A 56,591-nucleotide genomic window follows, 5' to 3' on the forward strand; every position below is an offset into this window, starting at 1 on the left:
CGCCGGCCGCCGGCGCGGGCACCGCCGGTGCCGCCGGCCCTGCGGGCACCGCGCCCGCCGCCGGCCTCGCCGGAGAGGGCGGCGTCAGCGCGGAGGACGTGCGCGACGCGCTGCGCAACCTCGGCGTGCCGCACAAGCTCGCCGAGAGCCCGCTCGCGACCGGCGTCACGCAGGAGGAGCGGGCAGCGTCGGTGCGAGCCCTGCTGGAGCAGGCGGCGGCGCGCGCCTTCGGTGAGACGCCGAACGAGCGGCTGCTGGAGCGGGTGCTCGTGCGCGGCTACCTCGACCCCGCCGCCAGCCATGAGCAGGCCGCCGACGAGCTGGCGCTCAGCCGGGCGGCGTACTTCCGGCGGCTGCGGGCTGCCGCCGAGCGGGTCGCCGCACTCGTTGCCGAGCGCGATCGGGTCCCCCCAGCCGGCTGAACGCGAGCGCCAGCGAGATCGCCGCCGCGGCCGCCTGGACGGCCAACACGACGGTCGCGAAGCCGTCGGGCGTGCTCGGCGCGGCGACGATCAGCAGCACCGGCTCGGCCAGCGCGATCAGCGCCAGCGGCACGAGGAAGAGCACCTTGTGGAGCGCCAGCAGGTACTGGATCCCGAGGTAGGTGAGCGCGAGCAGCGTGAAGGCGATGCCGAGCGGCAGCAGCGCGTCGGCGGCGAGCAGGCGGTCGGCGCCGAAGGCCGCTCGCAGCAGCGGCTCGCCGGCGGCGGCGAAGATCAGCAGCGCCGGCGCGGCGCAGACGAGCACGATCGCGAGCGAGCGCGCGAGCACCGGACGCGTGTCCTCGCCGTGGGAATGGCGCCGGGAGGTCTCCGGCACGAGGTAGAAGCCGACGCCCATCGCGACCCACACGAGCGCCTTCGCGGCGACGGCGGTCGCGCCGTAGGAGCTGGCGACGTCCTCGGAGAAGCGGTGCTTGGCGGCGATCACGTCGATGTTCTGGAGCACGGCGATCACGATCAGCCCGGCGATCGGCGCCCACGCGCGCGCGACGTGGTCGCGCAGTCGCAGCGCCGCGTGGAGCGTGCTGCTGCCGGCGTCGACGGGCGCGAGCCGGCGGCGGAGCTCCAGCCCGCACCAGACCGCGGTCGCGGCGAACGAGACGGTGCTGCCGAGGAAGGCGCCGGTGACGTCGAGGCCGATCGCCGCCAGCAGCGCGCCTGCGAGCAGTCGCACGGTCTGCTCGCCGATCATGCTGACGCCGACGGCGCGGTAGTCGCCGAGTCCCTGCAGCGCGCCGCGCAGGATCGACAGCAGCAGCCACAGGACGCCGCTCGGCAGCCCGGCGGCCGCCGCCCACTCCTGGTCGACGCCGACGGCGGCCGCGATCGGCGCCCGCAGCAGCACCGAGACGACCGCCGAGATCGCCGTGGCGAACAGCAGCACGCGCGTCCAGCTGCGCAGCGTCGCGGCCAGCTGGGGGCCGGTGCCGAGCGTCCCGAGCACCGCCTCGCGGGCCGTCGCGACCTGGATCGCCTGTCCCGCGACCGACAGGATCAGCACGTAGGAGACGAGCGCCGCGAGCGAGCCGTAGTCGTCGAGCAGGCGCGCGAAGACGACCGTCGTGCCGAGCGCGACGACGTTCGTGACGATCATCGCCACGGCGAGGCCGCCGGCCTTCGCGAGGTCGGATTGGCGCAGGGCGCTCAGACGGGAACGACGCCCGCCGGGAACCCCGCCGGGTGTCGTCGGCATGTCTGGCACGGATGGTCAGCTTAACCGTGCACCGGGGCCGTCGGGGATTTGTTCGCACGTTGCAGGAAAACGACAGCGCAGTCCGACGGCGGCGTAGTTATGGTTCCGCGCCCTGATGCGCAGCCGCCCCGCCCAGATCGCCGCTCTCGCCCTCGCCGCCACCGTCGCGCTGCCGTCGGCGGCCTCCGCGCAGTCGCCGGCCGAGCTGCTCGCCGCGGCGGCGCCGCTGAGCGAGGCGCCGGTCCCGCGCGACGCGCCGAGGCTGACCGAGACGCCGCTGGCGCAGCGCGACGCCGCGACGCTGCTTGCCGACGCCGGCGACCCCGAGGAGCTGCTGGCGCAGGCGCCGACGGCGACCGCGACGCCGCCGTCGGGGTCGCTGCCGCGGACCGGGCCGGAGCTGCTGCTGACCGTCCTGCTCGGGAGCGGCCTGGTGCTCGTCGGCGGCGGCCTCCGCCTGCGCCTCGACGGCGCCGAGCCGGCGGTCGACGGGCCGCGATGAGCGAGCGGCGCGAGCCGCTCCCGACCGGCGTCCACGCGACTGCCGGCCCGATCGAGACGGAAGCGCTCGCGGCACGTGTCGCGGCGGCGCTCGCGCCCGGCGACGTTGTGCTGCTGAGCGGCGAGCTGGGCGCCGGCAAGACGACGTTCGTGCGCGGCGCGGCACGGGCGCTCGGCGTCACCGGCGCCGTCACCAGCCCGACCTTCACGATCGGCCGCCGCTACGACGGTCGCGTCGGCGTCTCCCACCTCGACCTCTACCGCCTCGGCGGCCTGGAGGACGAGGATCCCGCGCTGCTGTCCGACTACATCGGGCCCGAGCGGATCACGTTCGTCGAGTGGCCGGAGATCGCCGAGGCGGCGCTCGCCGAGGCCGGCGTGGCCGTCGCGGCGCGGGTGCGGCTGGAGCACGCCGGCGGCGACCGGCGGACGATCACGGTCGCGCCGGCCTGAGCGCCCGCGCGACGCCCTCCACGGGCTGCGGCCGGGGCGCGGGCGCGCCGCCGCGCGACGCCGTCGCGCCGCGTGCGCGACGATTGGTGGGCAGATGACGATCCTCGCCTTCGACACCGCGACGCCGTCGACGACCGTCGCGCTCGCGCTGCCCGACGGCCGCACGCTCGGGCGGCGCCACGATCCCGGCCCCGGCGAGCGGCCCGGCCACCAGACGCTGCTGCTGAAGTTCGCCGTCGAGCTGCTGGAGGAGGCGGGGATCGGCTTCGCGCAGCTCGAGCGGCTCGCCGTCGGCGTCGGCCCCGGCACCTTCACGGGGCTGCGGATCGGCGTCGCGACGGCGCGCGCGCTGGCACAGGCGCACGAGCTGCCGCTGGTGGGGGTCTCGACGCTGCACGCGCTGGCGTCGAACGCCGTCCCTGCAGACACCGATGTGGTGGTGGCCGTCCTCGACGCTCGCCGCGGCGAGGCGTTCGCCGCCGCCTGGCCCGCCTCCGCCGCCGCCGACGCGTCAGCCCAGCCGCTGCTGGCGCCGGCCGCGCTGACGCCGGAGGCGCTCGTCGCCGCCGTCGCGCAGCTGCCGCCGCGCTCGCTGGCGGTCGGGGATGGGGCGCTACGATTTCGGGAACAGCTGGAAGCGGCCGGGGTCATGGTTCCGGCGGACGGTTCGCCGGACCATCGCGTCGACGCGGCAGCGCACTGCCGGCTCGCCGCGGCGACGCCGCCGCACGCTCGTGACGAGGTCCTTCCGGCCTACATCCGACTTCCCGACGCCGAGCTGGCGCTGCGCCGCCGGACCGCCGGGCCTTGAGCACATCGTGACCGCCACGTCGACCCCGCTGAAGATCCGCCGGCTGACCTATGCCGACCTTCCGCACGTGATCGCGCTGGAGCGGCGCGCCTTCCCGACGCCGTGGTCGCTGGCGATGTTCGTGCTGGAGCTGTCGAAGGCCTCCGGCGTCTGTCTCGCGGCGCTGCGCGACGGCGAGCTCGTCGGCCACCTGATCTGCTCGCGCTACGACACCGTCTGGCACATCATGAACATCGCCGTCGACCCCGCGGCCCGTCGCCAGGGGGTCGCCTCGGCGCTGCTGAGAGACCTGATCGAGCGCGTCGGCGGCAACGACGGCGCGCAGATAACGCTGGAGGTGCGGCCCTCCAACGACGGCGCGATCGCCCTCTATGAGCAGTTCGGCTTCCTCTCGGCCGGCCGCCGGCGCCGCTACTACCAGGACAACGGCGAGGACGCGCTCGTGATGTGGCGCACCCCGGCGACGCTCGACGGCCGCATGGACGACATCCCGAACGTGGCTCTCTGATGGCCCCCGGCACCATTCTGGCGCTCGAGACGAGCTGCGACGACACCTGCGCGGCGGTCGTCACGCGCGACGGCGAGATCCGCAGCAACGTGATCTCCTCCCAAGGGGTTCACGACCGCTACGGCGGGGTCGTGCCCGAGGTCGCCTCGCGCCACCATCTGGAGCTGGTCGAGACGGTCGTCGAGGACGCGCTCGCGCAGGCCGGCACGACGCTGCCCGAGGTCGACGCCGTCGCCGTCACGCAGGGGCCGGGGCTGGTCGGAGCGCTGCTGGTCGGCGTCGCGACGGCGAAGGCGCTCGCCGCCGCGCACGGACTCCCGCTGATCCCCGTCGACCACCTGCACGGCCACGTCGCCGCCTCGTTCCTGAGACCGGACCCGATCGAGCCGCCGTTCCTGATCCTGATCGCCAGCGGCGGCCACACGCTGCTGGCGCACGTCAAGGACCACGGCGCCAGCTGGGGCAGAAGCGGCTCGATCGAGGTGCTCGGCTCGACGCTCGACGACGCCGCCGGCGAGGCGTTCGACAAGGGCGCCCGGCTGCTCGGGCTCGGCTACCCGGGCGGGCCGGCGCTGCAGCGGCTCGCCGCCGACGGCGACCCGACCGCCTTCGCATTCCCCGTCGCGGCACAGGTGGCGGGGCTCGACTTCTCCTTCTCCGGCCTCAAGACCGCGCTGCTGTACAAGACGCGCGAGCTGGGGGAGGAAGGGGCTCGGGAGCGCCGCGCCGACCTCGCCGCCTCCTATCAGCGCGCGATCGTCGAGACGCTCGCGCGCCGCGTCGAGCGCGCCCGCGCGCAGACCGGGATCGAGCGGCTCGCGCTCGGCGGCGGCGTCGCCGCCAACGGCCCGCTGCGCGAGCGGATGCGCGAGCTGGCGCCCGACCTCCACGTCCCGCCGCGCGAGCTGTGCACCGACAACGCCGCGATGATCGCCTCCGCGGCGCGCTTCCTCGATCCCGTCGCCTTCCCCGACTACCTGACGCTCGACGCCTTCGCGACAGGCGAGCGCGGGCTGTGACGCCGACGGTCGTCTTCTACAGCCGTCCCGGCTGCCATCTGTGCGACGACGCCCGGACGATCCTGGAGCGGATCCGCGCGGAGCTGCCGTTCGCGCTCGACGAGCGCGACATCGAGCAGGACGACGCGCTGCACCGCAAATATCTGGAGCGCATTCCGGTCGTCGCGCTCGACGGCGAGGAGCTGTTCGAGTTCTTCGTCGACGAGGACGAGCTGCGTCGCCGGCTGGCGGGATGAGAGTCGCGCGGCGGGTCCGGGGCGCGCGCCGGTACAGTGGGGTGCGATGAGCTCCATGATCGAGAACGACGCCGAGACCCCGTTCGGGAAGGTGGGGGACAAGCTGACGCTCGGCGTCGCGGCTCGTCTCTCGCGCTACCTGCAGGTGCTGACGCAGGCGAAGAAGATGGGGAAGGAGACGATCTCCTCCCAGGAGCTGTCGGACTACACGCACGTCAACTCGACGCAGATCCGGCGCGATCTGTCGGGCTTCGGCAAGTTCGGCAAGCGCGGCGTCGGCTACAACGTCGACTCGCTCGTCTCGCAGATCCGCAAGATCCTGCGCACCTCGGGCCAGCACAACATCGCGCTCTTCGGCGCCGGCCATCTCGGCCGCGCGATCGCCAGCTCGGACATCTTCGCCGACCACGGCTTCCGCGTCGTCGCGATCTTCGACAACGACCCGTCGAAGGTCGGAGAGACGGTCGGAACCCACCAGGTCCGCCAGGCGCACGACCTCAAGTCGATAGTCGACGAGGAGGACATCGTCGTCGCCGTGCTGGCCGTCCCGACCGCCGCGGCCCAGAGCCTCGCCGACGACCTCGTCACGGCCGGTGTGAAGATCATCTTCAACTACTCCGAGGCGCTGCTGCAGGTCCCGCCGGAGGTGACCGTCCACACCTCCAGCCCGGCGGTCGACCTGCTCTACGCGCTCTACTTCTACCTCACCTGAGGCAGACCGCAGCCCGGCATCCTGCGGCCTTCCAACGCATGAGCATCGACTTCGACAACGCCCTCCGGGCCTTCGAGCACTCGACCGACTTCACCGTCGGTCTGGAGGAGGAGTTCGCCGTCCTCGACCCCGGCACGCTCGCACTGGCGCCGCGCTTCGAGGAGCTGCGCGACGCGGCGCAGGACGACGCGCTGCTGTCGGAGTCGATCGCCGGCGAGCTGATCTCCTCCGAGATCGAGATCCGCTCGATGCGCGGCGGCGACCTCGCCGAGGCGCTCGTCAGACAGCGCGAGCACCGCAAGCGCCTGTTCGCGCTCGCGCAGGCGCAGGGGATCGCGCTCGGCGCGACCGGCACGCACCCCTTCAGCGACTACCGCGACCAGCGCATCATCGACACGGAGCACTATCACCGCGTCGAGGACGGGCTGAAGTACGTCGCGTGGCGCAACAACACCTTCTCGCTGCACGTCCACGTCGGCGTCAGAGGCGCCGACCGGGCCGTCCAGGTCTGCGACCGGCTGCGGCCGGTGCTGCCGCTGCTGCTGGCGATCTCGGCCAACTCGCCGTACGTCGACGGGCGCGACTCCGGCCTCCACACCGCGCGCACGCAGACGTTCACGAAGTCGTTCCCGCGCTGCGGCGTGCCCGACGCCTTCGGCTCCTGGGCCGGCTTCCGCGACTACCTCGACTTCCTCCTCCGCACCAACTCGATCGTCGAGTACACGCAGGTGTGGTGGTCGATCCGCCCGCACCTCTCCTACGGCACCGTCGAGGTGCGGATCTGCGACGCGCAGTCGACGGCCGCCGAGTCCGACGCGCTCGCCTCGCTGATCGTCGCCTGCGTCGCGCAGGCGGCGCGCGACGTGGAGGAGGGCGTGCCGTTCGCCGACCCCGCGCCGCGGCTGATCGAGGAGAACATGTGGCGCGCGATCCGACGCGGCCTCGACGGCCCGCTGATCGACCTCGAGCGCGCCGTCGAGTTCCCCGGCCAGGCCGCGCTGGAGCGGCTGCTGAGCTGGACGGCGCCGATGCGCGGCGAGCTGGGGATCGACGTCGTCCTGCCCGAGCTCAACGGCGCGCAGCGCCAGCGGCGCATGATCGACGCCGGAGCGGGCATCGAAGAGGTCTACGCCGCAACCGTCCGCGCCACCCGCGAGACCTACGCCGAGGAGGCGATCGTGTGAGCACCGAGGATCCGCAGCAGCAGCCGACCGAGGCCGAGATGCAGGCTGCCCTCCAGGAGGAGCTGAAGAAGGTCCGCGTCGAGCAGGTCGTGCTCGAGTCGGCCCTCTCGATCCTCAACGTCGCGATCATGCGCGCCGGCATGATGCCCGGCACCGAGCAAGAGCGCGACCTCGACCAGGTCCGCGTCGGGATCGAGGGCGTGCGCGCGCTGCTGCCGCTCGTCGAGCTGATCGCCGGCCCCGAGCAGGCGAGACCGATCAAGGACGCGCTGTCGCAGCTGCAGATGGTCTACGTGCAGGCTGCCGAGCAGGAGGGCGGAGGCGCCGCCTCGCCCCAGCCGCCGTCGGAGGCCGCGCCGGGCCCCGGTGCCGGCGCCGCGCCGCAGCCGCCGCAGAGACCGGCCGGCCCGGGCTCCGCGCAGAGCAGCGGCCGCCTGTGGGTCCCGGGTCAGTAGACCCGCGCATTACGCAAGAACCTTGACGGCGCGTCCCCGCGCTGCGATAGGCTCGCCAACGCTTCAATTGAGGTCCGTGGAGAGCCTCGTGTAGCCGCGGCCCCAACGCTGGTGTCGGCGCGCCTCCTGGCGCGTCGTCGTCGTTCAACGGAATCTGGAGGATCGAAGTCTTGTCCAGCTTTCTGACCGACCACGGCGTCTTGGTCGCTCTTGCCTGCGCTGCCTGCGCGCTCGTCTACGGAGCCGTCACGGCGAGATCGCTGCTCGCGCTCTCGCCCGGCAACGAGCGGATGCGCGCGATCTCCGCAGCCGTGCAAGAGGGCGCCCGCGCGTACCTCAACCGCCAGTACTCGACGATCGCCGCCGTCGGCATCCTGCTGTTCGTCGCACTCATCTTCATCCAGGACATCTGGGTCGCGATCGGCTTCGCGATCGGCGGCCTGTCGTCGGCCGCGGCCGGCTACATCGGCATGAACGTCTCGGTGCGCGCGAACGCGCGCGTCGCGGAAGCGGCCCGCGAGGGCGTTCCGAAGGCGCTGAGCGTCGCCTTCCGCGGCGGCGCGATCACCGGCATGCTCGTCGTCGGGCTCGCGCTCGTCGGCGTCGCGGCGTACTACGGGATCCTCACCTCGTGGGTCGATCAGAGACCGAAGGAGGCGATCGACGCGCTGATCGGGCTCGGCTTCGGCGGCTCGCTGATCTCCGTCTTCGCCCGTCTCGGCGGCGGCATCTTCACGAAGGGCGCCGACGTCGGCGCCGACCTCGTCGGCAAGATCGAGGCCGGCATCCCGGAGGACGACCCGCGCAACCCGGCCGTGATCGCCGACAACGTCGGCGACAACGTCGGCGACTGCGCCGGCATGGCGGCCGACCTGTTCGAGACCTACGCGGTGACGGCCGTCGCGGTGATGCTGCTCGGCGTCCTCACCTTCCAGGAGTCGAGCGCGGTCGCGATCTACCCGCTCGTGCTCGGCGGCGTCTCGATCATCGCCTCGATCATCGGCACCTTCTTCGTCCGCTCGGCCAGCGGCAACGTCGAGAACGCGCTCTACAAGGGGCTCATAGCGTCGGCCGTGATCGCCGCGATCGCCTTCTTCCCGGTGACGCACTGGATGATGGACGGCGTCACGACACGAGTGGTCGGCGGCTCCGGGGACGCTCCCAGCGTCGGCGACTTCTACATCTGCTCGCTGATCGGCCTCGCAATCACCGGCCTGCTGTTCGTCATCACCGACTACTACACCTCGACGCGCTTCGCGCCCGTCAGATCGACGGCGAGAGCGTCGGAGACCGGGCACGCGACGAACATCATCCAGGGCCTCGCGCAGGGCTTCCAGTCGACGGCGGCGCCCGCGATCGTGCTCGCGCTCGGCATCCTCTGGGCCAACGACCTCGCCGGCATCTACGGCATCGGCGTCTCCGTGATGGCGATGCTGTCGCTGACCGGCCTGATCGTCGCGCTCGACGCCTTCGGGCCGATCACCGACAACGCCGGCGGCATCGCCGAGATGGCCGAGCTGCCGGAGGAGGTCCGCAACGTCACCGACCCGCTCGACGCCGTCGGCAACACGACGAAGGCCGTCACGAAGGGCTTCGCGATCGGCTCGGCGGTGCTCGCCGCGCTCGTGCTCTTCCGCGCCTTCGAGTTCGAGCTCAACGAGGAGCTGATCGCGGGCGGGGGCGATCCCGTCACGTTCCTGATCAGCGATCCGGCAGTCCTGATCGGGCTGCTGATCGGCGGCATGATGGTCTACCTCTTCGCCGCGCTCTCGATGGAGGCGGTCGGCCGCGCCGGCGGCGCCGTCGTCGAGGAGGTCCGCCGCCAGTTCCGCGAGCGGCCGGGGATCATGGACGGCACGCAGGAGCCCGAGTACGGCACCTGCGTCGACATCGTCACGAGATCGGCGCAGCGCGAGATGATCATCCCGTCGCTGATCCCGATCGTCGTGACGCTGGTCGTCGGCCTGCTGTCGGTCGAGGCGCTCGGCGGACTGCTGATCGGCGTGATCGTCGTCGGCCTCTTCATGGCCGTCTCGATGACGTCGGGCGGCGGCGCGTGGGACAACGCGAAGAAGCTGATCGAGGACGGCGCCTTCGGCGGCAAGGGCTCGGAGGCGCATGCCGCGGCGGTCACCGGCGACACCGTCGGCGATCCCTACAAGGACACCGCCGGGCCGGCGATCAACCCGATGATCAAGGTCGCCAACATCGTCGCGATCCTGATCATCCCGCTGATTGTGTAACCTTCGTCACACAGTCGTCGGAGGAGAGAACGACGCGTTGAACGGGCGGCCCCAGGCCGCCCGTTCGTCTTCTATCGTTGCGGCGATGAGCGGCGTGACGGCGGGGGTGGACGACGGATCGCTGCGCGGGCGGATCGAGCGCCACGTGCGCGAGCTGATCGAGACCGGCGCGATCGCGCCCGGTGAGCGGCTGCCGACCGAGCGCGAGCTGGCTGAGCGGCTCGGCGTCAGCCGCGTCCCGATCCGCGAGGCGATCCGCACGCTCTCGACGCAGGGACTGGTCGACGTGCGCGGCCGCCAGGGGATGTACGTCGCGGTGCGCGACGTCGAGGCGACCGTCGACGAGCTGACGTCGGCGCTGCTGCGCCAGCGGATCGCGTTCGACGAGCTGTTCGCCGTGCGGCAGCTGCTGGAGCCGGCCTCGGCGCGCTGGGCCGCCGAGCACGCCGACGCGGAGGCGATCGCGACGCTGCGCGGCCTCGTCGAGCGGATGGAGCGGGCCACGCACGCCGACCCGCCCGACAACGACACCGTGCGCTGGTGCGACACCGAGCTGCACCTGGCGCTCGCGGCCGCGTCGGGCAACGGGCTGCTGCGCCGCGTGCTCGCCTCGATCCAGGGGCTGCACAGCGAGCACGTCGCCGACCCGAGACGGTTCCGCGGGCGCGCTGAAGGGGCGCTGGAGGAGCACCGGCGGATCGTCGAGGCAGTCGCCGCGCGCGACCCGCAGGCGGCCGAGGCGGCGATGGCCGAGCACCTGTCGCATGTCGGCAAGGCCGACGCGTGGCGAATCGCCGACGCGCGGCAAGGGGGCTGACCCCACCATCGCGTGGGGCGGGCCGGGGTAGGCGCGAAGGCGCTGGTGGAGTAGACATCACACCATGAAGCTGCGCCTCTGGCTGGTGACCGCCGCTGCGGGACTCGTGCTCGCCGACGCGTCGATCGTGACGCTCGCGCTGCCTGAGCTGCTGACGCAGCTCGACACGACCGTGGAAGGCGTCGCGGCGGTGATCGCCGTCTACACGCTCGTGCTGGCGGCCGCGCTGCTGCCGGCCGAGCGGCTGATGCGGCGAATCGGGCCGCCGGCGCTCGGCGCCGCCGGCTTCGTCGTGTTCGGCCTCGCCTCGGCCGTCTGCGCCGGCGCAGACGCGCTGACGCCGCTGCTGATCGCGCGCGGGGTGCAGGCGCTCGGCGGCGCTGCCGGCCTGGTCGCCGCCTTCGCGCTGATCGACGGCGGCGCGCCGGCCGGCCGCCGCCACTGGCTCGGCGCCGCGGTGCTGTCGAGCGCGATCGGCCCGGCGCTCGGCGGCGCGCTGACGGAGGCGTTCGACTGGCGCGCGATCTTCATCGTGCAGGTGCCGCTGGCGGCGGTCGCGGCGCTGGCGGCGCTGAGTGGGCCGCGGACGGTGAAATCGGCTGGCGCCGATTCCACCGGCCCGACCGGTACGGCCGTCCACGAAGTCGTCGATGACGCTCACGTCACCGCGCCGATCCGCATCCTGCCGGCGCTCGCGCTGGCGCTGCTGTCGGCGGCGCTGACGGCGGTGCTGTTCCTGCTCGTGCTGCTGCTGATCGCCGGCTGGGCGATCTCGCCGCTGGCGGCGGCCGCGACCGTCACGATCCTGCCGCTCGCGGCGCTGCTCGGCAGCCGCTTCGGTGGGCCGCCGCGCCAGCGCGCCGCGGCCGGCTCGGTGCTCGTCGGCGGCGGCGTGCTCGCGCTCGCGTGGCTGCCCGACGCCAACGTCGCCTGGACCTTCGTGCCGCAGGCGCTCGCCGGGATCGGCATGGGGATGGCGCTGCCGGCCTTCGCCGGCGAGCTGCTGCCCGAGCGCACGCCGCACGACGCCGCCTGGCTGCTGACGATCCGGCACGTCGGCATCGCCGTCGTGCTGATCGCCGTCGCGCCGCTGATCGCCAGCCAGCTCGACAGCACGACCGAGCGCGCGAAGGAGCGCGGCGTCGCGCTCGTGCTCGACGCGAAGCTGCCGCCGCAGGACAAGCTGGAGCTGGCGCCGAAGCTGCTCTCCGGTGTCGATGCCGAGCAGCCGCGCGCCGGCCTCGACGCGGCGCTCGCCGCCAACGCGGAGATGTTCGACGGCGACGATCGCGAGGTCTACGACCAGCTCTCCGAGCGCGCCGACGAGGTGATCGTGACGGCGGTCGGCGAGGCCTTCCGGCCGGCCTTCCTGATCGCCGGCGCGCTCGCGCTGCTGGCGGCGCTGGCGCTGCTGGCCGATCGCAGCCCTCATGGGAAGGGCGGGCGGGCGGCCAGCCCGCTCCTGCTGCTCACGCTGCTCGCGCTCGCCGCGCCACCGGCCTATGCCGCCGCGCACGCGTCGATCGCGCCGGAACCGGTCGCGATCGGCGATCCCTGCGGCGACCGCGACCTGCCCGACTCCGGCGGCCTCACCGGCTTCCTCCAGGATCGCGCGCTGGAAGTCGTCGATGCCGGCGCCTGCCGCCTGAGAGTCAGCCGCGAGGAGCTGGTGCTGGCACTCGCCGACGAGCAGTCGGCGAAGCGCTTCGAGGAGCGCCACGGCGTCGATCCGCGCTCGGTCACGAGCCTGCTCGGCGGGCTGCTGAACCCCTGATCCCGCTACATTGGCGAGCCGCTCGTGAGCTTCTCCGTCCAACTCGGCCTGCTGCTCTCGCTCGCGACCGCGCTCGCGAGCGTCCTCGGCTTCCTCTACAAGCACCGCGGCGCGCAGCTGGCGCCCGAGGTCGACTGGAAGCGGCCGCTGCACAGCACGATCGTGCTGTTCAGATCGGGTTGGTACACGATCGGCATCCTCGTCGCGCTCGGCGGCTGGTTCTTCCACGTCGGCGCGCTGGCGCTGGCGCCGATCACGCTCGTGCAGTCGGTGATCGCCGGCGGCCTCGTCTTCCTGACCGTGCTCGCCGACAAGCTGTTCGGCCAGCGCGTCTCGCGCCGCGAGTGGCTCGGCGTCGCGCTGATGGCGGCTGGGCTCGCCTTCCTCGCCGCCACGATGGAGGGAGGCGGCGACGAAGCCCACTCCGACTACGCGACCGGGACGCTGCTGCTGTACGTCGGGGTGCTGTCGCTCGCCGGGATCGCGGCCGCCGTGGTGGCCGCGCGCGGGAAGGGGAGAGGCAACCGCCTCGCGGCCGGCTTCGCGCTCTCCGCCGGCCTGCTGTGGGCGGCCTCGGACACCTCGATCAAGGCCCTGAGCGGCCATCTCGACCACGACGGCTTCCTGCTGACGGTCTTCCACCCGCTCAGCCTGGTGATCCTGATCGCATCGCTGGCGGGCCTGCTCGTCTCGGCGAAGTCGCTCCAGCTCGGCGACGCGGTGCCGGTGATCGCGGTCACCAGCGCCGCCGCGAATCTGACGACGATCGCCTCAGGCCCGATCGTCTTCGGCGAGCCGATGCCCGGCGACCCGCTCGGCGTCGCGGTGCGGCTGTTGGCGTTCGCGCTCGTGATCGTCGCGGCGGCGCTGACGCCGCCACCAGCCCCGGTCCTCGAGGAGGACGAGGCGACCGTCACGGAGAGGCCCGCACGGGTCTAGCATCCGTTCAGCAGGGAACGCACCACCTCTCACCAGATGGCCCAACGTCGCCTCCACGGCCTCGAGCGCGTGCTCGGGGTCAACGCTCTCTTCTCGACCGCCTACGGCAACGTCGGCTCGTCGATCTACTACGCGCTGGGCCTCGTCGCGTCGTTCGCGCTCGGCCTGACGCCGATCGTCTTCGTGATCGCGGGCGTGATCTTCTTCCTGACCGCCTCGACCTACGCCGAGGCGACCGCGATGTACCCCGAGGCGGGCGGCTCCTCCAGCTTCGCGCGCCGCGCCTTCAACGAGTTCTGGTCGTTCTTCGCCGCGTGGGGCCAGATGCTCAACTACACGATCACGATCTCGATCTCGGCCTTCTTCGTGCCGCACTACATCGGGTCGTTGTTCTGGGAGCCGCTGCGCCACGCCCCCGGCGACGTGATCGGCGGCTGCATCGTCGTCGCCCTGCTGGCGGCGCTGAACGTCTTCGGCGCGAAGGAGACGGCCGGGCTCAACATCACGCTCGCGGTCGTCGACTTCGCCACGCAGCTGCTGCTGGTCGCGCTCGGGCTCGTGCTCGTCTTCAGCCCGGACACGCTGATCGACAACGTGCAGTGGGGGATCGCTCCGACGTGGGACAAGTTCATCGTCGCGATCCCGGTCGCGATGATCGCCTACACCGGCATCGAGACGATCTCGAACATGGCCGAGGAGGCGAAGGACGAGAGAAGATCGATCCCGAAGGCGATCAACCGCGTCGTGATCGCCGTCTTCGCGATCTACGCGCTGCTGCCGGCGATCGCGCTCTCGGCGCTGCCGGTCAGCTGCGACGCCGACGGCAAGTGCACGACGCTGCTCGGCCTGCCGGAGGACGAGGGCGGCTTCGCCGGCGACCCCGTGCTGGGGATCGTCGAGCACATGAACCTCGGCCCGCTGCAGCACGGCGCCGAGATCTACGTCGGCCTGCTGGCGGCGACGATCCTCTTCCTCGCCACCAACGCCGGCATCATCGGCGTCTCGCGCCTGACCTACTCGATGGGCGTCCACCGCCAGCTGCCGGACAAGCTGCGCGAGCTGCACCCGAAGTTCCGCACCCCGTGGATCGGGATCATCCTCTTCTCGGTCGTCGCCTGCATCGCGATGATCCCCGGCCAGGCCGGCTTCCTCGGCAACCTCTACGCCTTCGGCGCGATGCTGTCGTTCACGATCGCGCACGCCGCCGTGGTGCGATTGCGGATCAAGTATCCGGACGCCGAACGGCCCTACCGCGGGCCGTTCAACCTCAGATGGCGGGGCAAGGACATCCCGCTGTTCGCCGTCTTCGGCGGCATGTTCACCGCGCTCTCCTGGTGCGTCGTGACGGCGCTCTACCTCGACGTCGCGATCGTCGGCTTGACGTGGCTGGTGATCGGCATCGGCGTCTTCGTCCTCTTCCGCCGCCACCAGGGGCTCGACCTCACGACGACGACGCGCGTCGCGGTCCCCAAGCCGGTGATCGACCACGAGGCCGAGTACGAGTCGGTGCTGGTCGCCTTCGACGAGCGCGAGTACGTCTCCGACGTGCTCGCGACCGCGATCAAGCTGGCCGCGCGCAGACATCGCGGCATCCATGTGATCGTCACGATCACCGTCCCCGCGACCAGCCCGATCAACGCCGCGATGCCCGATCAGGAGCTGGCGGCGCAGTCGATCATCGAGCAGGCGAAGGTGCAGGGCGGCCGCCGCGTGACCGGGCACTGGGAGAAGGTCCGGCCGGGCCAGGCCGGCCGCCGGATCGTCGACGAGGCGCGCGCGATCCAGGCGCGCGCGATCGTGATGCCGCTGCCGGTGCGCGCCGGCGGCGGGTCGATCTTCGGCCGCACGCTGGAGACCGTCCTGGCCGAGCGGCCCTGCCGCGTGATCATCGAGTCCGGTCGCGGCAGACGCCGCACCGCGACGCGCGAAGCGGCGCAGGCGGTCTGAGTTCGATGCCGGCGCCGCGGAACATCCACCGCACGACGACGCAGGTGATGTCGGCGATCATGGTCGTGATCGGGATCGTGCTGCTCGTGCGCACGCTCACCGAAGGCGGCGGCATCGCCTCGCTGGGCGTGATCCTCGGCGTGCTGTTCCTCGCCGCCGGCGCCGGCCGCTTCGCGCTCGCGCGGAAGGGGCGGTGATGGAGAAGCACGTCGCCGACCCGACCCCGGACGGGTCGCGCTCGCTCAGCTCGCGGGCGCTGTTCGCGCTCGTCTACACGACCTCGGTCAGCTCGGTCTACTTCGCGCTCGGCGTCGTCGCGCACCGGGCGCTGGGGCTCACGCCCGTCGTCTTCCTCGTCGCCGGGCTGTTCTTCGCGCTCAGCTCGATGACCTACGTCGAGGGCGCGGCGCTGCACCGCGAGCGCGGCGGCTCGTCGGTCTTCGCGCGCTACGCCTTCAACGAGCTGGTCAGCTTCATCGCCGGCTGGTCGATCCTGCTCGACTACTCGATCCTGATCGCCGTCACGGCCTTCACGACGACCAACTACATGGCCGAGTTCTGGGATCCGCTCGGGCATGGCGCGCTGGAGGTCGTCGTCGCGATCGCGATCATCGCCGCGGTCGCCGTCTGGAACGTCAGCGGCGTGACGATCCGGCAGCTGCAGCGGCAGGTGCTCGTCGCCGTCGCCGACCTCGGCGTGCAGCTGCTGGTGATCGTGCTCGGCCTGATCCTCGTCGTCGACCCCAGCGCCGCGCTCGACACGATCGACTTCGGCAGCTCGCCGGCGTGGGACGACGTCATCTTCGCGCTCACGATCGCGACGATCGCCTTCACCGGCCTGGAGGCGGCCGCCAGCCTCGCCGGCGAGGCGAGCGGTGTCCGGCGCAAGGGGCTCAAGCAGCTCGTCGGGCCCGGCTCGGCGTCGATCGTGCTCGTCTACGTCGGGATCGCGGTCGTCGCCGTCAGCGCGCTGCCGGTCGCCGACGGCGCCGACGCCTTCACCACGCGCGACATCGAGGCGCCGCTGCTGGGGATCGCCGACGGCTTCGACCCGACGTGGCTGTCGAACGTGCTGCAGCCGCTGGTCGCGCTCGCCGCCGTGACCGCCCTGATCGCCGCCTGCAACGGCGCGATGCTCGGGACCTCGCGGCTCTCCTACGCGCTCGCGACCAACCGCCAGATCCCCAGCCGGCTCGGGCGGCTGCACTCCAGGTTCGGCACGCCGTATGTGCTGATCGCGCTCGCGGCGCTGATCGCCGCCGCGCTCGTGATCCCGGCCGACCTCGACTTCCTCGTCGGGATCTACGCCGTCGGCGCGCTGATCGCCTTCACGATCGCCCACCTCGCGATCGTCAAGCTGCGCTTCAAGGAGCCCGATCGCAGGCGGCCCTACAGCGTCCCGTTCAACATCCGCTGGAAAGGGACGCCGGTGCCGCTGCCGGCGCTGCTCGGCGCCTTCCTCTCTGCCGCCGGCTGGCTCAGCGTGCTGGTGCTGCACACCGGCGCGCGCTATGTCGGCCTCGCCTGGCTGCTCGGCGGGATCGTGCTGTACGTCGTCTACCGCCGTGCCGACGGCAACTCGCTCTTCAAGCGCGTGACGATCCCCGAGAAGGCGCTGATGCACGAGAAGCGCGACCGCGAGGAGTTCGGCTCGATCCTCGTGCCGATCTTCGGCAAGCCGCTCGACGACGACATCGTGCAGACGGCCGGCCGGCTCGCCGGCACGGTCAGCGACGACCTCGACGAGGAGGGCGCGGTGATCGAGGCGATCTGGGTCTTCGAGGTGCCGATGGCGCTGCCGATCGACGCGCGCCTGCCGCCGGCCCAGATCAGACGGGCGCAGGAGGCGCTGCGGCGCGCCAAGGCGGTCGGCGAGGAGTACGAGGGCGTCCACGTGCAGACGGCGATGATCCGCGCCCGCCGCGCCGGCCAGGGGATCGTCAACGAGGCGAGACGGCGCGGGGTGGAGGCGATCGTGCTGGCCGCCGAGGAGCCCTCGCGCGTGCGGGGCGGCGCGCTGCTGGGCGGCTCCGGCGGCCCGCTCGACAACTTCGTCGGCGAGGCGACGAAGTACGTGCTGCGCAAGGCCGAGTGCCGCGTGATCCTGACCGCGCCGGCGGCCGACGCGCCGCCGGCGCCCGCCGAGCCGGCGGCCGACCGGCCCAGCGACCCGCAGCGCTAATGTTCCCCTCATGCTGATCCTGATCGTCGGAGCGGGGCGCGTCGGCTCCGCCGTCGCAAAACAGGCACTGGAGGCCGGTCACGACGTTTCCGTGCTGGACCAGGACCCGCTGTCGCACGAGCAGCTCGACAAGGACCTCGTCGACACGTGGGAGGACGCCGGCGGTCGCTTCACCGTCGGCACCGCGCTCGAGGTCGACGCGCTCGTCGAGGCCGGGATCGAGGGCGCCGACGTCTTCATCGCCTCGACCCGCGGCGACAACACGAACCTCGTCGTCGCGCAGATCGCGCAGAAGCGCTTCAACGTGCCGCGCGTCGTCGTGCGCGTCGCCGACCCCGCCCGCGCCGCCTGGTACGCCGAGCAGGGGCTGCACACGATCTGTCCGACCCAGCACGCGATCGATCTGGTCGCACAGGCCGCGATGTCGCCGGCGTAAGGGGGAGCTGACGTGTACGTGATCATCGCCGGAGCCGGGAAGGTCGGCTGGAACCTCGCTCGCGAGCTGCTCGCCAAGGAGCACGAGGTGACGCTGATCGAGGACGACCGCCGTCGCTACCTCGTCGTCGAGCAGGAGCTGGAGCACGCCGTCCAGTACGGCGACGCGACCGAGCTGTGGGTGCTGGAGCGCGGTGGGATCCAGCGCGCTGACCTCGTGATCGCCGTCACCGGCGACGACGAGGACAACATGCTCATCTGCCAGATGGCGAAGGAGAAGTACCTGACGCAAAGGATCGTCGCGCGCGTCAACAACCCTCGCAACCTGCAGCACTTCAAGCTGCTCGGGATCCAGCCGGCGGTCTCCGCGACCGACCTGATCCTGCGCCTGATCGAGCACGAGGTGCCGCAGTACGGCCTCGTCCAGCTGCTGGCGCTCGAGGGCGAGCGGCTGGAGATCATCGAGCTGGAGGTCGTCCAGGGCGCCCCGGCCGCCGGCCTCACGGTCGAGCAGGTGCCGCTGCCCGACGGCGCGCTGATCATCTCCGTGCTGCGCGACGGCGGCGGCTTCGTGCCGAAGTCCGACACCGTGATCGAGGCCGGCGACGAGGTGCTGCTGATCCTCGATCCGGGCCTCGAGTCGGCGATCACGCCGCAGTTCACGCAGAGCGCGGCGGCCGCCTGATGGCCGACCGTCACGTCGCGCACCTGCTGATCGGCGGCGGGCTGGCTTCGGCGTCGTGCGCCCGCTGGCTGCGCGAGGGCGGGGCGGAGGGCGAGATCCTGCTCGTCGGCCGCGAGCCCGACCCGCCGTACGACCGCCCGCCGCTGTCGAAGGAGTACCTGCGCGGCGACGCCGCGCGGGAGGATGCCTTCTACAGACCCGAGAGCTGGTACGAGGAGCAGCGGATCGAGCTGCTGCAGCGCACCAGCGTGATGAAGCTCGACACCGAGGCGCGCGAGGCGAAGCTGTCGACGAAGGAGGTCGTCTCGTTCGACAGCGCGCTCGTCGCGACCGGCGCGAACGTGCGGCGGCTGAACGTCGACGGCGCGCAGCTGGAGGGGATCTCGTACCTGCGCGCGTTCGGCAACTCGGAGCAGATCCGCGCGGAGGCGGCCGGCAGACAGATCGTGCTGATCGGCGGCTCCTACATCGGCTGCGAGGTGGCCGCGACGCTGACGCAGCTCGGCGCGCAGTGCACGATCGTGATGCAGGAGGAGGTCGCGCTGTCGCGCACCTTCGGTCTCGAAGCGGGGCGGTTCTTCCAGTCGCGGTTGGAGGACCACGGGATCCGCTTCGTCGGCGGCGATGCGCTGGAGCGGTTCGAGGGCGCTGAGCGGGTCGAGCGGGTCGTGACGAGCGGCGGGCTCTCGCTCGACGCCGAGGCGGTCGTGATCGGCGCCGGCGTCACGCCCGACGTGATGCTCGCGCGCTCCGCCGGTTTGACGCTGGACGAGGAGCTGGGCGGGATCGCCTGCGACGAGCGGCTGCGGACGTCCGCGCGCGGGATCTGGGCGGCTGGCGACGTCGCCGCCTACGACAGCGTGATCCACGGCCGGCGGATCCGCGTCGAGCACTGGGACGTGGCGCTGCAGCAGGGCAAGACGGTCGCCCGCTCGATGCTCGGCGAGGACGTCGTCCACGACGTCGTTCCGTACTTCTTCTCCGATCTGGCCGACTGGGCGTCGCTGGAGTACGTCGGACCCGCGGCGAGATGGGATCGCGAGATCGTGCGCGGCTCCTACGAGTCGGGCGAGTTCAGCATCTGGTACCTGGATGGCGGCCGCGTCGCGGGCGCGCTCTCGGTCGGCCGCTCGGCCGACCTCGACGACGCGCGCCGGCTGATCACGGCCGGTGTGACGCTCGACGACGACGAGCTGGCGCGACTCGGCGATGCGGCGACGGACCTCGCACAGGTCGGCCCGGCACAGGGCTGACCGCCGCCGCTCCGGCCACGGGCGGGGCGGGGTCCGAGCGGACGGCCTCCCGCTGGGCGAGGTGCACGCGCGCGCAGGCGGCGACGCCACCGAGGTCGCGCGCGAGCGGATCGCGACGCTGGCGGTGACGCTGCGCGCCTTCGCCCAGGCGGCCGGCGCCGAGGCGGCGATACTGCTGCTCGACAGGGGCGACGGCGGTCAGCCGTTCGTCGTCGAGTGCCCCGCCGACGGCCCGGTCGTGCTCGCCGAGGGCGAGCACGTGGTCGAGCTGGATCCGTCGCGGCTGGCCGCCGAGCCGCTGCCGCTGCCGCCGGTGCGCGCGTACGGGCCGTTTCCGGTCGAGGGGCTGCGCAGCGAGCTGGCCGCCTCGTCCCGCACCGATGCGATCCACAGCGAGCTGGCCTCGCCCGACGGCGGCCTGACGCAGCTCGCCCGCGCCGTCGGCCAGCTCGCTGCTGCCTTCCCCGGCCGCAGCGTCCTGACCGCGACCTTCCCGACGACCGATCCGGCCGTCCCGCTCCACCTCGCCGCCCGCGCCGGCGACCCGCTCGTGCTCGCGCTCGGCGAGCAGCAGTTCGAGCTGCCGCCCGGCTGGCCGGGTTGACAACACAGCGGCTGTAGACGCGCCGCCGCCTGCGTGAAAGCGTTTCCCGCGTCGCTGCGGGGACCTCGAAGCACACCTCCAGAACTGCTGGGAGCACCAACTCCCAGCCGGGACCGCGTGTCCTGAGAAAGGAGGTGATAGGCATCGAAATACTCGCTGCGATGGCGCTGTTGTTTCTGATTGAGCGACTCACTCGGAGATAGCAGCGCAGGCCCGGCGTCGTAACAGGGCGCCGGGCCGCTTCCGTGCAAAGAAAGAGCCCGGGGGTAACAGCCCCGGGCTCTTGAAAGGAGGTGATCCTCGCTGCGAATCACTTGCTACGCCAGCGAGAATACCGACGCCGTCGCGGTTCTCAACACCAACTATGTTGTTCCGGCCGGCGAGGAGGCATTCTGGCGGCGAAGCGTCTATCCTCATGCCACGCACGCGTTGCGGGATCGTCTAATGGCAAGACACTCGGCTCTGGACCGGGTAATCGGGGTTCGAATCCCTGTCCCGCAGTCTCTGAAAGCCCCGTGAAGACGGGGCTTTCGTCGTTCTAGGCGTACCCATGGGGACACATGTGGGGACATGGCGCGAAAGCGGTGTTCTTGCGGTCGTGGGGACAGGGGCGTCCCCACGACCCCAGCGACCCCCCAACGCCTGTCGGCTGAGTGGCAAGCGATGGCATGGGTCGCTGGGCTTCCGGGACCTACGGCGTCACGACGAAGTAGTCGATCCGATGGCCGCCCATGAACGGGCGAGCGTTCACGCCGAGAACCCGTCCGAGCGGCCTGCGGTTGAGGTAGAGCGTGCTTCCGATGAGCGCGGTTCCGTCGCGGACGATGCCGTCCGACGGCATCGCGTGCAGCGTCACGTACGTGTCCGTGTAGTGGACTTCGTCCTTGGTCATATCGCCTCCATGGCTAGGTTGCTTGACTCCAACATTGTGCCTCGGATACGCCCGGAAACTGGCCTAAAGCAGGCGAAACCCGGCGAGAGATGACGCCCTCAGAGGAGCGTTCGTCGTTGCTGCTGCTGGGGCTGCGGTCGTGCTTGCCGCCCTTCGTCTCCCGGACGCTAATGCTCCGGTCCTCCACGCCCTCTCGGCGTCTGCGGCAGTCCGCGCTGCGGTCGCTTCGCTCCCCGCGCTCGTTGCACTTGCGGTCCTGCTGGTTCGGCGGCAGCCGTCAGCCCTCCGGATCATCGCTTCCGGCCTTGCTGGTCGGCTGTTGTTTTAGCCGCCTGGCCTCGGGATCGTCGCTGGCCCCTTTGTCGCTCCGAGCGCGGTGTGCGTCCCTCGCCGTCATCGGCTACGGCGTCGTCCTCGTTGCTGGGGTGATGCTGTATCGCAGTCAGGGCACTGGCGCCCGTGAGCGGCAGCGTTCCTAGACTCGCCCGCATGCACAAGACCCTGATTTCCAGCGCGGTGGTTGTCGCACTTCTGGTGGCCGGCTGCGGCTCGTCCTCCGAATCGGAGCAGCCAGCCACGCAGACGGTGGTGACCGTAGTCAAGGAAACCGTGGTGGAGAAGTCAGCCGCACCGGCTGCGGAGTCCAAGCCGGCTGCGTCGAAGCCCAAGCCGGCTGCGTCGAAGCCCAAGCCGGCTGCGTCGAAGCCCGTCGCGAAGCCTGAGCCGCAGCCGGAAGCAAACCTGATTAAGGTCCCCAACGTCGTTGGGGAGAACCACCAGTACGCGCAGGACACGATGCAGGCGGCTGGCCTCTACATGCTCGATGAGCGCGACGCTACGGGTCAGGATCGAATGCTCGTCTGGGATCGCAATTGGGTGGTGGTCGAGCAGGATCCAGCGGCCGGCACGATGGTCGATGAGAACGCGACGATCACGCTCAGCTCCAAGAAGGAAGGCGAGTAGCGATGCGTCGCGCCGGGGTGTTCGCCGCCGTGCTCAGCGTGCTCTGCGCGAGTGCTCCGGCGGCGCTGGCCTCACCCGTTCGCGAGTGCGGAGCCATGCCCAACGACGTCGCGGGCAACATCACGACGCGGGTTGTCGGGTGCGTGGAGGCTCGACGTGTCGTGAAGGCGTGGAACGCGACTGTGGCGCAGGATGGCGGCAGTGGCAGCGTGCGTGGCTTGTACTGCCGGTACCGGGATATCGCCTACGAAGCTGGCGATATCCGCTGTACGGGAGCACGTGGACGGGTTGTCCGCTGGCAGACATCGTCCTGAGCACGGACTGCCCACGCTCCGCGCGCGGGGAAGCGTCGCTAGGGTCGCATCGTGCTTCGATGGGAAGCAGCTCGACATCTTCACTCGCGCCGTCGTCGTCGTTGTGTGGGTCGCGACTGTGGCCGTGTGCGGGCGCGGTATCTACGCGCTAGTCCACACGGACAAGCTCAGCGACTGGATCACGGTCGCCCTCCTGCTCGGCATCCCCGCTGGCTGGGCATACGTCGCCACCGTCGTCAACGAGAAGCGCCTCTAGCCCATGTGGCAGGCTGCCGGGGGGCTGGGCTCACCCGTCCGGGTGAGCCCAGGTCCGCTCAGTATCTCGCGTACACGCCAGCCGAGAAGGGGACCGACTGGTCCCGCGCTGCTTCAAGCAGGCGCCCAATCGTCGCTAAGCGGCTTTGGAGGTCTGCGATGGTCGCTCCTTGCGAGGCGACTGTCGTTTCCAACGTGACCCTCTCGACGAGGGTCGTTCGCTCAGCGTCGCCGGTGTTCGCAGCATGGGGCACGAACTGCTCCTTGGTAGAACCGCATCGTTTGGGCGACAATGCAATTATCGTAAGGCGCCGGCCGGTCGGACTGGCCAACACCACAGTCCGATATCTGGCGCGGACGGCCACAGGCGTCGTTGGGTCGGGTCCGTGCTTGCCGGCGTGCCTCTGACGTTCTCCGCGTATGAGACCGCCCACGCGGAGACCGCACCGTTCGAGTTGCGGGGCTTGCTGTTGGCTGACCGGGCGACCAACGTGCTTGGAAGCCTGCTGGCAGCGGTCGTACCTTTGATCAATAGTGAGACGCCACAGTTAGACGCGGCCGTAAAGCTCGGGATGCTCGCGGTTCGCTCGCTTCGGGCAGAGATGGCGCTCCTTAGCGTCGGATACGACGCCGAGGCGCACGTCTTCCAGCGCCGTCTTGCCGAAGTGCGCGGGTATCTGGAGAGGGTCATCCACCCGACGAACGGGGTGCAGGAGGCACGGCGTTGGCTGTTCGGGCAGATGACGAAGGATCAGGCGTACTCAGGGCTGAGCCAGGACGTTTGGAGGGCGCTGTCAGCTCCGGTGCACGCTGATCCGTTGGCGGTGACTGACCATCTGCTCAGTGTGCGCGACGATGGCGTCATTGAAAGAAGCGTGCTGCCTTTTCGGAACGCCGAGAAGGCGAACGCTTACTTGATTCGCGATGCGAGGTCTGTTCGAGACGCTGCCCTGCTCATCGCCGGAGTCGCGGGGTATCAACTTCCTAGCATCGCAATACTCGATTCTGAACTCATTCCGGAGTACGAGCGGCTGTTTGGTACCAGTGATGGGGCCGGTTCGTAGGCAAGCTACGAACGCAGCTACGAGCCGCCCTTGATGCACTCGCCGAGCAGTCGCCCGACCTCGCTCTCGCCGCCCGGCATCAAGTCGCCGTAGCGGTCGAACGTGATCGTGATGGACTCATGGCCAATCACGACGGACAGCGCCTTGGCGTTGGCCCCGGCAGCGATCATCAGCGAGGCCGCCGTGCGACGGGCTTCGTGAAGCGTGATGGTTCTCGTACGTCTCGCGTCTCTCCAGTCTCTAAGCGCGCGTCTGCGCATCGTCTCGCGCTTGAAGGGAGGCTCTTGGAGCGGCCGAAAGACGAGGCGGGAACCCCTGCGGCCGGTGCGCTTCTGCTGTGCTCTCAGCAACCCCAGCAACGGGGCGATGATCGGGACTCTTCGCTTGGCTGCTCTCGCCACCGGCTCTTGCTCACCTCTGTAGTCGTCCCATCCCCGTCTGACGTGGATGACGGCCGCTCTGAGGTCGATGCCGCTCTATCGGAGCGCCTGCAACTCGCCGGAGCGAAGCCCGGTGTAGAAGGGTGCCCCGGCTTCCAACCAGAGGTCGGCTTCCTGCATGTCCCCCAGCTCGTCGGGGTCGATGCTGTTCCAGTCAAGGCTCTCGGGTCCCAGCCCATAGGTGACTCCCTCGTTGGTCTCTAGCGGCTGCGTAGCGGAGCTGTGGGGACACCGTGGGGACACAGACAGCGGTTCATACGTCCCGCAGTCACCGAAGCCCCGCTGGTAGCGGGGCTTCTGTCGTTCTGGGGGCGTGCGCGGCCGGCGACGTGTGTCGCGCACTTGACACTTGCAGCGTCGGCGAGTGAGCGGAGCTGGGGGCCGCTGGAGAGGAGTCTGGATCCATCGAAACGGCGGGCACCGGGTCCGCCGCAGAATCCAGGAGGAACTCCCTCATGCGCTCCACCGTCTTCACCCGCCCCGCCGCCGCTCTCGCCATCGCCTCCGTCGCGCTCGCCGGTGTCGCCGGCGCCAGCCAGGCGGCCCCGACCGTCAGCGGTGCATCGGTCAAGAAGAGCAGCCTGCCGGGCAACCGGATCAAGCCGAACTCGCTCACCGGCGTGCAGATCAACGAGTCGCGCCTCGGCGTCGTCCCCGTCGCGAAGCTCGCCAGCTTCGCCGAGCTGGCGAAGTCGGCCGACTCGGCCAAGACGGCCCAGTTCGCCGAGAACGCCAGAAGCGCGGAGACGGCCAGAAGCGCCGAGAACGCCAGAACGGCCGACGTCGCCAAGGACGCGCAGAAGCTCAATGGCCGCGATCACACCGCCTTCCTCTCCAACGCGACGCGCACCGTCTTCGTCGCCAGCCCGCAGATCCCCGGCGCCGGCGGCAGCACGACGATCGTCGCCTCCTGCAACGCGGACGAGAAGGCGATCGGCGGTGGCGGCGGCTGGTTCCAGATCGCGTCGCCGCAGCCGACCGAGCTCGACGTGCAGGTCATCGCGTCCGTGCCCGTCCCGTTCGACGGCGGCAACGAGCTGACCGGCTGGAGCGTCTCCGGCCGCAACAACAGCGCCTCCAACCGGATCCTGCGCGCCTACGTCACTTGCGTCCCGAAGGTCGTCGGCTGACCCGCTTCACCTGCAGCGCACGGCGGGTGCGGCCTCAGCGTCCGCGCCCGCGTCGCGCCCGGCCACGGCTCGCGGCCTAGCGCCCGACCCAGACCGTGACCGGCTCGCGCCGCCCTTTCAGCCTCACCTCGCCGTGTCTCTCCAAGCGCTCGGCGGCCTTCGGGTCGCCGAGCGCTTCGATCGTGGCGGCCGCGACGAACAGCCGCCCCGGCAGCTCCCGCCCGAGCGCCTGCAGCCGCGCCGCGACGTTCGTCACGTCGCCGACCGCGGCGTACTCGACGCGCCGCTCGGAGCCGATCACGCCGGCCATCAGCGGCCCGGAGTTGAGTCCCACCCCGGCGCTCAGCGCCGCCTCCGGCGCCAGCAGGCCGCGCTCCGCACTCCAGCGGTTGAAGGCCGGCAGCGCCTCGTCGAGGATCGCCTCCGCCGCGGCGAGCGCCCGCGCGGCGTGATCGGGCTGCGGCAGTGGCGCGCCGAAGACGGCCATCACCCCGTCGCCCTGGTAGGAGACGACCGTCCCGCCGCGATCGAGCACCGCGGTGCTGACCAGCTCCAGGTAGCGGTTCAGGAGAGCGATCACCTGCTCGGCCTCCAGCTGCTCCGACAGCGTCGTGAAGCCGCGCAGGTCGCAGAACAGCACGGTCGCCTCGACGCGGCGGCTGTCGAGCGGCTGGTCCCGCGTCAGCAGCTCGCTCGCGACGGCGGGCGCGACGAACCGCTCCAGCTCGGTCCGCAGCCGCCGCTGCGCGCGCACCTCGACCGCGTAGGTGAGCGCGACCGCGCCGGTCGTCCCGAACAGCAGCGCCAGCAATGGCGCCGCGATCGGCACGATCGTGCCGGCCGCGAACGCGAGCTGCGCGCCGCCGAGCAGCGCCGCCACACCCAGCACGCCGACGCCGAGCGCGCGCAGCAGCGCCCGCATCGGCGAGCCCGGCAAGGTCGTCGCCAGCGGCGCGAGCAGGCCGCCGGCGAGCAGCAGCAGCACCAGCAGCGCGCCGGGCGCGTCGCGCAGCGGATAGTCGTCGAGGATCGTCTGGATCGCGTTGGCGTTGATCTCGGCGCCGCTCGTCTGGCCGCCGAACGGCGTCGGGTGGAAGTCCTGCAGCGCCTGCGCGGTCGCGCCGACGACGACGATCCGCCCGCGCACCAGCGCCGGATCGACCTCGCCGCGCAGCAGGTCGAGGAAGGCGACGTGCTCGACAGTGTCCTGCGGCCCGGCATAGTCGATCGGCCGCTCGGGCGTGGCGGGCGAGCCGCCGGCGGCGAGCGTCGCGAAATGGGGGAGACCGTGGAAGCTGCCGCTCATCCGCCGCCAGACACCGTCCTCGTCGACCGGGAAGAGGACCTGGCCGACGCGTCCGTCGGCGGCGCGCGCCAGCTCGGGCATCACGAGCGGTCTGCCGTCGCGCGCGAGGTCGGCGACGCCGAAGACGACACGCGGGTCGCGCGCCGCGCGCAGCAGCGCGCGGTCGTCGGCCGCCCGCGACGACGGCTCGCTGAACTGCACGTCGTACGCGATCCGTCTGGCGCCGGCGGCCAGCAGCGCCTCGATCGCGCGCGCGTGCAGCCGTCGCGGGAAGGGGAAGCCGAGACGGTTGTAGGCGGCGTCGTCGATCTCCACGATCAGCACGTCAGGCGGCGGCCCGTCGCTGCCGCGCACGGCGAAGCGCTCGTCGACGGTGAACGCCTCGAAGCGATCGAGCGCGCCCGTCCACGCGATCCCGCCCGCGAGCGCAGCCGCGAGCAGGCCGACGATCAGCGCACGCACCGGCCGGCTGAGCATCGCGTGAGTGTCGCGCATTCGACACAGGACGTGCGCGGTCTGCGACAGTGCGCCCACGCGCCGTACGCCAGGATCTGGACCCATGAACCGCTCTCACCGCGCATCCGCCCTCGCGCTCGCCCTGCTGGCGGTGCTGCTCGGCGCCGCCGTCCCGGCGCTCGCGGCCGACCGCATCGACACCGTCGCCGGCAGCGGCACGGGCGGCTTCGGCGGCGACGGCGGCTTCGCGGTCAGAGCGCTGCTGACCTCGCCCTCGGCGCTCGCGCCGCTCGGCGAGGGCTACTTGATCGCCGACACCTCCAACAGCCGCATCCGCCGCGTCGACCCCGCCGGCGTGATCACCACGATCGCCGGCGCCGGCCCCTGCTGCGGCACGACCGAGCCATTCGCGGGAGAGGCGGTCGCGGCGACCAACCCGATCGTGCGCCTCAACCAGCCGCGCGGCGTCGCGGTCGCCGCCGACGGCGGTGTGCTGATCGCCGACACCGGCAACCATCGCATCCGCCGCGTCAGCCCGGCCGGCACGATCACGACCGTCGCCGGCACCGGGACCCCCGGGTTCGGGACGGGCGACGGCGCCACGACCGTCAGCCTGAGATTCCCCGGCGACGTCGCTGCGCTGCCCGACGGCGGCTTCCTGATCGCCGACACCGGCAACAACCGGATCGCGCGCGTGCTCCCGGGCGGGCTGCTGATCACCGTCGCGGGGCTGCCCTCCAACGTCGCGCTCGGCGACGGCGGCCCGGCGACCGCGGCCGGGCTCAACGCGCCCGCCCGCGTCGTCCCGCTCAGTGGCGGCGGCTATCTGATCGCCGACACCGGCAACAACCGCATCCGGCGCGTCGACACCGCCGACACGATCACGACCGTCGCCGGCTCGGCGGCGACCGGCTTCGCGGGCGACGGCGGCCCCGCGACGGCGGCGGCGCTCAACCAGCCGGAAGGGGTCGCGGTCCGCGACGACGGCTCGATCGTGATCGCCGACTCGACCAACGAGCGGATCCGCGAGGTCGCCGCGAACGGGATCATCCGCACGATCGCGGGCACCGGCACGCTCGGCTTCAGCGGCGACGGCGGCCTGCCGACCGCCGCGCAGCTGTCGCATCCGCGCGCGGTCCTGCTCGACGGCACGCGCATCCGCATCGCCGACGCCTTCAACCACCGCGTGCGCGCGATCACGCCCGAGCCGGCGAGAACAGCCGACCCGGTGACGCCGCCCGACACGACGCCGCCGAGAGCGGTGCCGCCGGGCGTCGCGCCACCGGTCCGCGGCCGCAGCACGGTCGTCGCGCCGGTCTCCGGGACGGTGCTGATCCGGCTGCCGGGAACGCGCCGCTTCATCACGCTCGACGCGCTCTCCAACGTCCCGCTCGGCGCGGAGCTGGACGCGCGCGGCGGACGCGTCTCGCTGCAGTTCACGACGACCCGCGCCGGCCGCACGGCGAGCGCGGTCGCCGGCGGCGGTCGCTTCCTCGTGCGCCAGAGCGGCGCGCTCGACCGCGGCCAGCTGCCCGGCACGCTGCTGCTGTCGGGGCCGCTGGAGGGCTGCACGCCGGTCGTGCGGCGGGCTGGCGGGCGCGCGGCGGAGACAGCCGCGGCGCCCCGCGCGAGCAGCGCCGCGAAGCGCAAGCGCGGCAAGCGGGGCAAGGGCCGCCGGATCGACGTCGATGCCGAGGGGCGGATCCGCACGCAGGGCAGATACGGCGCCGCGATCGTGCGCGGGACGCGCTGGACGATCGTCGACCGCTGCGCGAGCGACCCGCGCCCGGGCACGTTCGTGCGGGTGCGCCGCGGCAAGGTCGCGGTGACGGCGTTCAGACTGCGCAGAACGGTGCTCGTGCGCGCCGGCAGAAGCTTCCTCGCGCCGGCGAGAGCGCGGCGGACGAGATAGCCGGACGCCGCGCGCGCCAGGCGGCGCCGGGCACGCGCCTCAACCGAACCCGCGCGCGCGCCGCTCCAGCGCGGCGGCGTCGAGCACCGTCGTGCGGCCGCGTCTCAGCTCCAGCGTGCCGTGCTCCTGCTCCTCGCGCAGGACCTTGTTGACGGTCGCGCGCGAGGTGCCGGCGAGCGACGCCAGCTCCTCCTGCGTCAGCGGCACGCTCGCCCCGTCGGCGGTCGCCCCGTCCGCGCCCGGCCCGCCATCTCCGCCGTACGCCGCCGCGACGTCGAGCAGCCGTCGGCGCACGCGCGTCTCGGCCGGCAGGTAGAGCGCGTCGACGAGCTGCTCGGAGAGGCGCCGCACGCGTCCCGCCAGCAGCTGCGAGAGCAGCGCGTCGGTCTGCGGGCGCGCTCTGCGCAGACGGCGGAAGTCGATCTCGTGGACCGACAGCGTCTCCGCTCTCTCGAGCGCCGCGACGGTCGCGCTGCGCGGCGCGTCCGGCGTCAGCAGCGCCAGCTCGCCGAAGCTGTCGCCGGGGCCGACGACGTTGAGCGTCGCGACGTCGCCGAACTCGGTCGTGATGCGGACGGCGAAGCGCCCGCCGCGGACGAAGTGGACGCAATCGGCGGGGTCGCCGGCGTGGAAGACGACCTCGCCGGCGCTGAAGTGGCGCCGCCGCCCGTGCGACAGCAGCTCCTGCACCTCTTCGGGCGCGGCTCCGGCAAGCAGCGCGAACTGGTCGTGTGCCACGCGCGGAACGGTACACCGGCGGGAGTACGCTTGGTGCGATGGACCGTTTGGAGGAGCTCCAGGCGGAGTTGCGCCGCCTGCTGCATTCGTTCGAATACGCCTACGCGATGGGCGCGCGGCGGACGATGGGCGAGCGCGATCCGCGGCTCGACTGGGTCGTGGAGCGCGTCGAGGCGCTGGAGCGGGAGATCGTCGCGCTGCGAGCAGCAGCCGCGGACGACGACCTCCCGCCGCAGGCCGATCGCTAGGCCGCCGCTCCGACGAGACCGTGCGGGTCGATCACGTACTTGCGTGCCGCCCCTCTGTCGAAGTCTCGGTAGCCCTGGGGCGCGTCGTCGAGCGTGATGACCGTCGCGTTGACCGCTCTGGCGATCTGGCAGCGGTCCTGGAGGATCGCCTCCATCAGCTCGCGGTTGTACTTCATCACCGGGCACTGGCCGGTCGTGAAGACGTGCGACTTCGCCCAGCCGAGCCCGATCCGGATCGACAGCGAGCCCTCCTTCGCGGCGTCGTCCTTGGCGCCCGGGTCGCCGGTCACGTAGAGGCCGGGGATGCCGAGCGCGCCGCCGGCGCGCGTGATCGTCATCAGCGAGTTGAGCACCGTCGCCGGCGCCTCCTCACCGGCGTCCTTGCCGTGCCCGTGCGCCTCGAAGCCGACGGCGTCGACGCCGCAGTCGACCTCCGGCGTGCCGAGGATCTCGGCGATCTGGTCGCCCGGATCGCCTCTGGAGACGTCGATCGTCTCGCAGCCGAAGCTGCGCGCCTGCGCGAGCCGCTCCGGGATCAGGTCGCCGACGATCACGACCGAGGCGCCCAGCAGCTGCGCGGCGTGCGCGGCCGCGAGCCCGACCGGGCCGGCGCCGGCGACGTAGACCGTCGAGCCGGTCGTCGTGCCGGCCGTGACGGCGCCGTGGTAGCCGGTCGGGAAGATGTCCGACAGCATCGTGAGGTCGAGGATCTTCGCCATCGCCTGCTCCTTGTCACGGAACTTGAGCAGGTTGAAGTCGGCGTAGGGGACCATCACGTAGCGCGCCTGACCGCCGGGCCAGCCGCCCATGTCTACGTAGCCGTACGCGGCGCCGGGCCGCGCCGGGTTGGTGTTGAGGCAGATGCCGGTCTTGCGCTCCTTGCAGTTGCGACAGCGGCCGCAGGCGATGTTGAACGGCGTCGAGACGAGGTCGCCTCTTCTGATGTACTCGACGTCGCGGCCGACCTCGATCACCTCGCCGGTGATCTCGTGGCCGAGGATCAGCCCTCTCGGCGCGGTCGTGCGGCCGCGCACCATGTGCTGGTCGGAGCCGCAGATGTTGGTCGAGACGATCTTCAGGATCACCCCGTGGTGACATTCCCGCCCGACGCTGTCCGGGTGAACGCCGGGACCGTCTCTCAGCTCGAAGGTTGGGTAGGGCGTCTCCTGCACCTCGACGGTGCCGGGACCCATGTAGACGACGCCTCTGTTGGTGTCCGCCATCTCTCCGTCTCCTCAGATCGGGGGATCTGACAAGAGGCCTGCCCGATGGCACCGTTTCTTAGGCTGCCGATTGCGCCCAGTCGCGGTAGAGCGTCCAGTAGCGCCCCTCCGCGGCGATCAGCTCGTCATGCGTCCCCTGCTCGACGACGTGACCGTGCTCGAGCACGACGATCAGGCCGGCGTGCTGGATCGTCGAGAGCCGGTGCGCGATCACGATCGCGGTGCGGCCGGCGAGCAGACGGCGCATGCCCTGCTCGATCCGCGCCTCGGTGTGGATGTCGACGTTGGAGGTCGCCTCGTCGAGCACGAGGATCCGCGGGTCGGCGATCAGCGCGCGCGCGAACGCGATCAGCTGGCGCTGGCCGGCGGAGATCTGCGCGCCCCGCTCGCCGACCTCGGTGTCGTAGCCGTGCTCCAGCTCCTCGATGAAGACGTCGGCGCCGACCGCGTGGGCGGCCGCCTCGACCTGCTCGTCGGTCGCGTCCGGGCGGCCGAAGGCGATGTTCTCGGCGACCGTGCCGCTGAAGAGGAAGCCCTCCTGCGGGACGATCCCCATCTGCGCGCGCAGCGAGTGCGCGGTCACCTCGCGCAGGTCGTGGCCGTCGACGGTGATGCTGCCCTCCGTCGGGTCGTAGAAGCGCGCGACGAGCTTCGCGAAGGTCGACTTGCCGGCGCCGGTCTCGCCGACGAGCGCGACTGTCTGGCCCGGCGGCACGCGCAGGTCGATCCGCTCCAGCGCCCAGGCGCCCTCCGCGTCGTCCCTGCCGCCGTATCTGAAGGAGACGTCGTCGAAGACCAGCTCGCCTCTGATCGTCGGAAGAGGTCTGGCGCCGGGCGCGTCGCGCAGCTCCGGCTCCTCGTCGAGCAGCTCGAAGATCTTGTCGAGCGCGGCCATGCCGGACTGATAGGTCGTGTAGAGCTGCGACAGCTGCTGGATCGGGTCGAAGAAGTTGTTCAGCGCGGCGATGAAGCCGAAGACGACGCCGGTCGAGGTGTTGCCCTCGATCACCTGGATGCCGCCTATCACGAGGATCGCGGTCGTCACCAGCGCCGACAGCAGCTCGACGGCGGGGAAGTACGACGCGTTCAGGTAGACGGTCGTCATGTTCGCCCGGCGGTTGGCCTCGTTCAGCTCGGAGAAGCGGTCGAGGTGGCGGCGCTCCTGACCGAACGAGCGCACGACGCGGATCCCCGACAGCGTCTCCTGCAGATAGCCGGTGATCGCCGCGATCCGCTCGCGCGTGCGGCGGAAGGCGTCGGCGGATGCGATCCGGAAGGCGAGCGCGGCGAGCGCCAGCAGCGGGATCGCGAGGAAGGTCCACAGCGCCAGCTCGGCGTCGAAGATCAGCAGCGTGACGATCACGCCGAGCAGCATCAGCGTCGACTGGAACAGCGTCGTGACGCCGTCGGTGACGAGCTGGTCGAGCGCCTGCACGTCGTTGGTCAGGCGCGAGATCACGACGCCGGCGCGGTTGCGCGAGTAGAAGCCGAGCGAGAGCGACTGGATGTGCTGGAAGACCTGGATGCGCAGGTCCTGCAGCGCCCGCTGGCCGACCCAGCCGGTCATGTACGTCTGCAGGTAGGTCGCGCCCCAGTAGAGCAGCGCGGAGGCGACGAAGCCGACGACGATCCAGTCGAGCGCGGCGACGTCTCTGTGCTTGATCCCCTCGTCGATCGCGAGCTTCGCCAGCGGCGCCGGCGCCAGCGCCGCGCCGGTCGCGGCGAACAGCGCGACGAACATCACGATCACGCGCGTACGGTAGGGGCGCAGCAGCACCAGCAGCCCGCGCAGCTTGCGGCCGCGGCCGGAGGTCTGACGCAGCCGGCGGCGCAGGTCGGCGAGCCGGTCGGCCTCGCTGCCTGCCGTCGTCTCGGGGCCGATCGCGCCGCTGGCGAGCGCGCTGGCGCCCTCGGCGTAACGCTGCTGGTCCGCGCGGTCGCTGGGGGCGGCGGGCTCCGCCTGAGAAGCTCTTCTGTCGAGCGGCGGGCTCACAGGCCTGCGACCTCCTCGCGCGGAACGTCCGGCGCTATCCGGTCCGGCAGGCCCTTCGCCGCGACCTCGGCGTAGAAGTCGTCGCTGTCGAGCAGCTCGTCATGCGTGCCGCGCGCGACGACGCGGCCGTGGTCGAGCACGACGATCTCGTCGGCGAGCGAGATCGTCGAGAGGCGGTGCGCGATCACGAAGGTCGTGCGGCCGGCCATCACCTCGCGCAGCGCCTGCTTGATCTCCTGCTCGGTCGAGGCGTCGACCGCGGAGGTCGCGTCGTCGAGCACGAGGATGCGCGGGTTCGCGAGCAGCGCGCGGGCGATCGCGATCCGCTGGCGCTGGCCGCCGGAGAGCGTCAGGCCGCGCTCGCCGATCAGCGTGTCGTAGCCGTTCGGCAGCTCGCCGACGAAGCCGGCGGCGCGGGCGCGCCGCGCGGCTGTCTCGACCTCTTCGCGCGTGGCGTCGGGGCGGGCGTAGGCGATGTTGTCGTGGACGGTCGCGGAGAACAGGAACGGGTCGTCGTTGACGATCGCGATCTCGTGGCGCAGCGAGCGCGGATCGACCCGTTGCACGTTCGCGCCGTCGATCAGCACCTCGCCGGCGGTCGCGTCGTAGAGCCGCGGCAGCAGCGAGACGAGCGCGGTCTTGCCCGAGCCGGTCGGGCCGACGAGCGCGACCGTCGAGCCGGCCTCGACGACGAGGTCGACGTCGGCCAGCGCGCGCTGCCTGCTGCCCTCGAAGGCGAGCGAGACGCCGCGCAGCTCGACGCGGCCGCGCCCGTCCGGCAGCGGCGGCGCGTCGGCCGGCACGTCCATCGCGGGGGCGCGGTCGAGCAGCTGGAAGATGCGGGCGCCGGAGGCGGTCGCGCGCTGGGCGCTGCCGAGCAGGAAGCCGAGCATCCGCATCGGCCCGATCAGCAGCAGCAGGTAGGCGTAGAAGGCGGTGAACTCGCCGAGCGTCAACGTTCCGTCGATCACCTGGCGGCCGCCGACGAAGAGGATCGCGGCGAGGCCGAGGTTGGGCAGGAAGCCGATGAAGGGGGCGTAGAAGGCCTGCAGGCGGGTGGCGATCATCGCCTGGTCGAAGACCCGCCCGACGCGGTGGTCGAACCGCTCCAGCTGACGCTCCTCGCGCGCGAACGCCTTCACGACGCGGACGCCGGAGACGTTCTCCTCGGCCTCGGCGGTCAGCTCGGCGACGCGCTGCTGGACCTCCTGGTTGGCCGGCCGCGAGCGGCGCCCGAAGCGGAACGCGATCACGACGACGAAGGGGACGGGCGCGAGCGCGATCGCGGCGAGGCCCGGCTCCAACAGGAACATCGCGATGCCGGCGAGCACGATCGTGAAGAGCGCCTGGCCGATGAAGATGAGGCCGTAGCCGAGGAAGAAGCGGACCGCCTGCAGGTCGACGGTCACGCGCGACATCAGCTGGCCGGTCTGCTGATGGTCGAAGAAGCCGAGCTCGAGCGCCTGCAGATGGCTGTAGAGGCGGCCGCGCAGGTCGTACTCGACGCCGAGCGAGACGCGCCCGGCGACGAGGCGGCGGCCGACGCTGAAGGCAAGGCGCAGCAGGCCGGCGATGCCGACGCCGATGGCCAGCCAGATCAGCGCCGAGCGGTCGCCGTCACGCGTCGTGTCGATCGCGCGGCCGGTCAGGTACGGGATCGCGACGGTCGCGACCATCGCCGCCGCCGCGAGCGCGAAGGAGACGGAGACGCCGATCTTGTAAGGGCTGAGGAAGCCGAGGAGTCGCTTGAACGTGGACAAACTTCAAAAAGTATAGTGGGGGTCATGAGCGCGTCCCCGGAGGTCGGGCTGTGCGTCGTGTGCCGCCATCAGAGAGTGGTACGGAACACGCGCGGCTCCGTCTTCTCGCTCTGCATGCGATCGAAGTTCGACCCCGCCTATCCACGGTATCCGCGCCTCCCGGTGCTGAGATGCGGCGGCTTCGAGGAGCGTGCGGAAGGTCATGACGAGAGACCCTAGGCCTTCAAGTGCGCTTGAAGTCAAGGAGCGCAGAGAACGCCGCCGCGCCATGTCCGATTTCCACCACCGCAAGTTTGCTGCCGCTATAGGGCAGCACACTGACGGTCCTCAGAGCGCGGGCGCGGCTGCGGGCGCGCGCGTCAGCGCTGCGCGCTGTAGCGCACGACGCCGCTGTCGCAGCGCGCGCCGCCGCGCTCGCGCCAGCTGACGCGCAGCGTGCCGCGCAGGCGGCCGTCGGTGCTGAAGGCGCCGGTGACGCGCACGCGGCGGCCGCTGCTGTCGAGCCGCTGCGTCGTGAAGGCCCCGCCGCTGGCGCGCGCGGCAATCGGCAGGCGCGTGCTGGTGGCAGAGCGGAAGGCGCCGTTGCGCCAGCCGCTGCGAGTGCTGGCGCGGCGGACGGTGGAACCGCCGCCGGAGCGGCCCCGGCCACGGGCGGGCAGCTCGCAGCGGGCCCGATAGGCGAACTGCACGCCGGCGACGGTGCGCCCGCCGCTGGCGACGCGGACGGCGATCGCGCGCCGCTGGCGGGTGCTGCCGCGGTAGAGCGCGGCGGCGATCGTGGTGGCGCTCTGCGCGCCGCTGTCGCGTGTGCCGGCAAGGGAGCCGTCGTCGGCGGGGGCGGTCGTCGACGGGGTGGCCGCGACCGCGGCGAGCTGCTCCGCGATCCAGCCGCTGATCGCGCTTACGCGCGTGAACGCCTGCGGCACGCGCGTGTCGCAGCCGAGGCTGCCCCAGCTCGTGATCCCGGCCTGCACGAGCGCGCCGTCGCCGCGCTGGAGCAGCAGCGGGCCGCCGCTGTCGCCGCGGCAGGTTGAGCCGGCGAAGCGGGGCGAGTCGACGGCGCAGAGCGTGACGCCGGCGTCGAAGTCGGCGCCGAGCAGGCGGCGGCAGAGGTCGTCGGCGAGCACGGTCGTCGTCGTCTGCAGGAGGCGGGAGGATGCCTCGGAGGAGTTGCCGCTCGTCGCGCCCCAGCCGGCGAAGAGGGCCGGCGCACCGGGGGCGGCGAGGGCGGCGTCACCGGCGCCGGCAACCGCGACTGGAGCGGCGGAGAGTGGTGCGGAGAGCACGAGCAGCGCGGCGTCGGACCGTATCGCGCGGGGGTCGTAGGCGGGGTGGACGAGCACGCGCGCGGCGCCGACGTCCTGGCCGGCCTCGGTGCGGTCGAGACGGCCGCTGGAGATCGCGATGCCGGCCGCCGGGCGGACGGTCGTGGTCGTCTCGTCGACGACGCAGTGCGCGGCGGTCAGCACGACGGTCGGGGCGAGCACGGTGCCGCTGCACGCCATCGCCGAGGTCGCGCTGGTCTGCGACGTGATGAAGACGACCGATGAGAGGATGCCGGCCGCTGCCGGGGTGCCGCCGACGACGCTCGCTCTCGCTCTGGCGCTCGGAGCGGCGATTGGGGTGCGGGCCTGCGCCGCGCTGCCGATGACCAGGGTCAGCAGCAGGGCGAGGAGTGGGAAGCGAGCGCGCGGGGTCATGGGCAGCGATCGGCCGTCATGACCACCGTAATCGGCAGGAGTGCGAAAAACCGCTAAACCTTCTCCATTCTTGGCGCGTTGATGCGCTCAAATGTTGAACATGGTTCGAGTGATCGAACTATTTTGCGGTTCAGGAACCGATCGGCCGGCCCGCGCGTGGAAGCGCGCGGGCCGGCGGCATCGGCGCGCCTCAGTCGAGGTTGATCGCGACGTACTTCGTGTCGACGTACTCCTCGATCCCCTCGCGGCCGCCCTCGCGGCCAAAGCCGGAGTGCTTGACGCCGCCGAACGGCGCTGCGGCGTTGGAGACGATCCCCTGGTTGAGGCCGACCATGCCGGTCTCCAGCCCCTCGACGACGCGCAGCGCGCGCTTGACGTCCTTCGTGAAGACGTAGGCGACGAGGCCGTACTCGGTTCTGTTGGCGGCGGCGACGGCCGCCTCCTCGGAGTCGAACGAGATCACCGGCGCGACCGGGCCGAAGATCTCCTCGCGCAGCAGCTCGGCGTCGTCGCTGACGCCGGAGAGGACGGTCGGCTTGTAGAAGTAGCCGGCGCCGTCGTGGTCACTGCCGCCGACGACGGCCGTCGCGCCCTTGGCGAGCGCGTCGTCGACGAGGCCGCGGACGGTGTCGCGCTGCTTGCCGTCGACCAGCGGGCCGACCTGCACGCCCTCCTCGGTGCCGCGCCCGACTCTCATCGCGCCGATCCGGTTCGCCAGCTTCTCGGTGAACTCGTCGGCGACCTTGTCGCTGACGTGGAAGCGGTTGGCGGCCGTGCAGGCCTCGCCCATGTTGCGCATCTTCGCCAGCAGCGCGCCCTCGACGGCGTCGTCGACGTCGGCGTCGTCGAAGACCAGGAACGGGGCGTTGCCGCCCAGCTCCATCGAGACGCGCAGCAGCTGCTCGGAGGCCTGCTGCATCAGCTTCTGGCCGACCGGCGTCGAGCCGGTGAAGGAGAGCTTGCGGGCGCGCGGGTCGGAGATCAGCGGCGCCATCAGCGAGCCCGATCTCGACGAGGTGACGACGTTCAGCACGCCCTTCGGCAGGCCGGCCTCCTCGAGGATCGCCGCCAGCGCGAGCATCGACAGCGGCGTCTGCTGCGCCGGCTTGACGACCATCGTGCAGCCGGCCGCGATCGCGGGGCCGATCTTGCGCGTGCCCATCGCCAGCGGGAAGTTCCACGGCGTGATGAAGAGGCAGGGGCCGACCGGCTGCTTCATCGTCAGCATCCGGCCTCTGCCGTTGGGCGAGGTGCCGTAGCGCCCCTCGATCCGCACCGCCTCCTCCGAGAACCAGCGGAAGAACTCGTTCGCGTAGGTGATCTCCGCCTTCGACTCCGAGATCGGCTTGCCCATCTCGAGCGTCATCAGCAGCGCCAGCTCGTCGGTGCGGGCGGCGATCAGCTCGAAGGCGCGGCGCAGGATCTCCCCGCGCTCGCGCGGCGCGTGCGAGCCCCACGACTTCTGCGTCTCGTGCGCGGCGGTCAGCGCGGCGAGCGCGTCCTCGGGCGTGCCGTCGGCGATCTCGGTCAGCGTCTGCGTCGTCGAGGGATCCTCGACACCGAGCGTGCGGCCCCCGGTCGCGTCGCGCCACTCGCCGCCGATGAAGAGGCCCTTCGGGACCCGCTCGAGGACGGCCTGCTCCTGCGTGGGGGTGATCGTGGTCATCCGGTCTCCAGCCTTCTCTGTCCGACAATCTCGGTCTCGGACTGGAAGCTACCGCGCCGGGGCCCGACGAAACGTCCAGGGTGGCTTCACACTCGTGCGCCGCAGCGGAGCACGGCGGGTGGCGATCGATCAACTGAAAACTGGACAGTGATGGTCCGGCTCAGGCATGCTTGGCAGCGCCATGCGGATCGGAATCCTCACGTCACTGACGGTCGCCAACTCGGCCTACCGCGCCTTTCCGCTCGCGGAGCTGACCGGGCGGGGGCACGAGCTGATACTCGCCGACGCCGACAGAAGACTCGACGGCCAGCCGCTGTTGGCGTGCGACGTCGTGCACGTCTACCGCCAGAGCGACCCGCCGATACGGAGACTCGTGCGTCAACTCCACGACGCCGGCGTCGGGGTCGTCTGGGACGTCGACGATGACCTCACCGCGGAGCCGGAGGAGGTCGAGGGCAGCTGGAGCAAGCGCGGCACGAAGCTGCAGCGGATGCTCTCCGACGTGCTCGCGGTCGCACGTGCCGCCGACGTGATGACGACGACGACCGGGGCGATCGCCACGACCTACCGGCGTCACGGCGTCGACCCCGTCCGCGTCGTCGAGAACTACCTGCCGACGCTCTACGCGACCCCGACCGCCCGTCCGCACGACGGTGTAACGATCGGCTGGGTCGCTGCGAACGAGCACTCTCACGACCTTCGCCACCTCGGCATCAAGCCGATGCTCGAACGGGTGTTGGAGGCCAACCCCGACGCGCGGGTGCACTGCATCGGGATCGACCTGGGGCTCGACTCCGACCGCTACAGGCGTGACGTGGTCGTCGAGTACAGCGCGCTCGGCGCGCGCGTCGCCGAGTTCGACGTCGGGATCGCCCCGCTCGACGACATACCGTTCAACCGCGCGCGCTCGAACGTGAAGGTGAAGGAGTACGCCGCCGCCGGCGTGCCGTGGCTCGCCTCGCCGATAGGGCCGTACGCGAACCTCGGTGAGAAGCAGGGCGGCCGGCTCGTGCCCGACGACGGCTGGGAGGCCGCGCTCACCCGCCTCGTGCGCAAGGACCGCGAGCGGCGCAAGCTCGCCAAGCGGGCGCTGGAGTGGGGCGCCAGCCAGCGGGCCGCCCGCAACCTCGGGGCGTGGGAGGCGGTCCTGGAGGAGGCGGTGCAGCGCGCGCGGCTCCGGTCGTCGGAGCCGCGCGGGCTAACCGCCGCTCTCTAGGCCGTCGCGCCTGCGCGCGTCGGCTCCAGCGCCACGGCCAGCACTTCGTCGACGGTCATCGCGAAGTGGAACGTCATCTGCTCGCGCACGTCCGCGGGGACGTCGTCGAGGTCGCCGCGGTTGCGCTCGGGCAGGATCACGTCGGTCAGGCCGGCCGCGTGGGCGGCGAGCACCTTCTGCTTGACGCCGCCGATCGGCAGCACGCGGCCCTGCAGCGTGACCTCGCCGGTCATGCCGACCGTGTGCTTGACCGAGCGGCCGCTCAGCAGCGACGTGAAGGCGGTCACCATCGTCACGCCGGCGCTCGGGCCGTCCTTCGGGATCGCGCCCGCGGGCACGTGCACATGGAACTGCCCGTGGTCGTCGAAGACATGCTCGTCGATCCCCAGCTCGCCCGCGTGGCCGCGCACGTAGGAGAGCGCGATCCGCGCCGACTCCTTCATCACGTCACCGAGCTGGCCGGTCAGCACGAGCCCGTCCTTGCCGGGCATCCGGACGGCCTCGACGAACAGCACGTCGCCGCCGGTGCCGGTCACGGCGAGGCCGGTCGCGACGCCCGGGACGGCGGTGCGGATCGCCGCCTCCTGGAAGAACTTCTGGCGCCCGAGCGCGTCGCGCACCACGTCCAGGTCGATCGTCACCGGCGCTTCCGCTCTGCCGGACGCGATCCGCGTCGCGGTCTTGCGCAGCACCGTGCCGAGCGTGCGCTCGAGCTGGCGGACGCCGGCCTCGCGCGTGTACTCGGTCGCGACCTGCTCCAGCAAGGCGTCTGAGACCTCGACCTCGTCGGGCCGCAGGCCGTTGCGCTCCAGCTGCCGCTTCCACAGGTAGCCGCGAGCGATCGCGGTCTTCTCCGCGGTCGTGTAGCCGTCGAAGCGGATCACCTCCATGCGGTCCAGCAGCGGCCCCGGGATCGAGTCCGCGACGTTCGCGGTCGCGAGGAAGAGCACGCCGGAGAGGTCCAGCTCCAGATCGAGGTAGTGGTCGCGGAACGAGTGGTTCTGGGCCGGGTCGAGCACCTCGAGCAGCGCGGCGCTGGGATCGCCGCGCCAGTCGGCGCCGACCTTGTCGACCTCGTCGAGCATGATCACCGGGTTCATCGTCCCGGCGTCGCGCAGCGCGCGCACCAGGCGGCCCGGGAGCGCGCCGATGTAGGTGCGACGGTGGCCGCGGATCTCGGCCTCGTCGCGCACGCCGCCGAGCGACATGCGCACGAACTCGCGGCCGGTCGCTCGCGCGATCGACTCGCCGATCGAGGTCTTGCCGGTGCCGGGCGGGCCGATCAGGGTCAAGATGGCCCCGGAGCGCTTGTCCTCCTCGATCCCGCGCTCCTGCCGCAGCTTGCGCACGGCGAGGTACTCGGTGATCCGCTCCTTGACGTCGTCGAGGCCGGCGTGGTCTGCGTCGAGCACCGCGCGGGCGGCGACCGGATCGAGCTTCTCGTCCGATCTTCTGCTCCACGGGATCGCGACGAGCCAGTCGAGGTAGGTGCGGATCGTGCCCGCCTCGCCCGACTGCTCGCCGAGCCGCTCCAGCCGGCCCAGCTCCTTCTCCGCCTGCTCGCGCGCGTGCTCGGGCATGCCGGCCGCCTCGATCTTGGAGCGGTACTCCTCGATCACGTTGGCGTCGTCGTCGCCGAGCTCCTTGCGGATCGACTCCATCTGTCTGCGCAGGAAGTACTCGCGCTGCTGTCTCTCGGCGCCGTTCTGGACGTCGTCGCGGATGCGCGTGCGCACCTGCAGCTCGGCGAGCCGCTCCTTCTGGAGCGCGACGGCGAGCTCGAGACGGTCGGTCACGTCGAGCTTCTCCAACAGCTCGACCTTCTGCTCGAAGGAGATGTCGGGCGAGTAGCCGGCGGTGTCGGCGAGCGTGCCGGGCTCGCTGATCGCGCGCACGAAGGCCTGGATGCGGCCGTCGTCGCCGCGCAGCTCCAGCAGCTCCTCGACGACGGCGCGGTACTCGCGCTCGAGGTGGCGGGTGCGGCCGTCGACCGGCTCGGGGTCGGGGCGCTCCTCGACCTCGACGTAGAGCTTGCCGTCGGGGGCGGTGTGGGCGGCGCCGGCGACGCCGCGGTAGAGGCCGTTGAGGGTCACGGCACGGGCGCCGCCGGGCAGGCGGACGTGCTCGACGACGTCGGCGACGGTGCCGACGCTGGCGAACTCGTGCTCGTGCTTGGGAACGAGCAGGACGCGCTCCTCGTCGCCGACGTCGACGGCGAGGGACAGCGTCATGTTGGGGAAGACGACGGCGTCTTCCAAGGGGACGAGCAGAAGTCGGCTCATGTCGCTGCGTCACTTCCTGTCGAAGGACTTACCATGAGTAAGCGAGTATAGCCACAGTCACGTGATGTGAGTCGCGCCCGCTCAAGTTTTGCACGATGAGCGATGTGGGGGCGAATTTCTGAAAACACGTGGTTGCCGTGTCCACGATCTGGAAAGATTGGTCCCGATGAGCGAACGCGAGCCCAGAGGCATCCCCGACAAGCCGGACGCGACCGACGAGCCGCACGACGTGCTCGCGGCCGAGGAGTTCCCCGGCCCCTCGCCCGACGCGGCGATCGTCGAGCAGGGGCCGATCGAGCTGCCAGACAACCCCGAGGGCGAGAGCGAGCCGCACGACGTGCTCGCCGCCGAGCAGTTCGCGATGCCCGCGCCGCGCCACCACGGCAACACCAGCGTCGAGGTCACCGCGCCGCCGGCCGGCTCCTCGAAGGCGCCGCTGCTCGTCGGCCTTGGCGCAGCCGCGCTCGGCGCGCTGACGGTGTTGCTGAAGCTGCGCTCACGCAGGCGCTCGAAGCTCGAGCAGCTGCGCGACCGCCTGCCGCTGTGACGCGCCCAGACCTGTCCGTGCCGGCGCCCGTGCTGCGCTGGTACCGCGACGAGCTGGCGACGATCGGCGACGGCGGCGACCCCGTCGTGCCGATCGACGTCCACACGCACGTCGGCGAGCATGATCCCGACACGATGCGCTGTACGCCGGCCGAGCTGATCGCGCATCTGGAGGAGGCCGGCGCGCGCGGCGTCGTCTTCCCGCTGAGAGAGCCCGACGGCTATCCCGGCCCCAACGACGCCGTGATCGCCGCCGCCGCCGAATCGGGCGGCCGCCTCAGCGCCTTCGGCCGTGTCGACCCGGCCGTCCACCCGGCGCATGAGGCGCAGCGTGTGCTCGACGCCGGCGCGCGCGGGCTGAAGCTGCACCCGCGCGGCGAGAGCTTCCAGCTCGACGACAGGCGGCTGGAGGACGTCTGGGCGCTCGCGCACGAGCGCCGGGTGCCGGTGCTCGTGCACGCCGGCCGCGGGATCCCGTCGCTCGGCGCTCACGCCGTCCAGGTCGCCACTCGCTACCCGGGCGTGCGGCTGATCCTCGCGCATGCCGGGATCAGCGACCTCGCCTGGATCGGCAGGCAGGCGCAGGAGCTGCCGAACCTCTTCTTCGACACCTCGTGGTGGGCGCCGGCAGACCTGCTGACCTTGTTCGCGACCGTCCCCGCCGGCCAGATCCTCTTCGCCAGCGACGCGCCCTACGGCCGCACGCCGATCGGGGCGCTGGAGATCATCCGGATCGCACGCCAGGCCGGCGTCGACGACGCGCGCCTGCGGCTCGTGCTCGGCGGCCAGGCGGAGCGGCTGCTGGCGGGGGAGGAGCCGCTCGACGGCGGTCGCCCGTCCGGCTCGACGCGCGTCTCGGTCGACGTCCTGCTCGACCGCGTCGCCGGCTACCTGACGGCCGCGTTCGGCCAGCTCGCGGGCAGAACGGGCAACGCCGAGATGCTGAGCCTCGCGCGGCTCTCCTGCGCCGTCCCCGCCGACGCGCCGCAGGCGGCGCACGCGCGCGTGATCGGCGACCTGATCGACGCCTACGAGGCCGCCGGGCTGGCCGCGGCGGGCGTGGAGCCGCCGGGGATGCTGCCGGCCGGCACGCACCTGCTGGCGCTCGCGCTCACGGTCGCGCGCACGCCCGACGTGCCGGTCCCGGACATGCTGTTCGCAGACTGAGCCCCGAAGGGGGAGGGAGGAGATGCGTCGCCCGGCGCCTCCGCCGCTCCGGCCGAGGGTGCACGGAGCGCCAGGGGCGCCGGGACGGACGCAGTCAGCTACGCGGCGCGGGCTGCCTGCGGCAGCGGCTGCGGCGTCGCCATCGTCGCGGCAGCGGCGTCGCGCTGGGTCGGAGCGACACGCTCCATGCTCCAGCGAGACGCCGTCGTGCCGTGATCCCGATGACGCACGATCACGTAGCGGCGGATGGGTGAAGTGGTCTGCATGGAGAGCATGATGCGCCTCTGAGCAGAGGATTCCCTGGGACAGGCGTCCAACGTTCGCGCAACGTGATTTCGCCGTTTGTCACAACAGCGCGCTGGCGGGCGGACGAGGCCGCCCGGCCGCAGCGCACGAGAGCTGCGACGCCGCTACGCGCTCAGCCGGCCGAACTGCTCGGCCAGCAGCTGCAGCTCCGCGGGGGAGAAGCGCGTGAGGAAGCGGCGGCGCACGCCGGCGAGGTGGGTCGCCGATGCGGCGTGGACGAGCGCGCGGCCGGCCTCGGTGATGCGCGCCTCGGTGCCGCGCGCGTCGTCGGGGCAGGGGGCGCGCTCGATCAGGCCGACCCGTTCGAGTCGTTCGACGAGCCGCGTGAGCCCGCTGCGGGTCAGTCGCACGGGCTTGGCGAGGTCGTGCATGCGCAGGCTGCCACGCTCGGCCTTGTCGAGCGCGAGCAGCGCGAAGTAGTCGCTGAAGGAGAGCTGGTGGGCGGTCTGCAGCTCGTGCTCGAGCTCGACCTGGATCTCGGCATGCGCCTGCAGGAACCCGTGCCAGGCGGCACTCTCGTGATCGGACAGGCGCTCCCAGTCCGAAGCGCCGCAGACCGATCCCTCCTGCTCATCCAGCGGCCCGAGGTCCGCCGGAGCGGGAAGCGGGGAGGTGGGTGAGGGATGGATGGCCATGTGAAGGAGCATAACAGTTGCGTGCGCAATCACTTGTGCTATGTTGTTGACCACGCAATCAACTTCGCCCCGTCCCGAAGGAAGGAATCACCCAAATGTCCGCCACTGTCACCTCCGTCCCCACCGGCACCTGGAACGTCGACCCCGCTCATTCGGAGGTCGGCTTCCAGGTCAAGCACATGGGCATCGCCACCGTGAAGGGCAAGTTCAAGGAGTTTGCCGGCAGCCTCACGATCGGCGAGGACGGCAGCGCGACCGCGACCGGCACCGTCCAGGTCGCCTCCGTCGACACCAACGAGGCGCAGCGCGACGAGCACCTCCGCTCGCCTGACTTCTTCGACGCCGCGACGCACGAGCAGATCACGTTCACGTCGACCGAGATAACGGCCGTCGACGACGAGACGTTCAAGATCACCGGCGACATCACGATCCACGGCATCACCAAGCCGATCACGCTCGAGGCCGTCTTCGAGGGCTCCGACCAGGACCCGTGGGGCAACACCCGCGTCGGCCTCACCGTCACCGGCCAGATCAACCGCAGCGACTTCGAGATGAAGTTCAACCAGGCGCTCGGCTCCGGCAACATGCTCGTCAGCGACAAGGTCAAGCTCGCGCTCGACATCTCCGCCGTCAAGGCGTAGCGCGCAGCTCCAAGCTCAGACTCACCTGACGCCGTCGCGGGTTCGCTCGAACCCCGGCGGCGTCTGTGCGTTCAGGGCGGCGATGACGTCGCTGAACGCCGCCACCACCTGGGGGTCGAACTGCGTCCCGGCGCACCGTCTCAGCTCCGTCAGCGCGTCGAGGTGGGGCAGGGAGCCCTGGTACGGGCGCTCGCTGACCATCGCGTCGTAGGCGTCGCAGACGGCGACGATCCGCGCGCCGAGCGGGATCCGCTCGCCGGCCAGCTTGTCCGGGTAGCCGGCGCCGTCCCAGCGCTCGTGGCTGGAGCGCACGATCGCCGCGACCGGCCGCATCGCCGCCGCCGCGCCGAGGATGCGGTCGCCGATCACGGTGTGCTCGCGCATGAGCCTCCATTCGTCGGCGTCGAGCGGGCCGGGCTTGTGGAGGATCTCGTCGGGGATCGCGATCTTGCCGATGTCGTGCAGCTCGGCCGCGCGCGCGACCTCGTCGACCTGCTCGGCGCTCAGCCCCAGCCGCCTCGCGACCCCGACGACCAGTGCCGCGACCCCCTCGAGGTGGTCGTGCAGCTCCGGCTCGCGCTCGCGCAGCACCTGCAGCAGCACGTCGCACGTCTGCCGGCGGCTCGACTGGCGCGAGTCGTCCTTGGCGGCGTACATCCGCTGGTCCGCGAGCTGCAGCGCGTGCGTCGCCGAGTCGGCCTCGGAGGGGATCGCGACGAGCCCGCAGGAGGCGCCGACGCTGAATCCCTCGCCCTGCTCGCGCAGCGCGGCGGAGGCCGCCTCGACGATCGGGTCGCCGGCGCCGGCCGCCTCGTCGAGCAGGATGCAGAACTCGTCGCCGCCGAGCCGGTAGGCGCGGCCGTGGCCCCGCACGACCTCGGCCAGCCGGCTGGCGAGGCGGTCGAGCAGCATGTCGCCGGCGGCGTGGCCGAAGCCGTCGTTGTAGCCCTTGAAGCCGTCGAGGTCGAAGAACGCGAGCGTCTGGCTGCGGCGCGGGTCGGCGGCGCAGAGGGCGACCGCGCGATCGAGGTCGGCCATCAGGCGACGGCGGTTCGGCAGCCCGGTGAGGCCGTCGGTCAGCGCCTCCTCGCGGGTGGTGCGCAGCAGCCTGATGTACTCGCGGAAGGTCCAGCCGGCGCGCGCGGTCGCGATCAGCAGCGCGCCGGTCGCCAGCAGCACCGCCGCGGTCGCGATGTCGGTGAACTGGCCGAGGCAGAGCAGCGCGACGGCGAGGCCGGCGAAGCCCGCCGGGATCGCGAACGCCTGCAGGCCGAAGCCGCTCTCGATCTGCCGCGGTCGCCACGGCTGCCACGCCGCCCAGCCCCACACGACGAGCGCATACGGCCACAACGCCGAGACGATCGAGTCGTCGTCGAAGCTGCCCGTCGCGCTCTGGTAGGCGTAGAGCGTGTCGGCGACGGTGAAGGCGACCATCCCGAGCCCGAGCAGGACCCACACGCCGCCCGGCCGCCATGCCTGGGTCGCGAAGGCCGTCAGGATGAAGCCGATCAGCATCAGGTCGGCGAGCGGGTAGGCGAGATGGAGCGCCGTCTGCGCCGATGTGGCGTCGCTGGCGTTGAGGACCGGCTCATAGGCGAAGGCGACGACGTAGGCGCCGACGGTCAGGCCGCCGATCAGGCCGTCGACCCACAGTCGCGCGGCGACGCGGTCGCGGCCGTCGGCCAGCAGCAGGCCCAGTCCGGCGAGGCAGAGCGGGTAGAACAGCAGGTAGGCGGCGTCGGCCGTCCACGGCGAGTCGCCGCGGTCGAAGAACAGTCCCCATATGCCGTCGCCGAGCGAGTAGACGAGGATCGCCAGGCCGATGCAGATCCAGGCGGGGCGGCGGTCGCGCACGAGCGCGGCGCGCACCAGGCAGGCGATCGCGCCGCCCAGCTCGAGCGCGAAGTAGATCCCGTCATCGATCACGACGTCGGTCGCGCTGCCGCCGAAGTCGGTCAGCGCCTGCCCGAACAGCAGCACGAGCCCGACGATCGTCGCCGCGGCGAGCAGCTGCCGCAATGGCGCCCCCGACAAGTTTTGCTGCAAAACGGTCCTTCCCTGGATGTCCTTCACTGGTGATCGGCCGCTGGTCGCGCGAGCTTGACGCGCGCGTTCCGAAGCTGACAGATGGACGCTCGCCGCAACAGGCCGTGCGCGCCGTTTGGGACGCGGCGGACAGGGGGTACGTCTCTGTTCAGGAGGAGGGATGCCGGGCGCGAGCAGCCCCCAACGGTTCTGCACCCCTGCGGAGGGACGGTCCGGTGGCGGAGGTCAGCTTCGATCGCGTCAGCAAGGTCTATCCGGACGGCACGCGTGCCGTCTCGTCGATCCAGCTGGAGATCGCCGACCAGGAGTTCATGGTGCTCGTCGGGCCCTCCGGCTGCGGCAAGACGACCGCGCTGCGGATGGTCGCGGGCCTGGAGGAGATCAGCGAGGGCGATCTGCGGATCGGCGACCGCGTCATCAACGACGTCCCCTCGCGCGACCGCGACATCGCGATGGTCTTCCAGAGCTACGCGCTCTACCCGCATCTCTCCGTCTACGAGAACATCGCCTTCGGGCTGCGCCTGAAGAAGGTTCCCAAGGACGAGATCGACCGCCGTGTCAGAGAGGCGGCGCACGTGCTCGACCTGACCGAGTGGCTCAAGCGCAAGCCGCGCAACCTCTCCGGCGGCCAGCGCCAGCGCGTCGCGATGGGGCGCGCGATCGTGCGCGAGCCGCAGGCCTTCCTGATGGACGAGCCGCTCTCCAACCTCGACGCGAAGCTGCGCGTGCAGATGCGCGCGGAGATCGCGCGCCTGCAGGACGACCTCGGCGTCACGACGATCTACGTCACGCACGACCAGGTCGAGGCGATGACGATGGGCGACCGCGTCGCGGTGATGCGCCGCGGCGAGCTGCAGCAGGTCGCCACCCCGCAGGAGCTGTACGACCATCCGCTCAACGTCTTCGTCGGCGGCTTCATCGGCAGCCCCGCGATGAACCTCATCGAGGCGACGCTGGAGCGCGACGACGGCGGCTACGCCGTCCAGCTCGGCGACCAGCGGCTCGCGCTGCCCGAGCAGCTCGTCGCGGCCCGGCCGGCGCTGGCGCAGTGGGCCGGCCGCGAGCTGGTGCTCGGGATCCGGCCCGAGTCGCTGGAGGACGCGTCCGTCGCCGGCGCGGCCGCCGACGGCAGCCGTCTGCGCGCCCGGGTGAAGCTGCGCGAGGCGCTCGGCTCCGAGGTAGACGTCCACGCGACGATCGCGGCGCGCCCCGCGCAGACCGACGAGGTGCGCGAGCTGCAGGCCGACAAGGGCCTGGAAGCGCTCGACGCGAGAGCGTCCGAGGCGACCGTCGTCGGCCGGCTGTCGCCGAAGTCGCGCACCGTCGAGGGAGACGCGATCGAGCTGTCGGTCGACACCACCGCACTGCACTTCTTCGACCCCGGCAACGGGCTCGGCATCTATGACGCCGCGGCTCAGACGGAAGGAGCACCCTCCTCATGACACGGCACCGCATCGCGACGGCGGCGGCGCTGCTGGCGCTCGCGCCGGCAGCGCTGGCGGCCGGTTGCGGCAGCGACGACGACGACGGCGGCTCGGCGACGACGAGCGGCGGCGGTGGCGCCACGAGCGCCTCGACGACCGCGACCGACGTCAGCGGCTCGGTCTCGGTGATCGGGATCTGGACCGGCGACGAGCAGAGATCGTTCCAGGCCGTCATCGACAAGTTCAACGAGACCTATCCCGAGGTCGACGTCAGATACACCTCCGCCGGCGACAACCTGCCGACGGTCGTCGGCACCGCGGTCGAGGGCGGCAACCCGCCCGACATCGCGACGATCGCCCAGCCCGGCCTGATCAGAGAGTTCCAGAGACAGGGCGCGCTGAGATCGATCGACTACGCCAGAGACACGGTCAGCGCCAACTACGCGCCCGACTTCGTCGAGCTCGGCACGATCGACGGGAGACTGTTCAGCTTCGTCTACAAGGGCGCGAACAAGTCGACCGTCTGGTTCAACGTCGAGGCGTTCAGAAACGCCGGTGTGGAGGATCCCGACGACTGGGACGAGTTCCTCACCAACGCCAGAACGATCGGCGCCTCCGGCATCCCGGCCTACTCGATCGCCGGCGCCGACGGCTGGACCCTCACCGACCTGTTCGAGAACATCTACCTGCGGCAGGCGGGCCCGGAGAAGTACGACCAGCTCAGCGAGCACAGAATCCCGTGGACCGATCCGTCGGTCAGAGCGGCGCTGAGAACGATGTCGCAGGTCTTCTCCGACAGACAGAACATCCTCGGCGGCACCGCCGGCGCGCTGCAGACCGAGTTCCCGGCGTCGGTCGAGGCCGTCTTCCAGAACCCGGCCAGAGCCGCCCAGGTGATAGAGGGCGACTTCGTGCCCGGCGTCGTCGCGGAGACGACGAGACTGAGAGCGGGCGAGGGCTTCAACGTCTACGGCTTCCCCGAGATCGGCGACTCCGAGGACTACGTCGTCGGCGGCGGCGACTCGATCGCGACCTTCCGCGACACGCCCGCGGTGAGAGCGTTCGTCGAGTTCCTCGCCTCGACCGAGGGCGCCGCGACCTGGGCTGAGCGCGGCGGCTTCTCCTCGCCGAACAGAACGGTCGGGGAGGACGTCTACCCGGACGAGATCACCGCCGACATCGCGACGGCGATCGCCGAGGCGAGAACGTTCCGCTTCGACATGTCCGACCTCGCGCCGGCCGCCTTCGGCGGCACGCCGAGCCAGGGGGAGTGGAAGATCCTGCAGGACTTCCTCGCCGATCCCTCTGACATAAACGGCACGGCGGACAAGCTCGAAGCCGCGGCGGCGAGAGCGTACCGGTAGGCGATGGGGGCGTCGGCGCTGAGAGGCGGGGCTGAGACGGGGCGGGGCGGCGGTCGCCGGCACGACCGCGGCCGCGCCTCGCTCGTGGCCCTCTTGTTCCTCGCGCCGGCGCTGATCTTCCTCGTCGTCTGGATCGTCTACCCGACCGGCTGGACGATCGTCCGCAGCTTCTTCGACCGCGGCGGCGACGAGTTCATCGCGTTCGACAACTACAAGGAGATCTTCACCACCGACACGCTCCAGACGGCGATCAAGAACAACGTCATCTGGGTCGCGGTCGTGCCGGCGCTGGTGACCGCGATCGGGTTGGTCTTCGCCGTCCTGACCGAGCGGATCGCCTGGTCGACGGCGTTCAAGACCGCCGTCTTCATGCCGATGGCGATCTCGCTCTTCGCGGCCGGCGTGATCTGGCGGATCATGGACGAGAAGGACCCCAGCAGAGGCACGATCAACGCCGCGATCAAGGTCGTCGACGACACCTTCGGCAGCGGCGGCGTGCTGACCGCCGGGCAGGCCTCCTCGCCGCAGCTGACCGGCAGCGTCGAGCAGGGCTTCGTGCTGAGAAACCCGGTCTCGGCCGGCGAGACCGCGTCGCTGGGACTGACCGCGATCCCTCCCGACGAGGTGCCCGCCGACGCCAGACAGGCGGTCGAGCCGAGAGCGGTCGAGGGCGAGATCACCGGGGTCGTCTGGCGCGACTTCAAGCCCGGCGGCGGCAGACCGGGCGTCGTCGAGCCCGAGGAGCTGGGGATCGCCGGCGCGACGATCGAGCTGCGCGACCCTGGCGGCGGGGTCAGCCAGACGGCGACCAGCGGTGCCGGCGGGGCCTTCGTCTTCAGAGACGTCGGCCCGGGTGAATTCAGAGTGGCGGTCGGGCCGCAGACCTTCCAGGAGCCGTTCACCGGCGTCTCGTGGCTGGGGCCGAAGCTGATCACCCCGGCGGTGATGATCGCCTACATCTGGGTCTGGGCCGGCTTCGCGATGGTGATCATCGCGGCCGGGCTGTCGTCGATCTCGCGCGAGGTGCTGGAGGCGGCGCGGACCGACGGCGCGACCGAGTGGCAGGTCTTCAGACGCGTGACGGTGCCGATGCTGGCGCCGGTCCTGTCGGTCGTCTTCATCACGATGATCATCAACGTCCTGAAGGTCTTCGACATCATCCTGTCGGTCGCGCCGCAGTCCTCGCAGGACGACGCCAACGTGATCGCGCTGGCGATGTGGCGCACCTCCTTCGGCGGCGTCAACGACTTCGGGCTCGGCTCCGCGATCGCCGTCTTCCTGTTCCTGCTGGTGATCCCGGTGCTGGCGCTCAACATCCGCCGCTTCAAGCGAGAGGAGGCGTAGGCGATGGCCGCGCGGATCGGACAGCTGGCGCGGCACGGGCCGCTCAACATCCTGCTGATCGTGCTCGCCGCGATGTGGCTCGTGCCGACGTTCGGGCTGCTGCTGACGTCGCTGCTGCCCGCGAGCGAGATCACGACGACCGGCTGGTGGAAGGTCGTCTCGCAGCCGAGCCTCGCGACCTTCGACAACTACAGCGCGCTGTTCGACAACAGAGACATCATGAGCGCGTTGTGGACGACCGTGCAGATCGCCGTCTTCAACACGCTGCTGCTGGTGATCGTCGCGTCGCTCGCCGGCTACGCCTTCGCCTGGCTCTCCTTCCCCGGCCGCGACTGGCTGTTCGTCGTCGTGATCGGCCTGCTCGTCGTGCCGCTGCAGGTCGCGCTGATCCCGATCTTCTCGCTCTACAACGACACCGGCCTGTTCGACACCGTGCAAGGGCTCGTGCTCTTCCACGTCGCCTTCGGGCTGCCGTTCGGGATCTTCCTGATGCGCAACTTCTTCGCCGGGATCCCGAGAGACATCCTCGAGTCGGCGCGGATCGACGGCGCCTCGGAGCTGAAGATCTTCGTGCGGCTGATCCTGCCGCTGGGGCTGCCGGCGATCGCGTCGCTGGCGATCTTCCAGTTCCTGTGGACGTGGAACGACCTGATCGTCGCGTTGACGTTCGGGCGCGACACGCAGCCGCTGACGGTCGCGATCTTCACGCAGACGCGCCAGTTCGGCTCCAACATCGACCTGATCGCACCGGCCTCGTTCCTGTCGCTGGCGATTCCGCTCGTCGTCTTCCTCGCCTTCCAGCGCTACTTCGTGCAGGGGATGCTGGCGGGGTCCGTCAAGTAGCTCCGCGGCCGACTGTGCGACGCTGAGAGCGATGGTCCTCCGCCGCCCGCGGGTCGCGACGGCGGCGATGTTCTTCGTCAGCGGGTCGGTGATCGGCACGTGGGCGGGGAGCGTCCCGTACGTGCGCGACCGTCTCGACGTCTCCACCTCGATGATCGGCCTCTGCCTGCTCGCGATGGCGGCCGGGTCGGTGCTGGCGATGATCGTCGTCGGCCGCGAGCTCGACCGCCGCTCCAGCGCGACGCTGACGCGGCTCGGCGCGCTGCTGGTGCCGCTGACCGGCGTGCTGCCGCTGCTTGCGCCCTCGCCCGCGGCGCTGGCGCTGGCATTGTTCGCGCTCGGTGTCGCCAACGGCGTGCTCGACGTCTCGATGAACGCCCACGGCGTCGCGGTCGAGCACGCGCAGGAGCGGCCGGTGATGTCGTCGTTGCACGGCGGCTGGAGCCTCGGCGGGCTGGTCGGCGCCGGCGCCGTCGCGCTCGGCCACGTCGCCGGGGTCGACCCGCGCGTGGAGGCGGCCGTCTTCTGCGCGCTGCTGCTGGTCGGCGGGCTGTGGTTCGGGCGCCATCTCGGCGATGTGAGCGCGGCGACGCAGGGGGCGGGCGCGGCCGGCGGGGAGGGCGGGGCGTCGGTGGGCGCGTCGGGCTCGGATGGCGCGGCGCCGGCGCAGGCGCGCTTCGTCTGGCCCTCGCGCGCGATCCTGCTGATCGGCTCGCTGAGCGCGATGCTGTTCCTCTCCGAGGGCGCGATCACCGACTGGTCGGCGCTGTACCTCGACCGCGACCTCGGCGCCGCGGCCGCCGTGGCGGCCGTCGCGTACGCCGGCTTCGCCGGGGGGATGGCGATCGGGCGCTTCTGCGGCGACGCGCTCAACCACCGCATCGGGCCCGCGAGGCTGCTGCGCTGGGGCAGCGCGGCGGCGTCGCTGGCGCTCGCGGCGACGCTGCTGAGCGGCGAGCCGCTGCTGGCGCTGCCGGCGCTCGCGCTCGCGGGGCTCGGCCTCGCCAACGGGGTGCCGCTGCTGTTCAGCGCGGCGGGGAGGTCGCGTGAGATGTCACCGGGCCCGGCGATCGCCGCGGTGTCGACGATGAGCTACGGCGGGCTGCTGGCCGGGCCGCCGCTGCTCGGCTTCGTCGCCGATCTCACGTCGCTGCCGTGGGCGCTGTCGGCGACGGTCGCGCTGACTGCCGTCGTGGCGCTGGCGGCGGGGCGGGCGGAGCGCTAGGAGGGGGCGGGCGCCTTGCGCGCTCGCGGGAGGCTCGCTGGCCGCCGGGGCTGGCGGCCGGTGCTGCGGTGCGGTGCGCTGCGTCAGGCGGCGTCGGGGTGATCTCTGAGCTGCTTGCGCAGGATCAGGTCGCCGATGATCGAGCCGGGAGGACCGGTCGTGATCAGCGTGATGCCGGGGAACCACCAGCCCCAGCGGCCGTCGACGGCGCCCTTGGCGGTGAGGCCGACGAGCGCGACGAAGCCGATGCCGTGGATCGGGCCGATCAGGCTGACCATCGAGTCGCTGCGGTCGATGAAGGCGACGTACATCAGCACGAGGAACAGCAGCAGGTCGGCGATGCCGATCGCGAGCACGATGTTCAGCAGCCGTCTCGTCGAGGCGAGATCGGGCGTGGAGGTGGTGGGAGAGGCGGGTGGCATGAGCGGAGACGATACCTCCTGTTCGTGCTGTTTGTGATCGTGTACAGTTGTCAGCTATGACAGACAATGCCCGCGCAGTCTTCCAAGCTCACGCCGGCAGCTACGCCGACGACCTGCGGCGGCGGCTGATCCCGCCGTTCGACGCCTTCTACGGAACTGCGGTCGGCGCGCTCGGCGCTGCCGGCGAGGTGCGGCGGGTGCTCGACCTCGGAGCGGGCACCGGGCTGCTCTCCGGGATGGTCGCCGCCGCCCGTCCGGGCGTGGCGCTGACGCTGGTCGACGGCGCGCCGGCGATGCTCGACCAGGCGCGCGAGCGGCTGGCGGGGGTGGCGGATGCCACGTTCGTGGTGGGTGATCTGCGCGATCCGCTGCCTGATGCGAGTGGGGCTGGCGCGGCGGGCGGCGGCGCCGGGGCGACCGGCGCGGACGGCTGGGACGCGGTCGTCTCCGCCTTGGCGATCCACCATCTCGATGACGCCGGCAAGCGCGACCTGTTCACGCGCGTCCACGCGGCGCTGCGGCCCGGCGGCGTGTTCGTCAACGCCGAGCAGGTGCTCGGCCGCACGCCCGCGATTCAGGCCGGCTACCGCGCCTGGCACAGAGCGTCGAGCGCGGCGCTGGGCACGACGCCCGAGGAGTGGGCGGCGTCGGAGGAGCGGATGGCGCACGACGTCTGGGCGCCGGTCGGCGATCAGATCGCGTGGCTGGAAGCAGCCGGCTTCCCCGACGCCGACGCCCCCTTCCGCGACCACTGCTTCGCGGTGCTCGTCGCGCGCAAGCCCGGCTGAGGTCGAAGCGCGGTCGTTGCTGTCGCTCAGCAACAGCAAACGACCGGAGTTCGCGTCACGGGCGCCGCGCGAGCCGGCTCGCGGCGACGGCGGCGAGCAGCAGGATCAGCGCCGCGGCGACCGGGATGCGCCACAGCGGGTCGCCGGGATCGGGGGCGAGCGCGGCGGCGGGGTCGCCGGGGTCGAGCAGCCGGCCGCCGGTCGCGGCGGTGAGCGTTCCGAGGCGGCCGGCGTCGGCCGGCTGGGGGCGGAACTCGGCCGGGTAGGGGACGGCGAGGAGGGCGTCGGCGCTCGTCGCCTGCTCGCTGGGCGCGGCGCCGGCGGGATCGTCCGCCGGCTCGCCGCCCGCCGCGCTCACGGCGACGCCGTAGACGCCGGGGGTGGGCGGGGAGGCGCCGTCTTCGGCCGGCCGGGCGGAGGCGCCGGTGGTGCCGTCCCCGCGCGGCAGCGGGGCCGCGTAGCGGCTCGGCGCCACCTGGTTGAAGGTGAGTTGCGTGACGGTGTCGTCAGGCGCGCGGACGGTGCCGGTGACCGTCGCGAGGTCGAGCGTCGTGCCGGCGGTCGCGAGCGGGTCGACGACGACCGTGCCGGGATCGCCCGGCGCGAGCGACGGCTGCAGCGGCGGCGTCGCGACGCCGCGCTGCGCCCAGCGCGCGGCGGCGGTGAACAGTTGCGGGCGCGTATTCAGCCAGTCGCCGGCCCACGGCCCCCCGCCCGGCGTCCAGACGACGACGCGGCCGAGACCCTGCTGCCCCTGCGCCAGGATCGGCGTCGCTCTGCCGTTGACCTCGCTGCTCAGCGGTGCGACCGCGCCGGGGCGCAGGCGCGTGAGGACGGTCCCTCGCAGCGGCGGCAGCGATCTGCCGGAGAGGTCCGCGGTCAGCGGGCTCGCCGCCGTCGCGGTCACCGGCAGCGTCGCGCGCACGCCGACCGACGGCGCGCTGCGGCGTGTCTCGCGCGCGAAGACCCTCGGCAGCTCACGCGCGTCGGGGACCGCGTAGAAGCGGCCGCCGGCGGACCGCGCCAGCCGCCGCATCAGCGCCGTGTCGGCGTCCTGGCCGAGCGCGACGGTCGAGAGCGTGATCCGCTCCTGTCTCAGCCGCGCGAGCAGCGGCTCGTAGTCGCCCTCTTCCGAGACGCCGTCGCTGAGCAGGATCAGATGTCTGACCGGCGCGGCGCTGCGGGCGAGCTGCGCGGCGCCGCGCTCCAGTCCGCGCAGGATGTTCGTGCCGCCGTCGGCGTCGAGGCCGTCGATCAGCTCGCCGATCGCGCCGGCGTTGCCAGTCGTCGTGCGCTGGAGCGGGAGCAGGTCGCGCGCGACCGCGTCGAAGGCGACGACGGCCAGCTCGTCCTCGTCTCTCGCGGTCAGCTCCAGCGCCGACTGCGCGGCGGCGCGCGCCATCGCGATCTTGGGATCGACGCCGCCGGCGAGGTCGTTCATCGAGCTGGAGCGATCGAGCACGAGGCCGAGCGCGAGCTGCCGCTTGCGCACGCCGCCCGGTCTGAGGCTCTGCACCGGCAGCAGCGCGTCGAGCGGGCTGCCGGCCCAGCCGCCGAGCGACAGGCTGTGCGGTCCGCCGAGCACGAGCAGGCCGGCGCCGCCGTCGCGGACCGCGGCGGTGAGCGCGGTCGTCTGCGCCGCGTCCAGCGCCCGCGCGGGGACGTCCGCGAGCACGATCGTGTCGGCCGCTTCGAGCTCGGCGGTCGCGAGCGCCTGGGGCGTGGTCGTCGCGACCTCGATCCCGTCGCCCTGGAGCACGGCGGGAAGGGTGCCGACCGCGTCAGGCGTCTCCGCGACGACGAGCGCGCGCGGCGGCGGCGAGACCCGG

The 56,591-nt window shown here is 71.8% G+C and carries 52 protein-coding genes, 1 tRNA gene and 1 pseudogene (1 of these 54 running past the window's edge); 38 read left to right on the forward strand and 16 right to left on the reverse strand.

Going from position 1 to position 56,591, the window contains the following annotated elements; all coding sequences use genetic code 11:
• A pseudogene (locus R7226_RS14085) lies at positions 1–422 on the forward strand (hypothetical protein); the annotation flags it as partial.
• Here the strand turns inward: R7226_RS14085 and R7226_RS14090 are convergent.
• Positions 328–1,695, reverse strand: a complete 1,368-nt coding sequence (locus R7226_RS14090; RefSeq protein ID WP_318597810.1) for an MATE family efflux transporter — start codon at positions 1,693–1,695, stop codon at positions 328–330. The pseudogene R7226_RS14085 and the gene R7226_RS14090 overlap by 95 nt on opposite strands.
• Before the next feature lie 115 nt (positions 1,696–1,810).
• Between R7226_RS14090 and R7226_RS14095 the strand changes: the two genes are divergently transcribed.
• The 21 genes from R7226_RS14095 (at position 1,811) to R7226_RS14195 (ending at position 20,954) form a co-directional block, all read left to right on the forward strand.
• Positions 1,811–2,197: a hypothetical protein gene (locus tag R7226_RS14095; RefSeq protein ID WP_318597811.1), complete on the forward strand. Its 387-nt coding sequence runs from the start codon at positions 1,811–1,813 to the stop codon at positions 2,195–2,197.
• Complete coding sequence (gene tsaE, locus R7226_RS14100) at positions 2,194–2,649, forward strand: tRNA (adenosine(37)-N6)-threonylcarbamoyltransferase complex ATPase subunit type 1 TsaE (RefSeq protein WP_318597812.1); 456 nt, start codon at positions 2,194–2,196, stop codon at positions 2,647–2,649. Before R7226_RS14095 ends, tsaE begins: the two co-directional genes overlap by 4 nt.
• Positions 2,650–2,743: 94 nt before the next feature.
• On the forward strand, positions 2,744–3,460 hold the full coding sequence (tsaB, locus tag R7226_RS14105; RefSeq protein WP_318597813.1) for a tRNA (adenosine(37)-N6)-threonylcarbamoyltransferase complex dimerization subunit type 1 TsaB: 717 nt from the start codon (positions 2,744–2,746) through the stop codon (positions 3,458–3,460).
• Between the two features lie 7 nt (positions 3,461–3,467).
• On the forward strand, positions 3,468–3,968 hold the full coding sequence (gene rimI, locus R7226_RS14110) for a ribosomal protein S18-alanine N-acetyltransferase (RefSeq protein WP_318597814.1): 501 nt from the start codon (positions 3,468–3,470) through the stop codon (positions 3,966–3,968).
• On the forward strand, positions 3,968–4,987 hold the full coding sequence (gene tsaD / locus R7226_RS14115; RefSeq protein ID WP_318597815.1) for a tRNA (adenosine(37)-N6)-threonylcarbamoyltransferase complex transferase subunit TsaD: 1,020 nt from the start codon (positions 3,968–3,970) through the stop codon (positions 4,985–4,987). The genes rimI and tsaD overlap by 1 nt, the downstream gene beginning before the upstream one ends.
• Positions 4,984–5,223: a glutaredoxin family protein gene (locus R7226_RS14120; RefSeq protein ID WP_318597816.1), complete on the forward strand. Its 240-nt coding sequence runs from the start codon at positions 4,984–4,986 to the stop codon at positions 5,221–5,223. The genes tsaD and R7226_RS14120 overlap by 4 nt, the downstream gene beginning before the upstream one ends.
• Positions 5,224–5,269: 46 nt before the next feature.
• A complete protein-coding gene (locus tag R7226_RS14125) occupies positions 5,270–5,935 on the forward strand; it encodes a redox-sensing transcriptional repressor Rex (RefSeq protein WP_318597817.1) in 666 nt (221 codons plus the stop codon).
• Between the two features lie 38 nt (positions 5,936–5,973).
• On the forward strand, positions 5,974–7,119 hold the full coding sequence (locus R7226_RS14130) for a carboxylate-amine ligase (RefSeq protein WP_318597818.1): 1,146 nt from the start codon (positions 5,974–5,976) through the stop codon (positions 7,117–7,119).
• Positions 7,116–7,574: a hypothetical protein gene (locus R7226_RS14135; RefSeq protein ID WP_318597819.1), complete on the forward strand. Its 459-nt coding sequence runs from the start codon at positions 7,116–7,118 to the stop codon at positions 7,572–7,574. The genes R7226_RS14130 and R7226_RS14135 overlap by 4 nt, the downstream gene beginning before the upstream one ends.
• A gap of 170 nt (positions 7,575–7,744) precedes the next feature.
• A complete protein-coding gene (locus R7226_RS14140; protein ID WP_318597820.1) occupies positions 7,745–9,817 on the forward strand; it encodes a sodium-translocating pyrophosphatase in 2,073 nt (690 codons plus the stop codon).
• Between the two features lie 85 nt (positions 9,818–9,902).
• A complete protein-coding gene (locus R7226_RS14145; RefSeq protein ID WP_318597821.1) occupies positions 9,903–10,634 on the forward strand; it encodes a FadR/GntR family transcriptional regulator in 732 nt (243 codons plus the stop codon).
• Positions 10,635–10,698: 64 nt separating this feature from the next.
• Positions 10,699–12,408, forward strand: a complete 1,710-nt coding sequence (locus R7226_RS14150; protein WP_318597822.1) for an MFS transporter — start codon at positions 10,699–10,701, stop codon at positions 12,406–12,408.
• A 24-nt stretch (positions 12,409–12,432) separates the two neighbouring features.
• Complete coding sequence (locus R7226_RS14155) at positions 12,433–13,347, forward strand: DMT family protein (protein ID WP_318597823.1); 915 nt, start codon at positions 12,433–12,435, stop codon at positions 13,345–13,347.
• 36 nt (positions 13,348–13,383) lie between these two features.
• The gene (locus tag R7226_RS14160) at positions 13,384–15,294 is read left to right on the forward strand and encodes an amino acid permease (protein ID WP_318597824.1); all 1,911 of its coding nucleotides are present in this window, start codon (positions 13,384–13,386) and stop codon (positions 15,292–15,294) included.
• A 5-nt stretch (positions 15,295–15,299) separates the two neighbouring features.
• Positions 15,300–15,491 carry a hypothetical protein gene (locus R7226_RS14165; RefSeq protein WP_318597825.1) on the forward strand — a complete coding sequence of 64 codons (192 nt, stop codon included), beginning with the start codon at positions 15,300–15,302 and terminating at the stop codon, positions 15,489–15,491.
• Positions 15,491–17,476 (forward strand): universal stress protein, encoded by a 1,986-nt coding sequence (locus tag R7226_RS14170; RefSeq protein WP_318597826.1) that lies wholly within the window; start codon positions 15,491–15,493, stop codon positions 17,474–17,476. Before R7226_RS14165 ends, R7226_RS14170 begins: the two co-directional genes overlap by 1 nt.
• A gap of 10 nt (positions 17,477–17,486) precedes the next feature.
• Positions 17,487–17,912: a potassium channel family protein gene (locus R7226_RS14175; protein ID WP_318597827.1), complete on the forward strand. Its 426-nt coding sequence runs from the start codon at positions 17,487–17,489 to the stop codon at positions 17,910–17,912.
• Positions 17,913–17,924: 12 nt separating this feature from the next.
• On the forward strand, positions 17,925–18,596 hold the full coding sequence (locus tag R7226_RS14180) for a potassium channel family protein (protein WP_318597828.1): 672 nt from the start codon (positions 17,925–17,927) through the stop codon (positions 18,594–18,596).
• Complete coding sequence (locus tag R7226_RS14185) at positions 18,596–19,849, forward strand: NAD(P)/FAD-dependent oxidoreductase (protein WP_318597829.1); 1,254 nt, start codon at positions 18,596–18,598, stop codon at positions 19,847–19,849. The genes R7226_RS14180 and R7226_RS14185 overlap by 1 nt, the downstream gene beginning before the upstream one ends.
• Positions 19,850–19,910: 61 nt before the next feature.
• Entirely contained in the window at positions 19,911–20,453 is a 543-nt protein-coding gene (locus tag R7226_RS14190; RefSeq protein ID WP_318597830.1) for a hypothetical protein, read from the forward strand.
• Positions 20,454–20,883: 430 nt separating this feature from the next.
• A tRNA-Gln gene (locus R7226_RS14195) sits at positions 20,884–20,954 on the forward strand.
• 190 nt (positions 20,955–21,144) lie between these two features.
• Here the strand turns inward: R7226_RS14195 and R7226_RS14200 are convergent.
• Complete coding sequence (locus tag R7226_RS14200) at positions 21,145–21,345, reverse strand: hypothetical protein (protein WP_318597831.1); 201 nt, start codon at positions 21,343–21,345, stop codon at positions 21,145–21,147.
• 489 nt (positions 21,346–21,834) lie between these two features.
• On the opposite strand from R7226_RS14200, the gene R7226_RS14205 reads away from it, so the two are divergent.
• From R7226_RS14205 to R7226_RS14215, 3 genes are all read left to right on the forward strand, one after another.
• Complete coding sequence (locus tag R7226_RS14205) at positions 21,835–22,308, forward strand: PASTA domain-containing protein (RefSeq protein WP_318597832.1); 474 nt, start codon at positions 21,835–21,837, stop codon at positions 22,306–22,308.
• Positions 22,309–22,500: 192 nt separating this feature from the next.
• Positions 22,501–22,878, forward strand: coding sequence for a hypothetical protein (locus R7226_RS14210; protein ID WP_318597833.1), 378 nt, complete (start codon positions 22,501–22,503; stop codon positions 22,876–22,878).
• 385 nt (positions 22,879–23,263) lie between these two features.
• Positions 23,264–23,941 (forward strand): hypothetical protein, encoded by a 678-nt coding sequence (locus R7226_RS14215; protein WP_318597834.1) that lies wholly within the window; start codon positions 23,264–23,266, stop codon positions 23,939–23,941.
• 17 nt (positions 23,942–23,958) lie between these two features.
• Here the strand turns inward: R7226_RS14215 and R7226_RS14220 are convergent, their stop codons facing one another.
• Positions 23,959–24,411, reverse strand: coding sequence for a tyrosine-type recombinase/integrase (locus R7226_RS14220; protein ID WP_318597861.1), 453 nt, complete (start codon positions 24,409–24,411; stop codon positions 23,959–23,961).
• Positions 24,412–24,836: 425 nt separating this feature from the next.
• On the opposite strand from R7226_RS14220, the gene R7226_RS14225 reads away from it, so the two are divergent.
• Entirely contained in the window at positions 24,837–25,511 is a 675-nt protein-coding gene (locus R7226_RS14225; RefSeq protein ID WP_318597835.1) for a hypothetical protein, read from the forward strand.
• A 76-nt stretch (positions 25,512–25,587) separates the two neighbouring features.
• On the opposite strand, the gene R7226_RS14230 is transcribed toward R7226_RS14225, so the two are convergent.
• The gene (locus tag R7226_RS14230; RefSeq protein WP_318597836.1) at positions 25,588–27,294 is read right to left on the reverse strand and encodes a CHASE2 domain-containing protein; all 1,707 of its coding nucleotides are present in this window, start codon (positions 27,292–27,294) and stop codon (positions 25,588–25,590) included.
• Positions 27,295–27,376: 82 nt separating this feature from the next.
• Between R7226_RS14230 and R7226_RS14235 the strand changes: the two genes are divergently transcribed.
• The gene (locus tag R7226_RS14235; RefSeq protein ID WP_318597837.1) at positions 27,377–29,185 is read left to right on the forward strand and encodes an NHL domain-containing protein; all 1,809 of its coding nucleotides are present in this window, start codon (positions 27,377–27,379) and stop codon (positions 29,183–29,185) included.
• Positions 29,186–29,224: 39 nt separating this feature from the next.
• Here the strand turns inward: R7226_RS14235 and R7226_RS14240 are convergent, their stop codons facing one another.
• A complete protein-coding gene (locus R7226_RS14240) occupies positions 29,225–29,923 on the reverse strand; it encodes a Crp/Fnr family transcriptional regulator (RefSeq protein ID WP_318597838.1) in 699 nt (232 codons plus the stop codon).
• A gap of 38 nt (positions 29,924–29,961) precedes the next feature.
• Between R7226_RS14240 and R7226_RS14245 the strand changes: the two genes are divergently transcribed.
• Complete coding sequence (locus R7226_RS14245) at positions 29,962–30,171, forward strand: hypothetical protein (protein ID WP_318597839.1); 210 nt, start codon at positions 29,962–29,964, stop codon at positions 30,169–30,171.
• Here the strand turns inward: R7226_RS14245 and fdhA are convergent.
• The 5 genes from fdhA to R7226_RS14270 all read right to left on the reverse strand — a co-directional run bounded on the left by fdhA (position 30,168) and on the right by R7226_RS14270 (position 38,513).
• Positions 30,168–31,394 (reverse strand): formaldehyde dehydrogenase, glutathione-independent, encoded by a 1,227-nt coding sequence (gene fdhA / locus R7226_RS14250; protein WP_318597840.1) that lies wholly within the window; start codon positions 31,392–31,394, stop codon positions 30,168–30,170. The two genes, R7226_RS14245 and fdhA, sit on opposite strands and share 4 nt — an antisense overlap.
• 58 nt (positions 31,395–31,452) lie before the next feature.
• Complete coding sequence (locus R7226_RS14255; protein WP_318597841.1) at positions 31,453–33,387, reverse strand: ABC transporter ATP-binding protein; 1,935 nt, start codon at positions 33,385–33,387, stop codon at positions 31,453–31,455.
• Positions 33,384–35,147 (reverse strand): ABC transporter ATP-binding protein, encoded by a 1,764-nt coding sequence (locus tag R7226_RS14260; RefSeq protein WP_318597842.1) that lies wholly within the window; start codon positions 35,145–35,147, stop codon positions 33,384–33,386. Before R7226_RS14260 ends, R7226_RS14255 begins: the two co-directional genes overlap by 4 nt.
• Positions 35,148–35,506: 359 nt before the next feature.
• A complete protein-coding gene (locus tag R7226_RS14265; RefSeq protein ID WP_318597843.1) occupies positions 35,507–36,847 on the reverse strand; it encodes a S1 family peptidase in 1,341 nt (446 codons plus the stop codon).
• A gap of 190 nt (positions 36,848–37,037) precedes the next feature.
• Positions 37,038–38,513 (reverse strand): NAD-dependent succinate-semialdehyde dehydrogenase, encoded by a 1,476-nt coding sequence (locus R7226_RS14270; protein WP_318597844.1) that lies wholly within the window; start codon positions 38,511–38,513, stop codon positions 37,038–37,040.
• Positions 38,514–38,694: 181 nt separating this feature from the next.
• On the opposite strand from R7226_RS14270, the gene R7226_RS14275 reads away from it, so the two are divergent.
• Positions 38,695–39,729 carry a glycosyltransferase family protein gene (locus R7226_RS14275; protein ID WP_318597845.1) on the forward strand — a complete coding sequence of 345 codons (1,035 nt, stop codon included), beginning with the start codon at positions 38,695–38,697 and terminating at the stop codon, positions 39,727–39,729.
• Here the strand turns inward: R7226_RS14275 and lon are convergent.
• The gene (gene lon, locus R7226_RS14280) at positions 39,726–42,011 is read right to left on the reverse strand and encodes an endopeptidase La (protein ID WP_318597846.1); all 2,286 of its coding nucleotides are present in this window, start codon (positions 42,009–42,011) and stop codon (positions 39,726–39,728) included. The genes R7226_RS14275 and lon overlap by 4 nt on opposite strands.
• 166 nt (positions 42,012–42,177) lie before the next feature.
• Between lon and R7226_RS14285 the strand changes: the two genes are divergently transcribed.
• Together R7226_RS14285 and R7226_RS14290 are read left to right on the forward strand one after the other, a co-directional pair.
• Positions 42,178–42,558: a hypothetical protein gene (locus R7226_RS14285; protein ID WP_318597847.1), complete on the forward strand. Its 381-nt coding sequence runs from the start codon at positions 42,178–42,180 to the stop codon at positions 42,556–42,558.
• The gene (locus tag R7226_RS14290; RefSeq protein ID WP_318597848.1) at positions 42,555–43,724 is read left to right on the forward strand and encodes an amidohydrolase family protein; all 1,170 of its coding nucleotides are present in this window, start codon (positions 42,555–42,557) and stop codon (positions 43,722–43,724) included. The genes R7226_RS14285 and R7226_RS14290 overlap by 4 nt, the downstream gene beginning before the upstream one ends.
• 98 nt (positions 43,725–43,822) lie before the next feature.
• On the opposite strand, the gene R7226_RS14295 is transcribed toward R7226_RS14290, so the two are convergent.
• On the reverse strand, positions 43,823–43,990 hold the full coding sequence (locus tag R7226_RS14295; protein WP_318597849.1) for a hypothetical protein: 168 nt from the start codon (positions 43,988–43,990) through the stop codon (positions 43,823–43,825).
• A 144-nt stretch (positions 43,991–44,134) separates the two neighbouring features.
• Positions 44,135–44,665 carry a MarR family winged helix-turn-helix transcriptional regulator gene (locus R7226_RS14300; protein ID WP_318597850.1) on the reverse strand — a complete coding sequence of 177 codons (531 nt, stop codon included), beginning with the start codon at positions 44,663–44,665 and terminating at the stop codon, positions 44,135–44,137.
• 95 nt (positions 44,666–44,760) lie between these two features.
• Here R7226_RS14300 and R7226_RS14305 point away from each other — a divergent pair, with 95 nt between their 5' ends.
• Positions 44,761–45,306, forward strand: coding sequence for a YceI family protein (locus tag R7226_RS14305; RefSeq protein ID WP_318597851.1), 546 nt, complete (start codon positions 44,761–44,763; stop codon positions 45,304–45,306).
• 21 nt (positions 45,307–45,327) lie between these two features.
• Here the strand turns inward: R7226_RS14305 and R7226_RS14310 are convergent, their stop codons facing one another.
• Positions 45,328–47,325 carry a bifunctional diguanylate cyclase/phosphohydrolase gene (locus R7226_RS14310; RefSeq protein WP_318597852.1) on the reverse strand — a complete coding sequence of 666 codons (1,998 nt, stop codon included), beginning with the start codon at positions 47,323–47,325 and terminating at the stop codon, positions 45,328–45,330.
• A 242-nt stretch (positions 47,326–47,567) separates the two neighbouring features.
• On the opposite strand from R7226_RS14310, the gene R7226_RS14315 reads away from it, so the two are divergent.
• Genes R7226_RS14315 through R7226_RS14335 form a run of 5 tightly spaced genes read left to right on the forward strand, consistent with a single transcriptional unit; the run spans position 47,568 to position 53,552 of the window.
• Positions 47,568–48,794, forward strand: a complete 1,227-nt coding sequence (locus R7226_RS14315; protein ID WP_318597853.1) for an ABC transporter ATP-binding protein — start codon at positions 47,568–47,570, stop codon at positions 48,792–48,794.
• Positions 48,791–50,140: an ABC transporter substrate-binding protein gene (locus R7226_RS14320; RefSeq protein WP_318597854.1), complete on the forward strand. Its 1,350-nt coding sequence runs from the start codon at positions 48,791–48,793 to the stop codon at positions 50,138–50,140. The genes R7226_RS14315 and R7226_RS14320 overlap by 4 nt, the downstream gene beginning before the upstream one ends.
• A gap of 3 nt (positions 50,141–50,143) precedes the next feature.
• Positions 50,144–51,484 (forward strand): ABC transporter permease subunit, encoded by a 1,341-nt coding sequence (locus R7226_RS14325; protein WP_404827843.1) that lies wholly within the window; start codon positions 50,144–50,146, stop codon positions 51,482–51,484.
• A 3-nt stretch (positions 51,485–51,487) separates the two neighbouring features.
• Positions 51,488–52,327 (forward strand): carbohydrate ABC transporter permease, encoded by an 840-nt coding sequence (locus tag R7226_RS14330; protein ID WP_318597856.1) that lies wholly within the window; start codon positions 51,488–51,490, stop codon positions 52,325–52,327.
• A gap of 31 nt (positions 52,328–52,358) precedes the next feature.
• Positions 52,359–53,552, forward strand: a complete 1,194-nt coding sequence (locus R7226_RS14335) for an MFS transporter (RefSeq protein ID WP_318597857.1) — start codon at positions 52,359–52,361, stop codon at positions 53,550–53,552.
• An 83-nt stretch (positions 53,553–53,635) separates the two neighbouring features.
• On the opposite strand, the gene R7226_RS14340 is transcribed toward R7226_RS14335, so the two are convergent.
• Complete coding sequence (locus R7226_RS14340) at positions 53,636–53,974, reverse strand: DUF3817 domain-containing protein (RefSeq protein ID WP_318597858.1); 339 nt, start codon at positions 53,972–53,974, stop codon at positions 53,636–53,638.
• A gap of 56 nt (positions 53,975–54,030) precedes the next feature.
• On the opposite strand from R7226_RS14340, the gene R7226_RS14345 reads away from it, so the two are divergent.
• Positions 54,031–54,762: a class I SAM-dependent methyltransferase gene (locus tag R7226_RS14345; RefSeq protein WP_318597859.1), complete on the forward strand. Its 732-nt coding sequence runs from the start codon at positions 54,031–54,033 to the stop codon at positions 54,760–54,762.
• Positions 54,763–54,817: 55 nt separating this feature from the next.
• On the opposite strand, the gene R7226_RS14350 is transcribed toward R7226_RS14345, so the two are convergent.
• Positions 54,818–56,591: part of a VWA domain-containing protein coding region (locus R7226_RS14350; protein WP_318597860.1), annotated on the reverse strand (this coding region is incomplete at its 5' end). The annotated region continues 450 nt past the right edge of the window; the window shows 1,774 of its 2,224 annotated nt.

This window comes from Conexibacter stalactiti, from assembly GCF_033542075.1.
Taxonomy (GTDB): domain Bacteria; phylum Actinomycetota; class Thermoleophilia; order Solirubrobacterales; family Solirubrobacteraceae; genus Conexibacter; species Conexibacter stalactiti.

Coding starts and splice junctions, on each gene's coding strand:
- R7226_RS14270 (WP_318597844.1), bottom strand. CDS start 38,513: ATGACCACGATCACCCCCACGCAGGAGCAGGCCGTCCTCGAGCGGGTC.
- R7226_RS14320 (WP_318597854.1), top strand. CDS start 48,791: ATGACACGGCACCGCATCGCGACGGCGGCGGCGCTGCTGGCGCTCGCG.
- R7226_RS14125 (WP_318597817.1), top strand. CDS start 5,270: ATGAGCTCCATGATCGAGAACGACGCCGAGACCCCGTTCGGGAAGGTG.
- R7226_RS14210 (WP_318597833.1), top strand. CDS start 22,501: ATGGCGGCAGTGGCAGCGTGCGTGGCTTGTACTGCCGGTACCGGGATA.
- R7226_RS14205 (WP_318597832.1), top strand. CDS start 21,835: ATGCACAAGACCCTGATTTCCAGCGCGGTGGTTGTCGCACTTCTGGTG.
- R7226_RS14175 (WP_318597827.1), top strand. CDS start 17,487: ATGCTGATCCTGATCGTCGGAGCGGGGCGCGTCGGCTCCGCCGTCGCA.
- R7226_RS14200 (WP_318597831.1), bottom strand. CDS start 21,345: ATGACCAAGGACGAAGTCCACTACACGGACACGTACGTGACGCTGCAC.
- R7226_RS14185 (WP_318597829.1), top strand. CDS start 18,596: ATGGCCGACCGTCACGTCGCGCACCTGCTGATCGGCGGCGGGCTGGCT.
- R7226_RS14295 (WP_318597849.1), bottom strand. CDS start 43,990: ATGCAGACCACTTCACCCATCCGCCGCTACGTGATCGTGCGTCATCGG.
- R7226_RS14340 (WP_318597858.1), bottom strand. CDS start 53,974: ATGCCACCCGCCTCTCCCACCACCTCCACGCCCGATCTCGCCTCGACG.
- R7226_RS14305 (WP_318597851.1), top strand. CDS start 44,761: ATGTCCGCCACTGTCACCTCCGTCCCCACCGGCACCTGGAACGTCGAC.
- R7226_RS14145 (WP_318597821.1), top strand. CDS start 9,903: ATGAGCGGCGTGACGGCGGGGGTGGACGACGGATCGCTGCGCGGGCGG.
- R7226_RS14170 (WP_318597826.1), top strand. CDS start 15,491: ATGGAGAAGCACGTCGCCGACCCGACCCCGGACGGGTCGCGCTCGCTC.
- R7226_RS14330 (WP_318597856.1), top strand. CDS start 51,488: ATGGCCGCGCGGATCGGACAGCTGGCGCGGCACGGGCCGCTCAACATC.
- R7226_RS14275 (WP_318597845.1), top strand. CDS start 38,695: ATGCGGATCGGAATCCTCACGTCACTGACGGTCGCCAACTCGGCCTAC.
- R7226_RS14300 (WP_318597850.1), bottom strand. CDS start 44,665: ATGGCCATCCATCCCTCACCCACCTCCCCGCTTCCCGCTCCGGCGGAC.
- lon (WP_318597846.1), bottom strand. CDS start 42,011: ATGAGCCGACTTCTGCTCGTCCCCTTGGAAGACGCCGTCGTCTTCCCC.
- R7226_RS14325 (WP_404827843.1), top strand. CDS start 50,144: ATGGGGGCGTCGGCGCTGAGAGGCGGGGCTGAGACGGGGCGGGGCGGC.
- R7226_RS14245 (WP_318597839.1), top strand. CDS start 29,962: ATGGACCGTTTGGAGGAGCTCCAGGCGGAGTTGCGCCGCCTGCTGCAT.
- R7226_RS14130 (WP_318597818.1), top strand. CDS start 5,974: ATGAGCATCGACTTCGACAACGCCCTCCGGGCCTTCGAGCACTCGACC.
- R7226_RS14090 (WP_318597810.1), bottom strand. CDS start 1,695: ATGCCGACGACACCCGGCGGGGTTCCCGGCGGGCGTCGTTCCCGTCTG.
- R7226_RS14225 (WP_318597835.1), top strand. CDS start 24,837: ATGCGCTCCACCGTCTTCACCCGCCCCGCCGCCGCTCTCGCCATCGCC.
- R7226_RS14230 (WP_318597836.1), bottom strand. CDS start 27,294: ATGCTCAGCCGGCCGGTGCGTGCGCTGATCGTCGGCCTGCTCGCGGCT.
- tsaB (WP_318597813.1), top strand. CDS start 2,744: ATGACGATCCTCGCCTTCGACACCGCGACGCCGTCGACGACCGTCGCG.
- R7226_RS14165 (WP_318597825.1), top strand. CDS start 15,300: ATGCCGGCGCCGCGGAACATCCACCGCACGACGACGCAGGTGATGTCG.
- R7226_RS14150 (WP_318597822.1), top strand. CDS start 10,699: ATGAAGCTGCGCCTCTGGCTGGTGACCGCCGCTGCGGGACTCGTGCTC.
- tsaD (WP_318597815.1), top strand. CDS start 3,968: ATGGCCCCCGGCACCATTCTGGCGCTCGAGACGAGCTGCGACGACACC.
- R7226_RS14235 (WP_318597837.1), top strand. CDS start 27,377: ATGAACCGCTCTCACCGCGCATCCGCCCTCGCGCTCGCCCTGCTGGCG.
- R7226_RS14345 (WP_318597859.1), top strand. CDS start 54,031: ATGACAGACAATGCCCGCGCAGTCTTCCAAGCTCACGCCGGCAGCTAC.
- R7226_RS14095 (WP_318597811.1), top strand. CDS start 1,811: ATGCGCAGCCGCCCCGCCCAGATCGCCGCTCTCGCCCTCGCCGCCACC.
- R7226_RS14160 (WP_318597824.1), top strand. CDS start 13,384: ATGGCCCAACGTCGCCTCCACGGCCTCGAGCGCGTGCTCGGGGTCAAC.
- R7226_RS14335 (WP_318597857.1), top strand. CDS start 52,359: ATGGTCCTCCGCCGCCCGCGGGTCGCGACGGCGGCGATGTTCTTCGTC.
- R7226_RS14285 (WP_318597847.1), top strand. CDS start 42,178: ATGAGCGAACGCGAGCCCAGAGGCATCCCCGACAAGCCGGACGCGACC.
- tsaE (WP_318597812.1), top strand. CDS start 2,194: ATGAGCGAGCGGCGCGAGCCGCTCCCGACCGGCGTCCACGCGACTGCC.
- fdhA (WP_318597840.1), bottom strand. CDS start 31,394: ATGGCGGACACCAACAGAGGCGTCGTCTACATGGGTCCCGGCACCGTC.
- R7226_RS14265 (WP_318597843.1), bottom strand. CDS start 36,847: ATGACCCCGCGCGCTCGCTTCCCACTCCTCGCCCTGCTGCTGACCCTG.